The organism is Leptolyngbya sp. ST-U4 (genome assembly GCF_039962215.1).
Lineage (GTDB): Bacteria > Cyanobacteriota > Cyanobacteriia > Elainellales > Elainellaceae > Leptolyngbya_A.
Window position 1 is genome coordinate 115,343 of record NZ_JAMPKZ010000012.1, and the last position, 49,296, is coordinate 164,638.

Consider the following 49,296-nt stretch of genomic DNA (forward strand, 5'->3'; position numbering starts at 1 on the left):
CGGCAGAATCATAAGTGAATCATCGGTAAAGTGAACTGATATTAGCTTAGATCATTCCCGCACGAATGCAGAAGAGAAACCGCAATAGAAATCCTTGATGATTGCTGTTTGCAGTTTGAATGATGCTAAAACTTGAGCCGATGACGATAGTTATTCACTGATTCCACAATCCCCAGCGCGATAAAGTTAGTGAGCAACGCCGATCGCCCATAGCTAAGCCAGGGTAAAGGAATGCCTGTTACGGGAGCCAATCCAATCGTCATGCCAATATTCACCAACACCTGAAAGACAATCATCGACAGCACCCCGATCGCTAGCAGCGAACCAAAATTATCTTTAGCGTTTTGGGCAATAATTACCAGCCGCAGACAAATGAGCCAGAACACCGCCAGCACGACCACACAGCCGACAAAGCCCATTTCTTCGCCGATTGCCGAGAAGATAAAGTCGGTATGCTGTTCGGGAATGAAATTGAGCTGGGTTTGAGTGCCCTGATTGATGCCGCGCCCCAACATTTGCCCTGCTCCGATCGCAATCCGCGACTGAATCAGGTGATAGCCGCCGCCAAGCGGGTCTTTATCGGGATTGAGAAACAGTGCCAGCCGATCGCGCTGATATTCCTTCAGTAAATTCGTCCAGGCAAAATTTCCCAGTCCCCCCGCAATCAGATTCACTACGCCCACCCCGATCGACCCCCACAATGCCCAGGGCAGTGTGCGCCAGCCGAGATACAGCACCAGCCCGATCCAGAAAAACCAGCTCGGCAGGAAAATGCCAAACAAAATTGCAGAGACGATCGGAGAAATCAGCAGCACTAGCCAACCCGGATTCGCATTGCCCCAGTAAAGCATTCCCAGCGTGATTGCGCCAAACACCAGTCCCGTTCCCAGGTCAGGCTGAAGCATAATCAGCACCCAGGGAACTGCGGTAATTACCAGCGTCTTCAGCACGATCGGAATCGTGGGCGCACCGCGCTCGTTCAGGGTTGCTGCCAGCGTAATGATCACGCCTACTTTGGCAAATTCCGACGGCTGAAGGTTGAAGTTGCCGATCGTCACCCAGCTTTGTGCTCCATTTGCCGTGGTTCCAATAAAAATTACGATCAGCAGCGAAAGATTTGTGATTGCGTAGATAATCCATTGCCACTGAAGCAAATTTTCATAGCGCGATCGGGCGATGAACAGTGCCATTACCAAACCAATGCCGCCCGTGATCCAGTGCTGCCACCAGGTGGAAAATCCCTGATGCAGTTCAGTACTGCGAATGGCAATGCCTCCGAGCGCCGTCATGCCGATTGCCAGCAAAAACAGTAGCCAATCGACTTCCTGCCAGGGCTGTATCAAAGCTTTCCAGCTAATGCGGCTAAGGGAGCGATAAAGCATGGGCAAATTGGGGAAAAACTGCGCTTAAGACAGAATAGCTTATGCCAGGGCAGCGACGGAAACTCTGGCGGCAACCTGCTGAGCGATCGCCGTAATCGCTTTAGCAGAAGGAGACTCTGGATCATTCACCACGATGGGAACGCCTCGATCGCCCCCTTCTCGTACCGGAAGCTCCAGCGGAATACAGCCTAGCAGCGGCAAGCCCAATTCTTTGGCAGTTTTCTCACCGCCGCCGGAGCCGAAGATATCGTATTGGCGATCGGGTAGATCAGGCGGCACAAAGTAGCTCATATTTTCCACAATGCCCAGAATCGGAACCTGAAGCTGCTGGAACATCCGCAGACCGCGACGGGCATCGAGCAAAGCAACGGTTTGGGGTGTGGTGACGATCACGGCTCCTGCCATCGGCACAGCCTGCGCTAGGGTCAACTGCGCGTCTCCGGTTCCGGGCGGCAAATCGACAATGAGATAATCCAGGTCACCCCACTGCACTTGATAGAGAAACTGGCGAATAATGCCATTCAGCATCGGACCACGCCAGACTACAGGCTGATCCGGGTCGATCAAAAAGCCCATCGAAACGAGCTTCACGCCATAGTTAAACGCAGGCTCCAGCACTTCTCCGTTACTGCCCTGGTGCACCACAATTTTTGCATCGGCTAACCCCAGCATTGTTGGCGCGTTGGGACCATAGATATCTGCGTCGATCAGCCCCACTTTTGCGCCTGCCTGTGCCAGCGAGACGGCAATATTCACCGCTACTGTGCTTTTGCCCACGCCACCTTTACCGCTCGACACGGCAATAATATTCTTCACGCCTGCAATTCCAGTGCGATCGGGCAGGGATTTTTGCTGAGGCGTTTCTGCGGTCACTTCCACCTCAACTGACTCTACACCGGGCAGGGTCTTCACCGCTTTCTGGCAGTCTTCGACAATGAACTCGCGCAGCGGACAAGCCGGAGTCGTCAGCACCAGGGTAAAGCTGACCTTACTTCCCTCGACCCGAACATTGCGAATCATATTCAGTTCGACCAGGCTTTTTCGCAGTTCCGGGTCTTGCACGGGGCGCAGCACGTCCAGAATGGCACTTGTTTCTAGCATTGTGGGCATCGCGTTCTCAACTCTGGCGATCGACCAGGCGACAGGACAAAACGAAAGGTAAAACTTGAAGCAAAAGAAAATAAGGGCAAAATGTTCAACGTCCATTCTACCGTTTGCTTTGCCTGAATCAGTTCGCCTGAATCAAAGCAGCCTGCCCGAAAGCAACGATTCGGTTTTCTCAAGCTTCATCCCAGACTTAACCCAGAATACGCGGACAGCGATCGAGCCAGGTTATCACCTGAAAGCCGATTTGCCATAGTAGCAGACCCGCAAACACATCGGGATAATCGAGCTTGCGCCGCTTGGAAACCGGATTGTCTGCTTCTATCAAATCCTGCTCAGCCGCAAGTGCCAGCTCACGGGCAACTTTAGCAGCATAAGGGCGAATGATTGACCAGACGATCGGCGAAAGCCAGCCGCGCAGCGTCACCGAGTAGGAAACCTTTGTGCCGCACAGCGTAGACTCAACGCGATACGTCACCCGCTCTTCAACTCCCGGAAGCGCCAAAATTCGAACGCTTAGCAGTTCCATCGGCGACACCCGCTCCACAAAAATCTGAATTGGAAACGGGCTGAGACGGCTCACTGCCTGATAAATCAATCCCGGTTTAGGAATCAGCCCCTGCGGAACGTTAGTGCGGGCGATCAGGGGATGCCACGAGACATCGGCTAAATTCACCACCTTCTGCCACAGGTCGTCTACTGAAGCAGAACTAACCGCCTGATAGGTTTCCGCGAGAGGAGGAAGATTATCAAAGTTCCAGCGTATCCGTCGAGACCAGAAGCCTAACATTGCTCGTCCTCCTCGAAGCTCTGCCTGATTGCAGTAATCGTCTTTCGGTCGGGGGTCGGGCAGCAGATCAAAACCTGACCGACGCATCGATCGTCTAAGACATAAGACCTTCTATTGTAGTCCAGGTCGTTAAATCAGTACGGCGAGTTTGTCAAATGAAATATTTGATACAGAGCTAAAGCACTTTTCTATAGGAGTGGCGGTTTGAGGAGTCGCAGCGATCGAAGATTGCCCGCTCAATCGCATTGCCCCTCAATCGATCGACTTTAGGGGAGTTAACTTTGGGGAGCTTAAGTTTGGAGAATTTTAAGATCTGTAAGAGCCGCGAGGACATCTACGCCACAAGCATGACCGCTCTATTTTCCAGTTTTAAGCAATTTCATTCATCGAGTAGTGGGTTGCTCGCTTGCCGCCAAACCGTTCCACAATCCAATCGTCATAGGTGTCAGCGATCGTCACCACCGATAAAATACAGGTTTGCAGCTCCATCAAATCCATATTCTCGCCGCCCAGCACACTGTTGCCAAACAGCACCTCGCCACCCTTGCCTAACTGAAACGCCCCAAAGCGCATTCGAGAATTTTCAGTGAGCAAATAGTGCATCAGCTCTGATGTAATCTGGGTTTCGATCGTGACCCAGCTCCAGGCACGCACGATCGCTAGTTCTCGCATTTCCCACGGATGCACTTCCCATGCCAGCACCTCGATCACGATTTTTGCCGAACCGTAGGTTAAGTAAAAGAATGGCTCATGAGCGGAAACCTGCATCTGGTCTTTGAACAGGGCGGAACTGGTGAGATAGTCCTGCACCTTGCGGTAGGTGAGTTCCTGAGCAGCATTAAAAAAGGAGAGGGACATCAGGGCTACAAAATAAACATTTTCTGATCCAGCCGCTTCGGGTCGTGGGTTTCGACAAAGCGATCGAGACTTTCATCAGACTCCAGGCGACCGTCTACCAGGTTGACAATGCGATCGGCAACGTCGAGGATGCGGTTGTCGTGCGTCACCATCAGAATGGTACAGCCCTGCTCTTTAGCAAGCTGTTGCAGCAGCGTCACCACCTCTCGACCAGAGGCTTTGTCTAGAGCAGCAGTCGGTTCGTCTGCCAGAATCAAAGTAGGACGATTGACCAGAGCACGGGCGATCGCGACGCGCTGTTTTTGTCCGCCGGAAAGGGAGTTGGGCTTGTAGTTGAGCCGTTCGCCTAAGCCGAGTCGGGTGAGAATTTCAGTGGCGAGTCGCCGCTTTTCGCGCCAGTTTTGGGTTAGCTCGACTGCCATTTCGACGTTTTGCATTGCAGTGAGCGAATCGAACAGATTGTGCGCCTGAAAGATAAAGCCAATATTGCGCCGCACTTTGACTAGCTCTGATTTACTGAGTCCGACGATTTCTTGTTCCAGCACTTTGAGACTGCCGTCCTGCACGGTTCGCAGTGCGCCGATCAGGGTCAGCAGCGTGGTTTTTCCAGAACCGGATGGACCTGTCATGATCACAATCTGTCCCTTAGGCAGATCCAGGCTGATGTCAAATAGCACCTGCTTTCGCAAATCGCCCTGACCGTAGAAGTAATTGAGATTGCGAATTTGAACGGCGATCGAGCCTGCCGTTTCTTCTGCAAAATCCAGTCTGTTTGTGATTAAAGAAGCACTCATGAGCCAAACACCTCCGCTGGATCAGCCTGCTGGACGCGACGCACCGCAATCACGCCCGAAATCAAACACATTAAAAACGTGGCAATCATCAAATTCAGGATTCGTGAAGGAGTCATGACCATATACAGTCCGGTTGCGTTCCGGGTTAAGGTGTATAGCCCAAAGCTGATGAGACACCCCGGCACAAATCCTAGAAATCCCAGCAGTGTCGCCTGTTGCAGCACAACGCCGAACAAATAGCGGTTTGAGTAGCCGATCGCCTTTAGCGTCGCGTATTCCACCCAGTGGTCGGCAACGTCGGTGTAGAGAATCTGATACACCAGAATCACGCCCACCAGGAAGCTCATTGTCGTCAGCAGCGAAAACACAAAGCCAATGCTGGTATTTTTGCGCCAGTAGTTGAGTTCCTGATCGACAAATTCCTGCTTGGTATAGACCGAGATATCTTTGGGAAGCCGATCGCGCAGCACTTTGGTCAGTTGTTCCACGTTTGTTCCGTCCGCGACATGCAACAGCCCAATGTCTACCGTGTTCAGCGATCGGCTTTCTTCGTCTGGACCCAGATTGGCAAAGTAGCGCAAGAAGTTTTGGTCGCTCATGACCACGTTGCCGTTGCCAGATGCAAAGTCTGTGCCCAGGCTAAACGTACCCACCAGGGTCACTTGCTGTTCTGCCAGTTCGGTAACGGTGCCTGCCTGCTTGGGCCCCACTTCCGGGCGAGATTTTTCGTCGATCAAAGCAGTTCGGGGCAGGAGCAAGTCCGATCGATGCTGCACAATTCCCGGTAAGGGCAACACGTTATCGTTTGGGTTAAACGCCAACACGCGCAGGGGACGGGTGCGCTTGCTGATCGGATCTTTCCAATTTGCGGTAACCGTGTAGAGCGGATAGGCAGCCGTCACCCCGTCAAATGCTTCTGCCTGGTAGAGCCGCCGCCGAGCAAACTGCTGCGGCACAAACATATTGTATTTAATTCGATTCACGATCACGATGTTGCCATTCAGCCGTTTTAGAAGCTGCACCTGGCTGTCGTACAGGGCATTCTCAAAGCCGCGAAACATAAACATCAGCACCACAGCAAACCCAACTCCGGCGATCGCAGTCAATAGCCGCCGCCGCTCATAGGTGAGGTTAAACCAGGCAAGGGGAGTCCGCCGCCAAACCATCCTTAGAACACCTCCGCTGGATCGGTGGTAACCACGCGTCGCACCGAAATCAGAGCTGAAAGGCTGCACATCACGAGGGTCAGCAGCAGCACAAATATGGCTCGTTCCAACTCCATTGTCATCGGCAGTCCGCCACTCGTTGCCCTAACCGTCAGGTCATACAGCCCTAGCGATACGGCAAAACCAGGGATATAGCCCAGAACGGCCAGAATTACCGCTTCCTGCAACACCACACCAAACAAAAAGCGGCTGCGATAGCCCATCGCCTTGAGCGTCGCATACTGCTTCATGTGGTCAGAGATATCAGTGTAAAGAATCTGATAAACGATCACCACGCCCACCACACAGGACACTGCAACGCCCATCGTGAAGATGAATCCAGTCGAAGTCGTGTTAATCCAGTAGTCGCGATCGCGGGCAATGATTTCTTCCTGCGTGTACACCGACACATCCGGCGGCAGAACCCGCTTCAGTTCGACTGCAATTTGCTGCGGATTCACACCAGGCTTGAGCTTGATCAGTCCCAGGTTGATCAGGTTGAGCGGGAAGGGGTCAAAGTAGCGGCGAAAGTTCTGATCGCTCAGAATCAGCGTGCCGTCTGCCGCAAACCCGCCACCCATACTGTACTGTCCACCGATCGTAATCTGTCGCCGCTTTGCCTCGGTCACGGTTCCCGTCGTCTGCGAACCAAATTCAGGACGCGAGAGGCGATCGATCAGCGCAGTATCGGGTCGTCTCAGTGCCGCCAGATTTTTCGGGTCTTTCAGTTCAGGCATGATGAATACCGGATCTTCGGGGTTCATGCCATACACAAAAATAGCGCGATTGCGTCGCGTTTCTGGATTACGCCACTGCAAATAGCCCACATACAGCGGCATGACCCGCTCTACTCCATTAACCCCTGCCGCCTGGTAGATTCGCTCGATCGGGAAAGGCTTGGTCGTACTGATTTCTAAACTTTGAGGCGAAATTAGAAAAATTTCTGCGTCAATCTGCCCGTAAAGAATCGCCGCCGTCTTTGCCAGCGAACCGAGAAACCCCAGATTCATAAACACCAGAATCACTGCAAACGACACCCCCGCAATTGCCACTAGCAAGCGGTTTTTCTCGTGGGTCAGGTTTAACCAGGCAATCGGGGTTCTCATGCAGCCCAGCCAGAGGTAAGCGATCGGCGATCAAGTGTAAACAACTCTTAATTATTCTAAGATTTCCGATCGGTGATCAACTCCCCCAACTGGGGCATTGCGCGGGTGCTGGTGAGCGCGTAGGTGCTGGTGAGCAAAGGGGTTGTTGCAAATTTTGTTGCAAATAATGCTTGCGGACAGGCAATGTTTACTTCAATTTTTGCGATCGTGGCTGATCGATATCAATTAAGATCTCTATTTCAACTGCACCGTATCGTTCCCTTAATCGGCTTTCCAGGCGATCGACGATCGTTTTTGCCGCAAGCCGAAACTCGGGACGCAGCAGCAGTCGCATTTGCACAAAGACCAGCCTGCCAATCATGCCCTGGGTCCGAATATGCGAACAGGCAACGACTCCTTCAAACTGCTGGGCAAGCTTTGCTAAAACCTCTGGTGCGATCACCATCTGACGCACTAAAGAAGGAATTTGCCAGTTCAACAATCGCCACAAACTCACTCCCGTCAGCAGCAGCAAAGCCATCGTCAGCAGCGGGTCAAGCCATCGCAGCCCTGAAGCCACTGCAATAACGCCTAAAATTGCACCGCTCGTCACCCAGACATCCTGCAACATGTGGCTGGCATTCACGCGCAGAATTCCAGTTTGCAGCACCCTTGCCTCGTGTCGCTCAAACAAAAGCAAACCCCACTGTACCAGCAGCAGCGCGATCAGCAGCCAGATCAGAGCGGGTTTAATTGGGGCGATCGTTTCGAGGGTGGGCTGCTGCCAGAGGGCATAAAGCTGAAGTAGGGCAATCCCCAGCAAACTCAGCCCTGCAAACCCAACAAGTGCCACCAGCAGCAGCACAATCAGCGTTTCGCGACGACGATGGCTCCAGATCGTCCACCGCGTCGATCGAGGAAAAGCCGCTAGCGTCATCAGGCTCAGCAGGGTGCTGAAGCAGTCCAAAATCGATCGCAGTGCCTCTGCAAATAAACAGAGTGATCGGGTAGTCCAACTTGCCCAAACTTTGATTGCAAAAAACAGCAGCAGTAACCAGAAAGTAATAAACAGCAGGCGATAACTAATTTTTGCTCGATTCAATCGCTCCATCATAGGGCAGAGGCTATCACAAGCATAAGCAAATCGCCTGAGGGGTCTTACCCTCTAAATTGCTGAGTTGAGCGGTTAATTGAAAAGTATCAAAGCTGCGATATCGCCTCCTAAATCCCTTAATGCTGAAGGACTTTGAAACCTAGAGATGGCTCAGTTTCCTCCCCAATTGGCTAGTCGGGGGCAGGTAATTGTTATGACTTTTCAAACATCCCTATAAAGGCAGACTGGCTTAAATGGGGTGCGATCGGTTTTCGTGCAGGATTGAAAGTCTTTCTAATTGAGGAAACTGGAAAGCTGAGGAGCAAGGCAGCAGTTTGAATACGGCTTCAAACTTTTCTGAAAAATTGGCGGGAATTTAGGGCACTCTGAGTTTCATCGACTCGCATGACGAATTGAAATTCGATCGCTAGATTCAGGCTGAGGTTTGCATTAAATCCATGTGCCTATTTTGGCGATTGCTCTTATCATTAGTTAGGACTTTGTGACAGAAAGAAAAGAGAGGCGAACTGTTCGTCAATCCGTTTCTATCAAAAGCTTCCTGCTCCTTTTTTCACCTTTGGCTGTGAGGATAAAAACGATGGACAAAACCTCAGATGGGCATTCTCGATCGCAGCACATTTCCCGATTTTGGCAGTCGCGATTTTCAAAATATGGGTTGGGGCTTTTGACGATCGCTGCGGTGATGGTTCCTGGCTATCAGGCAACGGCGCAAACCGCGACCCTTCAACCCTCGATTCCCGATACATTTGAGGATGCTTTCTACTCGAATGCGGGTACTTTTTTTGGCAATCGTAGCCTGGGCGGATCTCTTTCGCTGCTGCTGGGCATTCCTGAATTCCCCGAAAACCAAATCGCCAGGGACGCCAGAAGAGTCGATCGGCTGTATCGAGAAGTTTTGGAACAGCAGGTCGCCAGTGACCCCACCATTCGCACCCCCGACTTACCCAATCCATTTAGCGGTTCTCTGCTGACCACGCCCCTGATCGCAGCCGAAGATCCCATTCCCCCCGCTCCGCCGCCCGTTATTTTCCAGCAGCCAAACTTTGTGCCTGTTCCTGCGGCTACCCCGGCTCAACCCGTCCCGGCACTGTGGTAGTTTGCAGGATTTGACGAACAGCGACAAACGTAAAAATCCCCCGATCTGGGGGACTTTCGTTTATTCCAGGAAAATGCCCTGTAAACACGACTTCATTGACCAGAATTAGCGAAAGCGACTTCTCAGCAGCAGCGAGTTTGTCACTACGCTGACCGAGCTAAACGCCATAAACGCTCCTGCCGTTGCCGGACTGAGGGCAATTCCTAAACTGGGCAGCAGTAGCCCTGCGGCGATCGGAATTCCCAGCAGGTTATAGATGAATGCCCAGAAGAGATTCTGCTGAATCTTGTTAAAGGTGGCGCGGCTGAGGCGAATCGACTCCACCACATCGCTTAGCCGATCGCGCATCAGCACAATGCCTGCCGACTCCATTGCCACATCAGTTCCCGAATACAGTGCGATTCCCACATCTGCCTGAGCCAGAGCAGGCGCGTCGTTGATGCCGTCTCCCACCATGCCGACTGTCCCCTGCTGCTGAAGCTGAGCGATCGTCTTTGCCTTCTCATCGGGCCGCACGTTTGCCAGCACAGCTTGTTCTGAGAGTCCAAGTTGTTTTGCTGCCGCCTGCGCTGCGGTTTGTTGATCCCCGGTCAGAAGCATGACGCGCAATCCCATAGATTTGAGGCGATCGACTGTTGCTTTAGCATCAGGTCGCAGGGCATCTTGAGCCGCAATCAGTCCAATCAGATGACGGTTGACCGCCACATAAACCAGCGATTTGCCTGCGGCTGTCAGGGTTTCAGCTTGAGTTTGGGCAGCTTGAGGGATTGCTACGCCAGCGCGATCGAGCCATTGGGCATTCCCAACAATGACGCGATTTTGGTCGATCGTTGCTGCCACGCCTAAGCCTGGCTCGGTTTGAAACTGATCTGCCTGCAACAAAGGGAGTTCCTGCTGCTGTGCCTGCTGCTGGATTGCGATCGCTAACGGGTGCTGTGTGCCGCTTTCAACTGTGGCTGCAAGCTGAAGCAAGTTGTCTGCTGAAATATCGGCTGAGCTATCGGCTGTGACGGGCAAGCAATCGGTGACGAGCGGCTGACCCATTGTGAGCGTTCCGGTTTTGTCAAACACGATCGTTTTAAGCTGATGCACCTTTTCCAGCACATCGCCGCCGCGAATCAGCAAGCCCCGCTCTGCCCCAATGCCCGACCCAACCAGGATAGCTGTGGGGGTAGCAAGCCCAAGCGCACAGGGACAGGCAATCACCAGAACCGCGATCGCAAGCTTGAGGCTGAGCAAGAGCGGAGAAGTTGGCAGCTCGCCCATACCCGCCATGCCGCCGCTGTGCATTAGCGCATGGGATGCGCCGATCGCGTGATGTCCTAACTGCTGAATTTGTTCTGCCCATACCCGGCTGCCGATGAAATACCAGAAGCTAAAGGTGAGCGTAGCGATCGTCATCACGCCATAGGTAAAATAGCCTGCGACCGTATCCGCTACGCCCTGAATCGGAGCCTTGCGCGTTTGCGCCGTTTCCACCAGATTAATAATTTGCGCCAGCGTCGTGTCTTTGCCCGTGCGCGTCGCCCGAATTACGATCGCCCCAGACAAGTTAAGCGTCCCAGCAGCAACCAACTCGCCCGACTGTTTGAGCACCGGAACGGCTTCTCCGGTCAGCATCGACTCGTTCACCGTAGTTTGTCCCGCAATTACTTCGCCATCAACCGGAATCTTTTCACCCGGCAGCACTTGTAGCCATTCGCCCACCTTCACCTGACTGGCAGGAATTTCAGCTGCTGCGTTGGGAGCCAGCGTGGGAGAATCAGCCGGAATCAACCGAGCGATCGTGGGCTGGAGGTCAAACAAAGACTGAAGCGCAGCCGTTGCCCGACTTCTTGCCCCTTGCTCTAGCGATCGACCCAACAAAATAAAGCCCACCAGCATCACTGGCTCATCAAAGAAACATTCCCAGCCCAAGCGGGGAAACAGCAGCGCGATCAGGCTCGCCGTGTAAGCCGTCACGGTTCCCAGCCCGACCAGCGTATTCATATTCGGCGCATTTCGCCGCAAGCCGCGCCAGCCATCCACCAAAATCGATCGTCCCGGAAACAGCAGTGCCAGCGTTGCCAGTCCCCAGTGAAACCAGATATTGCTCAGTCCCGGGATCGATAGCCAGCCAAACTGGTGCAGATGCCCGGTCGCCGAGAGCACAACCAGCGAAATGGCAATCAGGGCACGACGAGTTTGCTGCCGCGTCTCCTGCTGCTGCCGTTCAGCGGGGGTCAGCCCATCAGGGGCGGCGGTGTCGCTCTGGCGCGACTGGCTGGGAAAGCCTGCCTGAGTTAGTTTTTCTGCCAGCACTGCGGAATCGATGCCCGGAGCGCATTCCACCACTGCCACTTCGGTGACGAGATTCACGATCGCATTTTTAACGCCTGCTTCTGACTTCAACGTATTTTCGACTGTCCGCACACAGCCTGCACATTTCATGCCGCTGACATCGAGCGTAAAGGTTTCCGAAGCGGATTCAGAGGGGGCAGAAGCGATCGATTTTTCGGGGATAAGCTGCATAAGCGATCGAAGTCAGAGAAACAAATCGGAAGTGATCTAACGCAATCAAGCTTCCATCTCCAGCCTAGCGAACCGCTACATAATTGGATACAGACGATCGGTTGATTTTAGCTTTTGCAAGATTTGTGCAAAATTTATGCAAGATTTGCGGCTGAGCAAATGTTTGAGCAGTTGCAGAAAGCAGTTGCAGAGATCCGGCATTGCCCACTAGACGAGCGCTAGATTTTTGTTTCTAGAAAAGTTTAGTCACTCCCTCAAACAATAGATTCCCGATCGGCGCAGCTTGCATTGCGGCTAATAGCTCGCCGGACGATAACCCGTGATGTAAGCGAACTCCGTAGTACAGCAAGAATCCTGAAAGTAGGAAACGCTGCCAGCGACGATTGTGCATCCAGCGTCCATAAACCGTGCGAATTCGACGCTGCATCCCCAGTTCCAGCAATAAATGCAGCGCGGCAATCAGCAGAATCAAAAACAAAAGCGGACCAAAGGCGTGATAGCCGATCGCCCCACTCCAATCGCGGCTTGTGACGGCTATAAAGGATCGCGTCATGCCGCAGGTGGGACAGGGAATTCCAGTCAGCGATCGGAGCGGGCAAACGAGCCAGGAAATCTGATAGCTCCTACAAAGGAATGCCCCTGCGATCGGAGCAGTAACCACCGCGAGGCAAACCTGGCGCGATCGTCGTTCAGCAGCGGAAAGCGGCACAAGCGAAAGAGAAAACAGCATTAGTTAGCATCAGTTCGATAAGAGCGAACCCAGGTAGAAGCGAAATCCAGGCGAAACTGCCTGAACTGCCTAAACTGCCATCTCACTCGAAAGATTGAGTCCGAGGATATGACGATAGGCAGCGACGGTAGCACAGATCGTTAGGGGAGCGGTGACTAGCAAACCGATGCCACACAGCAGCACACCTGCTACGTTAACCAGAAACAGCAGGCTAGCAAAGCCCAGGAAGGAAAACCACTGCTTTGTGATCACCTTACGGCTTGTCTCGATCGCTTCCCAAAAGCCCAGCCTGCGCTCGACTACTAAAGGAATCGCAAAGTTATAGGCGATCGAAAGATAAATTCCGGGCAGCAGTGCCAGCAGACTGCCAATGAGCAGCAAAACAGCAACAGTCGGATTCAGGCTGAAAGGAATTGGAGTAGAAAGCGCGAAAGCTGGATTGCTCGCGAGCAACGCAATCAGACCCAACCCAAACAGAATAAAGAAGGGAATTAAGCTTAAAAGAATCAGCAAACCGGAGACGAGACTGGTCAGAAAGATAGGCAGAAATCGACCGTTCTGAAACCCCTTAAAAAAATCCCCGAAGGTCGTCTGCTGTTGCTTCAAGATCTTAAAAGCAACAAAAAGGAATCCAGCAAAAAGCGGAGCAGAAATAATCGAGCTAATCAGGCTTCCGATAGTGCGCCAGGCTGCTGCTACTCCGCTCACTTGATCGGGATCAGAAACAAAGGCGGCAGGTCCGGTAAGGACAAGATTGATCAGAAAGCAGACGATCAAAAAACCGATAAATCCCCCCGCATTTTGCTTAAAAATTTCCCAGCCTTCACTGAGATAAGCGATCGGGGTGATCGTGTAGCCTTCTCGAATCAAGCTGTTGATATTTTTAGGAGAATCGTCAAACATCTATTAGTCCCAATGCTTTTATGAATGAACGCATTAAAATACTTGCATACACATCACTTGCATACACATCGCCAAATTATACTTGTCGCTCTTGCCACCCACCGAGAAGTGACAAATGATTAAACATTTTGTCTTTGCTGAGTTGGTAGAGGAAACTGCGACCTATTGCCCCATACAAACTTCCTGATTTTGCCGCTCATCCATTCGGTCATCAATTTAGTAAAATCAGGGTTTGGCAAGTGCAATTTAGACTGTGTAGAACTTATGGATGTCATTCCAGCGATCGACCTGCTAGACGGAAAATGTGTGCGGCTGTATCAGGGAGACTATGCCCAGTCTCAGGTGTTTGACGACAACCCGGTTGCAGTGGCGCAGCAGTGGGCAGAGCAGGGCGCAACCTGGCTGCATCTCGTCGATCTGGATGGGGCGAAGGCAGGGCATCCGGTCAATCAGCAGGCGATCGAGGCAATTGTGCAGGCAGTATCGATTCCGGTGCAGGTGGGCGGGGGCTTGCGCGATCGAGCGAGTGCGGCGGATTTGCTCCGTTTGGGCGTGCAGCGCGTCATTTTGGGAACGGTTGCTGTCGAACAGCCCGATCTGGTGCAGCAGCTTTGTCAGGAGTTTCCCGATCGCATCGTCGTCGGCATTGATGCCCGCAACGGCAAGGTTGCCACACGCGGCTGGCTGGAAACCTCAGCAGTCGAAGCTGTGACCCTGGCTCAGCAAATGGCAGGGTTTGGCGTTGCCGCAATTATCTACACCGATATTCATCGGGACGGAACGCTACAGGGCGCAAATTTGGACGCGCTGCGCGAGCTGGCGAATGCGGTGTCGGTTCCTGTGATTGCGTCGGGCGGGGTCAGTTCGGTGAATGACTTAATGCAGTTGCTTCGCCTGGAAGCGATCGGGGTGACAGGAGCGATCGTCGGACGTGCTCTTTATACCGGAGCCGTTTCGCTCAAGGAAGCCATTCGTGCAGTCGGTCAGGGTCGCTGGCAGGATGTGCCGCCCGATTTTGGTTCCACCCTTGCCTAAATGCACTGGTGCTTATTTTTTGCGTTTCTGAGGGGCAGTGGTGCGGGGCGTTGCTTTTGCCTTGGCAGCCGTTTTGGTTGCTGAAGCGGCTCGACCCCGACGACGGGAAGGCGAAACGATCTCAAGCACTGGCTCCACGATAGTAGCCTCAACGGGTGGGCTGGACACAGGCTGATTGCGACTCCGACGCGGCTTGGTGGCTGAATTGGCGCGTTTAACGATCGACAGATAGCGTTTCAGCGAAGAAGCAGTAATCCGAATGCCACAGCTGGCCAGAACCGTCACAATTTCGTCGTAGGTATAGCCCCGCTGCATGGCGATCGTAATCGAGTCTTGAAGTTGATCGACTGCTTCGCGCAGCGACCAGGATTCTTTGGTTTTTTCTGGCAGGTCGGTCAATGTCAGGCTAACGGTTGCGAGGGCCCGCTGCGGAACGTTTGAAGAACCCCGCTTCTTTGTTTTGATCATGCTTGTCGCCGTATTCCCAGTCGCATTCCCAGCCGTATCTTTAGCCATATTCTTCGCCGTGCCTCTTGCCATATCTAGATTCCTACCCCAAAGTAATAAAATGTGATTTAGTGCCGTTGTAGAATCGATCGCAGGGATTGATTCTTCATTATCAACGCAGGATTCCCACAAATCAACTGAATTCTTTCAGTCCGTTTGGTTTAGAAATATTAATTTCTAAATCTCCTGACGCTTGCCGGGATGCTCATCCCATTGCTTGCCGTCCTATTACCTACTGGATGCGATCGCAGTTTCCACCTGTTTCAATCGATTCCATTCCCCGGCTAAAGCGATCGCACCTGTTGTCATGATTCTCCGGTTCGCTTTCGTCGCGTTGCGGCGGATGGTTTCGCTGCTTTGTCGGGTAATGTCTCAGGCGGTACTTCAGATAGCAGATCCGGTAATGTTTCGGGCAATGCTTCAGACAATGTTTCGGGTAATATACTCAGGGCAACCGATGGAGTCGATTCAGCAGCAGAGGATTTACGCGAAGATTTGCGGGAAGAATTGCGCGAGGATTTGGGTTTGAGTAGTGCTGCGGGAAGTTTCAAATCATATCCGTGCTGTTGACAAACCGTTTGCAAATGCGTTATCTCGATCGTCGTCACACCCATTGCTGCCGCATCGCGAATCATGTCCTGAGCAAGTTCCTGAATCGTGCCACCGCTAATAAGTAAGTGATCGGCTAAAAGTTGCCAGGGCATTCGTTCACTGACGGCCACCGAGGACGGAAAGGCACGCTGCCACAGCTTCAGCCGATCCATCGCCGCAGGCAGAGGCAATCTCAGCAAACCGTCCATTTGTCGCTGCCACTGAAGCTGTACCGAGGCTAGATGGGTGACACTAAAACAGGTCAGGGTAGCCAGCTTCGATCGCTCCTCAAGAAACCGATGAAGGGTGGCGATCGACAGCGTAGACGATCGGCTTAGCCACTTTTGCGCCGATTTAATCAGCACCACGGTAGGAGCGTACAGACTGATTTCTTTGAGAACTGCCGAATAATTTGCCGGATCGATCTGCGCTAAATCAACCGTGAATAATGGCACATCGAGCGCACTGGCAGCGGCAGCAGCGACGGTTGTTTTTCCCGTTCCAGGCTTGCCTGTAACCAGCGCAAATCGACCGATTCGTCCCAGGTCTGCCGCACCCAGGTTCCAAACTTCCTCTGCCTGCCTTTGTCCTGCAACCTGCTGCGTGAGATATTGCAGGGACGACAGACATTCTGGTGGCAAAACAACATCCGACCAGGCAACAGTCGCCGTCTGACGCTGAAGATAAACGCAGCGACTAATGACAGCAACCGGAGCCGCCGCTTTGGGGGCAGGAGGATGCAGCAGCGTATCAAGATCTGCCTGTGTGGGGTGAGTCGCCAGCAGATAGTTCACCAGGCGATCGGAGAGCTTGACCGGGCTACTGAGGCGAGTTTGCTCGGTGCAGGGCAGCAGGTTTACCAGTTCCGTCTTCAGCAGCGGCGAAGAATTTAGCAAGTGATAGCGAGCGGTATACCAGTCGGCATCGGTGCGGCAAAGCAATCGCAAAACCAGATCGAGCATCGGCAGATCGGGCTTCAGTCCGCCCTCGTTGCCCTGCAAAAATCGATAGAGCTGAGCAAAGCGGCGATTTACTTCTGGAGCAAGTGCCATCAGCACCAGATTTTTCTCAAATTCCGACAAGCGCAATCGATCGCGGAGCGCAGGTAACGCCAGAACATTTCCTTGCCGCTGACTGGCTTGAATCTGCGCCTCAAGCTGCTGGGGATAGGTCGATTTTGCGCTCGACTGGGGCTGGCGATGTTCGTCATAGGCGACATTAGTATCCAGCGAGATGATGCCCTTCCACCAATGACTTGTCGCACGATCGGCTGCGGTTTGGGAAAAGCGATCGATCTCTTTGGTGTCTTTGCGTTGTCGAGCAACTGCCAGCAGCAAGACTCGCTCTAACCACTGAAGCTCTGTTTTTAAATAAGCCCAGTTGTTTGCAAAGCCGTCTGCCTGTTCTCCGGGTATCGCCATGATGGGTAAGGGGGTTCTTAGGTGTGGGAGGAATGGATCTTAGCGAAAAGTAAAGTAGATGCGCTTCAATATTGTTTTGGCTTTATTCGAGCGTGGCTTTATTCAAATGCGCTCCACCCGATGCGAAGCCTGCACACAGGGATTAGAATTGAAATGCAAGATGCTAGTCCTAGTTTGAAGCAAATTTCTCCATGATGGAAGTTTTCGACATTAAACGCGAAGTCGAACAGTTGTCTGACCGCCTGGGTAAAACCCAGGACTATCTTTGACCTGCCTGCTCTCACCGCCAGAATTGCTGACCTGGAGCAGGTCGCTGCCCAACCGGAATTTTGGGAAAACCAGGCGCAAGCACAGCGTACCCTTCAAGAGCTAAACGATCTCAAATCTCACATCGAACAGCTCGATCGCTGGCAGTCTACCCTCGAAGACGCCAAAGCAATTCTAGAACTGCTGGAATTGGAATCCGATCAATCCCTGATTCAAGAAGCCGAAGCTAACCTGAATCGGCTCCAGCGCGAGCTTGACCAGTGGGAGCTTCAGCAGCTTTTATCGGGCGAATATGACGATCGCGGCGCAGTGCTCACGATCAACGCCGGAGCAGGCGGAACCGACGCGCAAGACTGGGCAGAAATGCTGCTGCGAATGTACACGCGCTGGGGCGAAGCACACGGCTATAAGGTGCATTTGACCGAAATTTCAGAGGGCGACGAAGCCGGAGTTAAATCTGTCAGCTTAGAAATTGACGGACGCTATGCCTACGGCTATCTCAAAGTCGAGAAGGGAACCCATCGCCTCGTCAGAATTTCCCCCTTCAACGCCAACGGCAAGCGGCAAACTAGTTTTGCAGGCGTGGAAGTGATGCCAATTCTGGATGAGTCAGTGACGCTCGACATTCCCGACAAAGACCTGGAAATTATCACCACGCGATCGGGCGGCAAAGGTGGACAAAACGTGAACAAAGTGGAAACGGCAGTCCAGATTCGCCACGTTCCCACCGGGCTAATGGTGCGCTGTACCGAAGAACGATCGCAGCTTCAAAACAAAGAGAAAGCTATGGCGCGTCTGAAGGCAAAGCTATTGGTCATTGCTCAGGAACAGCGAGCCAAAGAAATTGCCGATATCCGGGGCGATATCGTCGAGGCTGCCTGGGGCAACCAGATCCGCAACTATGTGTTTCATCCCTATCAGTTGGTCAAAGACCTGCGAACCAATCAGGAAACCACGGCGATCGACGATGTGATGAACGGCGAACTCGACTCGTTTATCGAAACCTGTTTGCGGCAGGAAAATCACCTCACCGAAGGAGCAAGCGTTTAGCAGAGGTTTTGCTTAGCTGCAGCGAGCCGACACCGCCCCCGCTGTTTCCCTCGCCTACTGTAGGAGTGATATAAGAGCGATCGCGTTTAGCGGGAAACTGCTATTGTCCCGACTGTTCTCCCTAACGTTCGTGTTCGGTAGTTGCAAGTGACCTTTGCATTAACACCAAAATCTTGATGGCCTCTGCTACAACACGGTTGTTATGCATCAGTTTATCCAGATAGATAAATTTGAGAACTCGCCAACTAAGCGCTTGATATTTGCATGACCGATCGCAATCCCAACGCTAGTAAGGGTGAAATTCTTCATCGCAGACTCTGACCATGTTTCAAAAAGGCTAGACATATAGGGTCTAATTTCGATGCATTTGTCTTTGATCTCTGAATCATTCATTTTTCCGAGGTCAAATAGAGCATGAATTTTGACACGATCCTCAGCCAAAATTGCACATTCTTCCAAAGCTTCGTCTAGCAATTCTTTGCTATTTGCACGAACCTGTAATTTGGATGGGTCATTAAGGCACGGCATGAAAAATCTCTGATCGAGTCCGATAGAGATACCCCTATCTATAATTTCTTTCTCTTCAAATCCTTTCAGGAATTGCCCCTGGTAGGTTATACCCAAAATACTCTCAAGTCTTCTTTCTCCAAGCCCAATTGCTCCGCTACCAGAAAACTCAAGATGTTGATAACAAGCTATATTCTTAACAAGTTTTGAGGCAAAGGGAGCAACATGCATGTCAAGATACTCAGCAAGCATCTGATGATTGCCAACACGAAAATTTTGTGTATACTTAAACAGAAATATCACAGCCAAGGCAGCCAGTTGGCTCTCAGTTAACTTGGGTGCCGTGATAAGAGATTCATTAAGAACAATCTGTAAAATGTCACGCTGCTCTTGCTTGCTTCTATCGACCAAAAGATCAACCAGAAGATCTCCAAGCTCCTTGTCGCCATTTCTGGCGTATTCCTTCTGAACAGTAAAGAGCGCATATTGGAAATCGGGATCATCCGATTTTTTAAATCCATCTGGATTTTCTTGCTGTAGTTTCGATAGAAATGCTTCAGTGATTTCCTCAGCTCTGGCTCTGGCTGTTTCTTTGGCAACTCCCGCAAGTTCATAGAAGTTTGCTTTAAAGACATCAAGTGCAACACTTTTAACTTCAGTGTAAGTTAACCCTGTGATTGTGACATTGCCGCCTGCTTGGATTGCAGTGCTCCCCTCGGCGACGTTTTGTTCCTGATCTTTATTTAGCATGCTTGTCGCTATTGATATCTCCGATACTCACATCTCCGCCAGCCTGAATACCCATAGAGGAGTTTGAGACAGACTGATGCTGTCGTGCATGCCGTTTACTGCGTTTCTCAACAACAAACGCTGATACTAGAGCTGACATTGAGCCTACCAACGCAAGGGCTGGCTCGAAACCCGGATCTGAAGCGAGCCAAGCAATTGAAGCTACCAAGGCAACAACAGCCAAGAATTTTATTATTTGAGTCATGTGCTGTCCTCTAATGCATAACTACTGATTGGGCGGAACGTTTCCCACCTAAGATCCTAGATTAGCGATATAGGCAAAAATATTTCTGTCTAAGATCCTTAATTTGGCTCTTTAGACAGAGCAATTCAGTATAACTATCCCTCCGATCGATCGCCCCTATCTACCCCGTTCTCATGAAGTTTTGGGAAAAGCCAATTCTGATTGAGGGAGCCGCCTTTCAGCAGCCAAATTATTCAAATTGTTATCTTTGGAGTTGCGCTTTGCACCGATCGCCCCAGCAACTTGTCCTTCAACCCACAGGTTAGCGATCGCCCCACCCGGACGATTGAGCTATCCTGATCCATAGCAGGCTTTACTTCTTCCCCGTTTGTCCTATGGTTTCCAGTCCTCAGCAAGAAACGAAATCGATCGCCACCGGAATGCTGCGTCGCGTTCATCATATTGCGTTGAATGTTCGTGATATGGCGGCATCGCGTCACTTTTATGGCAACGTGCTGGGGCTGCGGGAGTTGACCGGGGCAGAAGTACCCGAAACGCTGAAGGAACTGTTTGAGAAAGGCGAAGCGGCAAACTTTGAAACGCCGGACGGAACGATCGTTGATTTGTTCTGGAAGCCGAATTTGCTGCCGCCCGACCCTGACCCCAGCAAGTGCTTTACTCGTGCTGGACACCTGGCATTTGATATCGACCCAGATCTATTTGATCATGCGGTTGAAGTGCTGCGGCAAAACGAGATTACGATCGATCACGGTCCCGTCAGCCGTCCGACCGGAAGAGGGATTTATTTTTATGATCCCGATGGCTTTTTAGTCGAGATTCGCTGCGATCCAAAGGGATAGTTGCGATTTCTATAGTTAAAGAGCGGAGATCCGGCTGGGCGATCGTCAAATTCAGTCCGGCAGCTTCCCCTGTCTAGAACTCCTCACAATCAGTTGGTCGAGCTACGGTAGGAATAGAGCGAAAAATGTTTCAATGAAGATTCTGGGTGGTGCGTGTCACCCCAAGTTTTGCTGCCAGGAGACCAGGAGAAGTTAGGAAGATGGATGAAGCTTATCGGAACCATGTTGCAGAGCGATCGGCGTTAGGAATTCCACCTCTGCCGCTCGATGCGGAGCAAACCTCTGGTTTGTGCGAACTGCTCAAAAATCCTCCGGCAGGTGAGGAAGCGGTTTTGCTGAGTTTGCTGCGCGATCGCGTTCCGCCCGGAGTCGATCAGGCGGCTTATGTAAAGGCAGGTTTTTTGACCGGCGTTGCAAAGGGTGAAATTACGAGTCCCCTGGTGTCTGCTCTGGATGCAGTGGAGCTGCTAGGCACCATGATGGGTGGATATAATGTGCAGTCGCTGATCGATCTGCTGCAAGTTGAAAATGCTGAAATTGCAAGCGCAGCAGCAAAGGCTTTAAGCAGAATTCTGCTGGTGTACGATGCCTTTCATGACGTGCAGGAACTCGCCGAACAGGGCAACGGCAATGCTCAGCAGGTGATGGAATCCTGGGCGAATGCAGACTGGTTTACCACTCGTCCCGAACTGGCGGAATCGATCACGGTGACGGTGTTTAAGGTTCCGGGCGAAACGAATACCGATGATTTGTCTCCGGCAACCCACGCGACAACTCGCCCCGATATTCCGCTTCATGCCTTGGCAATGCTGGAAACTCGCCAACCGGGAAGCCTGGAGACGATCGCCCAACTCAAGCAAAAAGGCCATCCCGTCGCTTATGTAGGGGATGTCGTGGGAACCGGGTCTTCCCGTAAATCAGCCATCAACTCCGTGCTATGGCACATCGGACAGGACATTCCCTTCGTGCCCAATAAGCGATCGGGTGGCTATGTGCTGGGCGGCAAGATTGCGCCGATTTTCTTCAACACCGCAGAAGATTCGGGCGCGTTGCCGATCGAGTGCGATGTGTCGCAAATGGAAACCGGGGATGTGATTACGATCTATCCCTACAAAGGCGAAATTCAGAATGAATCGGGTGAGACGATCGCCACCTTTAAACTGAAGCCGGACACGATTTTGGATGAAGTACGGGCAGGCGGACGAATTCCCCTGCTGATCGGTCGGACGCTGACGGATAAGGCACGGGTGGCACTGGGCTTAAGTGTGAGCGATCGCTTCATTCGCCCATCTCCGCCGAAAGACACGGGCAAAGGCTATACCCTGGCGCAGAAAATGGTCGGCAAAGCCTGCGGTTTAGAGGGTGTGCGACCAGGAACTTCCTGTGAACCCATGATGACGACTGTGGGATCGCAGGACACCACCGGACCTATGACCCGCGACGAACTGAAAGAGCTGGCTTGCCTCGGCTTCAGTGCCGATCTGGTCATGCAGAGCTTCTGCCATACGGCGGCATATCCCAAACCTGTAGATATCAAAACTCACCACGAACTGCCGGACTTTATCACCCAGCGCGGTGGCGTTTCCCTGCGTCCAGGCGATGGCATTATCCACTCCTGGCTAAACCGGATGCTGCTGCCAGATACAGTGGGCACAGGCGGTGACTCCCATACTCGCTTCCCGTTGGGCATCTCTTTCCCGGCAGGTTCGGGACTGGTGGCGTTTGCGGCAGCGTTGGGCGTAATGCCTCTGGATATGCCGGAATCGGTGCTCGTGCGGTTTACGGGTCAATTGCAGCCCGGTGTGACGCTACGCGATATCGTGAATGCGATTCCCTACGTGGCAATGCAACAGGGCAAACTCACCGTTGAGAAGCAAAACAAAAAGAACGTCTTCTCCGGTCGCATCATGGAAATGGAAGGACTGCCCGACCTGAAACTAGAGCAAGCCTTTGAGCTGACCGATGCAACCGCAGAAAGATCCTGTGCGGGTTCAACGATCGCCCTCAGTACCGAAACCGTTGCCGAATATCTGCGATCGAATGTCGCTCTGCTGAAAAATATGGCAGCACGGGGCTACGGGGATGCTCGAACCATTCTGCGGCGCGTGGCAAAAATGGAGCAATGGCTGGCAAATCCGTCGCTGATGGAAGCCGATCAAGATGCCGAATACGCTGATGTGATCGAGGTCGATCTGGATCAGATCAAAGAACCGATCGTCGCCGCTCCCAATGATCCCGATAACATCAAACTGATGTCGGAATGTGCAGGCGATCCGATTCACGAAGTGTTTATTGGCTCCTGCATGACCAACATCGGGCACTATCGCGCCGCCGCCAAGATCCTCGAAGGGGCAACCTCCACCAACGTTCGCCTCTGGATCGCGCCGCCAACTCGTATGGACGAAAAGCAGCTCCGCGAAGAAGGCGTTTACGATGTCTTCAATGCCGTCGCAGCCAGAACCGAAATGCCCGGATGCTCACTTTGTATGGGCAACCAGGCGCGAGTAGAAGATGGCGTCACGGTCTTCTCGACTTCAACGCGCAACTTCAACAACCGCATGGGCAAAGATGCCAAAGTCTATCTCGGCTCAGCGGAACTGGCAGCAGTCTGTGCCCTGCTTGGTCGGATTCCCACGGTTGAAGAGTATCAGGCGATCGTTCAGGATAAAATTAATCCCTTTGCGGCAGACCTGTATCGCTACCTCAACTTCGACCAGATCACCGGGTTTGAAGATGAGGGTCGTGTGATTCCCCTAGAGGAAATGCCCCGGATCGAGGACATCCTGGGAATGCCGACCACTGCCCGATAGTGCGGGCAACCTCGTCTAGACTCTCGTTGTCATCAAGCAAGGTAATCAAGCAAGCAGGGGCAGTACCCGATCGATTCGATCTAAGGTATTGCCCCTTATGCTATTGCCCCTCATGATTTGACTCTTGATTGGCTTTATTTCTTGATTGACTTTATTGCGGGATCAAAGTCCCCCAAAATTGGGGAATTTAGGGGGCTGAAACGCCCAGAAGCCTACCAGAAAAACTACGGCACCACCAGAACTGGGCAGGGCGAGAGATTAATCACTCGATTGGTCACGCTCTCTGACGCGCCTTCTTCGGTCAGGCCCAGCCCGCGACAGCCCATAATAATCAAATTGGCTTCGACCTCGTCTGCCACATCGCAGATCACAAACGCCGGAATTCCTTCCCGTTCAATGACCTCGGATTCGATGCCCTGCTGCTGAAATAGGGCTTTTACTTCGGTAAGCAGTTTGGCGATCGCTTCCGGTGAGGTCATTTCGCGATTACCTCCGTGGGGGAACTGCTTCGCATCGGCGGTTGTAGCCGCTTCTCCTACTTCTAAAGACTCCACCACCGAGAGCAGCACCAGCCGACTGCTGTAGGTTTTGACGAGGTTCACCACCGTATCTACCGCTTCCCGCGATTCACGGCTCTGGTCTACCGGGAATAGTACATTTTTGAACATTGTCCCTCCTGTTCTAATCCTGGCTTCTGATTCTGGCTTTTGATTCTGGCTTTTCAAAAAAACGAACTTGCGATCAGACGTTTTCCCAGAGAAATCCTGAAAACCAAGGGCTTACACTGCAATGAGTTCTGCATCTAGTGTACTAGAGTCACAGGCTACAGATTTTTTTCGGAAAATTTGGTCAAGAAAATGCGATCGTTTTTTAGAAATGCTCCATAAGACTTTACAATGCTAATAGGTAAAAAGACTCATTAAAGGGAGTTCAAGCGGTGGCAAAAAAAGCTCTGAATAGTTTATCTGCTGCGGATTTATCAGGAAAGCGCGTTTTTGTACGAGTTGACTTCAACGTGCCTCTGGATGAGCAGGGCAAGATTACAGATGACACTCGGATTCGTGCCGCGCTCCCGACCATTCAATATCTCACCTCTAACGGGGCAAAGGTAATTCTTGCCAGCCACTTTGGTCGTCCCAAGGGCAAAGTCGTAGACAGTATGCGGCTCACCCCGGTTGCCACTCGTTTATCTGAGTTGCTGGGTCAGCCCGTGACCAAGTGCGATGACTGTATTGGCGATGCGGTAGCTAGCACGATCGCAGGCATGAAAGACGGCGATGTCGCCCTGCTGGAAAACGTTCGCTTTTATGCTGAAGAAGAAAAGAACAATCCCGAATTTTCTCAAAAGCTGGCATCCGTTGCCGATCTCTATGTAAACGACGCTTTTGGAACTGCGCACCGCGCCCATGCTTCCACCGAAGGCGTGACTCACTACCTCAACCCCAGCGTTGCAGGTTTTCTGATCGAAAAAGAATTGCAGTATTTGCAGGGCGCGATCGAAGAACCTCAGCGTCCTCTAGCAGCTATCATCGGTGGTTCCAAGGTTTCTAGCAAAATCACTGTGATTGAAACCCTGCTAGAGAAAGTAGACAAGCTGCTAATCGGCGGCGGCATGATCTTCACGTTCTATAGGGCACGCGGCTTGAGCGTCGGCAAATCCCTGGTTGAAGATGAGTATGTAGAACTGGCACAAAAGCTGGAAGCCAAAGCAAAGGAAAGAGGCGTTGAGTTGGTGCTGCCCACTGATGTCGTCGTTGCCGATAACTTTGCCCCCGATGCCAATGCCCAAACCGTCAGCATCAGCAACATTCCCGATGGCTGGATGGGTCTGGATATTGGTCCCGACTCGATCAAGCAGTTTGAATCCGCTCTGGCAGACTGCAAGACCGTGATCTGGAATGGTCCAATGGGCGTGTTTGAGTTCGACAAGTTCGCCAAGGGCACAGAGGCAGTCGCAAAGAGCCTAGCGACCCTGACCGGAAAGGGAGCCAGCACGATCGTTGGTGGTGGAGATTCAGTAGCAGCAGTCGAGAAAGTCGGCTTGGCAGACCAGATGAGCCACATTTCCACAGGGGGTGGAGCTAGCCTGGAACTGCTGGAAGGCAAAGTGTTGCCCGGTATCGCCGCGCTGAACGATGCTTAATTGAATCTCCTGGCTGGTGTTCCTTTAGAGAAACGCCTTGAGAGAAACGTTAGTAGAGAAGTGAAGCAACGGACTGAGTAGGATTTCTGCTCAGTCTTTTTCTTGCAGTGTTCCTGGATGGTGCAACAGGTTTGGCATTCCCCGAACACCCAGCTCCTCATGCGATCGACGGGTACGACTAATCTACATATCCCAGCCCCAGGAGCAGAGATAGAAGCAAATTTGTCGCTAGAGCGATCGCGCCAAAGCCACAGCCCAGACAAAGAAACCTCTGAATCGATTGATTGGTGCGGAGCCAGAGCAAAATCGCGGCGGCAACTGCCAGAAGGATTGAAACAACCTGAACAATCTGCATGATCAGATACGAGTATCCCTGCTGCGAAAACATGTCGGCTAAACCCAGGAGACTTAGTAGGTGATTAGAATTCCAGGTCAGCGACCACCAGCAAAGGCTAAAAATTGCTGCACTGGTGCTAATGCTAAGCAGGCTCTTACTGAAACGATTCAAGCTGCTCCAGAGTAAAAGCGCAGTGGTCAACATTGTGATCACGCCAGTCACGATCGCGCTTCCACTCACAACCGAGCCCCAGCTCTCCGGGGTAAATCCATAAGGGGTCACAAGCGTGTAAGGAACTCGCCCCAGCCAACTTCCGATTAATTGATACATTCCAATGCCGCAGGCAAAGCTAGCAAAGCTCTTGCTCAGATTGCCAGGGTGGAACCAGGTGAAGAGAGCAGCACTGATCCCGGCTGCCAGTGAGAGTCCAGTGCTAATCCACAGCAGGCGGAGTTCACCCAACCGCACCAGCATATTCATGCTCCAGTACTCTTGCCGAATTGCCTGAATTTGCTGAGAACTCAATCCCAGGTTCTTGATTTCATACATCTGTGCCAGGATAGGGGCATAATTTAGCCCTGTGTCCTTGCACTCAACCGATCGCCCGCCATACTCAGCACGACAATTGCTGAAATCGTATTTATAGTCCTTTCCTTTAGTCAGGCGGAGGGCTAGCAAACGGTCTTGAAGTTCTGTCTGACACTGGAATTGCTGCCCAGTTTCTGTACAGGTAAAGATCCGATTGGGTAAGCGAACGGTACTGTTTTGCTCGGTGCGAATCGACAGACTGGCAAAAGGAGTATTGGGCACGCTTGGCGCATTCTGCAAGAGCAGCAGCAGAAACGCGCTAATTAGTACAATCCAGAGGCTAAATAAAAATCTTGAAAGGAATAATACGGCTTGACGCATTGCTTCTAGCTGCCTTGCTTATGTGGTTGAATCGATGCCCCTCACGCCTTAGAAGTTCCAATCAATTTGATTATTGCGGTTTGATTCACGTTATCTTTTCACTTCATGTAATCTTTAGAAGCAAAGGACGAGTTACACGACCTCCGGACAACTTTTATCACATTTTATTTTCATGCTTCGTATTGTTTCCCTCATTCCTAGCGCAACGGAAATTGTTCACCGGTTAGGACTCACCGATGCTCTGGTGGGCCGATCGCATGAGTGCGACTATCCGCCGCAGGTGAAAGATTTGCCCGTCTGTACCGAGCCGAAATTTAATCCCGAAGGAACGAGCCAGGAAATCCACGATCGCGTCACCGATCTACTCCAGTCTGCTTTGAGCGTGTATCGCGTCAAAACCGAAGTCCTAGAACAGCTCCAGCCAACGCACATTTTGACGCAGGCGCAGTGCGAAGTTTGTGCGGTCAGTTTGGCAGATGTGGAGCAAGCCGCTGGAACCCTGATGAGCAGTCAGCCGCAAATTATTTCCCTTCAGCCCAATCAGCTCTCGGAACTCTGGACAGACCTCGATCGCGTAGCGGCAGCCTTTGGCATTTCGGCGGCAGGATTAACGGCATCGCTACAGCAGCGAATCGATCGCTGTACTGAAAAAACACGATCGCTCACCGAAAAAGAACGACCAACGATTGCCTGTATCGAATGGATCGAACCCTTGATGGCAGCAGGCAACTGGATTCCAGAGCTGGTGGAACTGGCAGGCGGACGATCGCTTTTTGGAACCGTCGGACACCATTCGCCCTGGCTGCAATGGCATGATTTGATTCAGGCAAATCCTGAGGCGATCGTGATCATGCCCTGTGGTTTTGATCTGGAGCGCACCAAGCAGGAAGCCAAAATTTTGCAGCAGCATCCCGACTGGGCTGGGCTACGGGCAGTGAAAAACGATCGCGTTTACATCACAGATGGCAATCAGTATTTCAACCGTCCGGGACCACGCCTCGTAGACTCGCTGGAGATTCTGGCAGAAATTCTGCACCCCGATCGATTTAGTTTTGGGTATGCAGAGCAGGGATGGCAACCGTTTCGATAGGAGTGGCAAGGTTCAAAGTCCCCCAGTTTTGGGGGATTTAGGGAGCTGCAAAACTCGAAGCTCGCTTAGACTCATATGCCTACAGTTGTTGACGCAAGGGAAATAGATGATGCAAGAGAAATAGATCGAGCCGCATCAAAACTCAGTCATCAGTAGGGCACGATCGTCACCCTTCAGCATCTTTAAATAGGAAGCGGCAATCTCATTTCTGTTAAGAGTTGCAAATTTTTTTGAATTTATGTTAAGTTTATCTACACCAAGGTTGATCCTAAGTGAGGTTTGAGCCGTTATGGAAAGTCAACAGTCTAAGTTTGGTTTTACCCAGTTTGCTGAAACCTGGAATGGTCGTCTGGCAATGCTGGGTTTTGTCATCGGAGTCGCAACTGAGTTCCTCACCGGTCAGGGTATCCTGTCTCAGCTTGGTCTGATGTAATTCGTTCTTATCCTCTAGTTTCTTAATCCATCTTTCAGAAATCCTTAGTGGGGGAGCCAAGTTGGTTCCCTTTTTCTTTGCGTCAATTTTCTGCCGATCGCAGAACCATCCCCTCACAAAATATTCATAAACAACTTTGCCGATAGGAATAACTTTGCTTACAGGAATCAATAAAGATAGGTAGAGAGATCCGATCTCTTTTCCAGCAGACGGCTCCAGTAAAATGAGATTAATCGAAAGAGAAAGAAGCATTGTTCAAACTCATTTAAGGCTGCCGGTCGTGAAGCGGCATGATGAGCACGATCGTGACATTGAACAATTCGTTTAACAAACTCGTAAAACGGTGAAGGGAAGCGATGGGATTTTTTGATTCTGAAATTGTTCAGCAGGAAGCCAGAAACCTGTTTGAGGACTACCAATCGCTCATGCGACTGGGATCAGACTATGGCAAGTTCGATCGTGAGGGCAAAAAAATTTACATCGAAAAAATGGAAGAAATGATGGACCGCTATCGTGTGTTTATGAAGCGGTTTGAGCTATCAGAAGACTTCATGGCGCAGATGACGGTTGAGCAGCTCAAAACCCAGCTGGGCCAGTTTGGTGTGACGCCGCAGCAGATGTTTGACCAGATGCACATGACCCTGGAGCGGATGAAGGCAGAGCTAGAAAGAACTTCTTGACCAAGCAGGAGTTAAAGACCAAGCTCATTACCTGCCAGGGAAACAGCTTTGCATCGCTAGAGGGACGGAGTACAGTAGAACTGAAGCTTCACAGAATTATCTGCTTTTTTCTGATTCCTGCTGCTTCGGTGCAACCCCGACTCCTCACTTCATAATGCGCGATTTTCTCAAACAAATCCTGGCTACGATCATTGGACTGGCTCTTTTCTCTGCGATGAGCGTGGGCGGTTTGGCGGCTCTGCTGTTTGCGGTGGCTTTTTTTCCGCGGGATACTGCCCCTGAGGTTGAAAATAGCTCCATGCTGACGCTCAATTTATCTCAGCCGATCAGCGATGGGCAGAGCGATGAAGGCAATGTTCTCAGCGAAGCACTCTCTGGCAATCGATCGCCCCAAACCCTTCCGCTCCGAACCGTGCTGACGACGATCGAGCGAGCTGCCCAAGACGATCGCATTGCCGGAATTTATTTGTCGGGCGATGTTACCTCGGCTGGGCTGGGCTCGGGCTATGCCACGCTGCGAGAAGTCCGGCAGGCACTCCAGAAATTTCGCGATGCCGGAAAGCCGATCGTGGCGTATGACGATACGGGCTGGTCAGAGCGCGGCTATTATCTGGCATCAGTGGCAAATACCATTTTGCTGAATCCGTCAGGACAGCTAGGGATCAATGGGTTTAACTTCGAGACGACCCTCTACGGCGGCGCGCTGCAAAAATACGGCATTGGCGTGCAGCCGCTTCGAGCCGGAAAATTTAAATCAGCCGTTGAACCGTTTGTGCGAAGTGCGATCAGCCCTGAAAACCGGGTAGAAACCCAAAAGCTGCTGGCAGACCTGTGGAGCGAGTTTCTGACGACCACCGCAAAGAGCCGCAAAGTAACCCCGCAGCAGCTTCAGAAGATTGCCGATCAGCAGGGCATTTTGCTACCGGAACAAGCGCAGACAGCTAAGCTGGTCGATCGCCTTGCCTACGATGACGAAGTGACCGCCGAACTGCATAAAATCACAGGCGAAAAGGATCAAGATTCCTTCCGCCAAATTGACATTGAAGAGTACGCCGAAGCAACGGTTGGAGACGAAAAGCAGCAGGGCGACAGAATTGCAGTTGTTTACGCTGAGGGCAATATTGTCAGTGGTCGCGGCGGTCCGGGGACAATCGGGGGCGATCGGCTGGCTTCAACCCTGCGAGACATTCGGCAGGATGATGACATCAAAGCAGTCGTGCTGCGAATCAACAGTCCGGGCGGCAGCGCAACGGCTTCGGATTTGATTGCCAGAGAAGTACTGCTGCTGAAAAAAGAGAAGCCTGTGGTTGTGTCGATGGGCAGCTATGCAGCATCGGGCGGTTACCAGATCGCGACCAATGCTAACCGGATTTTTGCTTCGCCCACCACGGTGACGGGATCGATCGGCGTGTTTGGGGTGCTGCCCAACTTCCAAAAAATTGCCAACGCGAACGGCATTACCTGGGATACTGTCAAGACCGGCCGCCTCGCTGATCTAGACACGATCGCCCGCCCCAAAACCCCGGAAGAGCTGCGAATTTTGCAGGGAGTGGTCAATCGCCTCTACGATCGCTTTATCACGCTGGTTTCCACGTCTCGATCGCTACCCAAGCAGCGCGTGGCGGAAATTGCCCAGGGTCGAGTCTGGTCGGGAGCGGAAGCCAAGCGAATTGGCTTGGTCGATGAAATTGGCGGTATCGAGGACGCAATCCAGGCAGCCGCTAAGGAAGCTAAACTGGGCGACGACTGGCAGACTGAGGAATACCCGCGCCAGCGATCGTTTGAGGAGCGGGTTTTGTCTCAGTTCAGCAGCCGCCTTCTCACCCACGTTCTGCCCCCCGCCGAAACCCTGACGGATCCGCTCAGCGTCAAAGTGCAGGAAATTCGTGAGGACTGGGATACGCTGCGATCGCTCAACGATCCGCTGGGGATGTATAGCCGTCTGCCTTTTACACCGATGATTGATTAGATAAGGGATGATTGATAGGGCGATCGGGGTTTAGAAGGAGCGGCTCGGATGATAACTCCAGCTTTGCAACCGTTCCTAAAACTCAGCATTGAGCGGCGTACGCGGGAACGGAATCACGTCTCGAATATTCGTCATGCCCGTCATGAACTGCACCACCCGCTCAAACCCCAAGCCAAAGCCCGCATGGGGAACCGTACCAAATCGCCGCAGATCGAGATACCACCAGAGTTCTTCTTCGGGTAGACCAAGCTGCTGAATTCGACGCTGAAGCACTTCAAGCCGTTCTTCCCGCTGCGAACCGCCCACGATCTCACCGATTTTAGGCGCGAGGATATCCATTGCCCGCACCGTTTTTTCGTCGTCGCTGAGACGCATATAAAAGGCTTTGATTTGTGCCGGATAGTCGGTGACAATCACGGGCTTTTTGAACAGGTCTTCGGCGAGATAGCGTTCGTGTTCGGACTGCAAATCTAAACTCCAGGAAACGGGGAATTCAAACTTGCGGTCGGCTTTTTCCAGCAGCGCGATCGCATCCGTATAAGTAATGCGTTCAAATTCATTGTTGATAATATTGTCAGCAGTAGCGAGAACAGAATTATCAATGCGCTGGTTAAAGAATTCCATATCTTCAGGGCAATGCTCCAGCACATAGCGAAAGATATGTTTGAGGAAGGCTTCGGCAAGATCCATGTTATCGATGAGATCACAAAAAGCCATTTCCGGCTCCACCATCCAGAACTCTGCTAAGTGACGCGAAGTGTTTGAGTTTTCAGCGCGGAAGGTTGGACCAAACGTATATACATTGGTGAACGCCATTGCCATGATTTCTGCTTCAAGCTGACCGCTGACGGTGAGGAATGCCCGTCTGCCAAAGAAATCCTGGCTATAGTCGATCTCACCCGCATCAGTTTTAGGAACCTGTTTTAGATCCAGGTTAGTAACGGTAAACAGTTCCCCTGCGCCTTCACAATCGTTTGCGCTGATAATCGGCGTATGTACCCAGAGGAAGCCCCGCTCTTGAAAGAACTGGTGGATTGCCGTTGAGCAGGCATTTCGCACCCGAAAAACTGCCCCGATCGTATTCGTGCGTGCCCGCAGATGGGCAATATCGCGCAGAAACTCAAACGAGTGCCGCTTTTTCTGTAAGGGATAAGTTTCGGCATCCGCTTCGCCATAAACCGTGATCGAGGAAGCCTGTAGCTCAATTCGCTGCCCCTTGCCCGGAGAAGGAACCAGCACACCGTCGATCGCCACAGACGCGCCTGTGTTTAACCTGCGAACCGCTTCTGCATAGCCCGGTAAATCCTGATTTAGAATCGCCTGAAGCCCTGCCATCGAAGACCCATCGTTGACTTCGACAAAGGTAAATTCTTTCTGTTCGCGCTTTGTCCGAACCCAGCCCTGAATCGTTACAGTTTCATCGGGCTGTCCATGTCTGAGCAGGTCTACAATACGGCGGATAGTCATAGGATCAGGTCAATCAGTGAATAAAGAATTCAACCACGATTCAGTGCGTCGAGAGCCATTGCTCTGCTTGTCTCTTCTTAAGATATCGCAATCCTTTTTGGTTTCTAAAGCAGTGCAGAAGTAATCCCAATTCTGTAGAACCGTGGGACAGATCCGGTAGAAGCTACTTTTGCCGGAGGATATCGGAGCAGAAGATACCAGAGCAGATGTGGGAAGAGTAACCATACTCCCTTTTCACACCCCCTGTAAATACTGAAGCGATCGATTGATCTTCAGATCTCAGGAATATCCAGAAATATTTCTGTTTGAGGCAAATCACTTCACCTTTCGATCGTCATCACTTTCCCCGTACGGTAAACGCTCTATCGTCAGATGGATTCTGGTTCGCCCTCGGAACTCTTATCCGGGTCAGCCTGTCCTTCTGGATAAAGCATTTTGTTCACCCTTTGCAAATTGCGTCTAAAAACTGAGTCCAAACCTGCAATTTCCTGCCCTACCGATGCCATCTTTGAGTTCAACCTGATGAGTTCAAACTGAACTTCCAGGCATCAGGCGATCCTGCTTTCAGTTCGCACCACGGATCAATGTTTTTGATGAACTTCCGACTCACTCACCGAGATCAATTTAATTAGCAGCTCAATTAACAGCAATCGTTGATCTATCTTTTGCCGTCGCTGTCATTATTTCCGATAGGGTGCAGCCTTTCACCAAAAGTTCCGACATCCAGTTCGACCCCAGGTTGAATTGAACCTGTGAATTTTATTCTCTCTTTTGCCCCTAAAGCCCCCCGGAGTTTCATGATGTCAATTACTCGCGATTTTAACTTCTTTTCCTCCTTGTCAAACCTTTTTTCTTCTGATTCATTCCCGTTAACACCAGAACAATTTGAGGATAGTTCTACGCTGGAGGAGACGATCGCGAATGCAGCGGTTGTTGAAAAAGCAATCCAGCCAGGAAAGCCGGGTCGCGTTAAATATCAAGGGGTGTGGTGGTCTGCTCGCTGCCTGGAAAACATCACGCTCCTGCCAGAACAAACCGTTACTGTTATAGGACGGATGAACCTGACGCTGCTCGTTCAACCCACACCACAACAAGCTTAATTGCGAAATCTCTCCTACGATTACCTCTTCGGGAACCTGCGAAACACTTAATTCTGATTAGAACGTAATCAGAACGTGTTAACTTCTGTAGCGATTACGGCGAAACCTGATCGATCCGCTAGAGCGAGCTTAAGAAGTTATTAAGCTACAAGAAAGGGAAGGGTTTTCCAGTTACTTTGGAAAGCAAGATACCTCCTAACTGCGTCTCCAGCCTCATCTAAATTCCTTCGGGCGTTTTGGTGGGGCTGCTCTTTTTGAACTGCGCCCTAAATTACGCCTTAAATTGCGCCCTAAATTGCACTAAACAAGTCAAACCACGGCAATCGCATCAGTTTTGCTGGGAACTGGCTTGATTTCACTCTTTTGGTTGACCCGCTTTTTGCTGAAAAAAGATTACACCGATCAGTAATGCTCATTGCTGCTGGAATGCGCCGACTTCAAACGACATAAAAATGCTCTGGTAAATTGATATGAAAAATCAACGCTTTCTTGCGCCCCTGATCTCGATCGGGATCGGTTTGACGCTGCTTGTAGTGGCTATTTTAAATCTGAACCAGCCCACCAGCAGTATGTTTGATTCAAACTCGGCAAGTTATTTTATTAAACCTGTTGAGATCAATCATCTTTATGTAGTTGAACCCAATATGGAAGGCTACATGAATGAAAATATTGATCCGCCCAATTTAGAAGAAGTGCTATACAGTTCGCTGGATGAGCTGGATCAGCGATATGCGATCGATAAAACAGAGATTGTAAACATTGAGCGTAAAGGGGTAACAATCCCGAATCTCTATGTGTATGTGCATCCTGACAACTTGCAGGCAGATGTTTCTGATAGCCTTTGAAACTCCCTTTAAAGAGGATTTCAAAAGAATTTATCCTCAGCTTCCTCAACAGGCTGGGGATTTTGTGTTTTGACAAGTGACTGATCGAGACACAGCAAATCTCCACGGCGTTTATTCCGTTCGCCAATCCTAAAACAATCCGTAAAGGGAAAAAATCCTCTAAACGGTAGACTGCAAATTGAAAAAGAGTTGCTTAAATCACAAGTAAGCCTATTCACAGCAGCATTGGGCAGTTCTGAGTTAACGCTGACCACCTCCGTTCCTAAGCAAGTTCGGCTGGATAATTTGCTGATTTCAGATTGAAATTAGAGCTTTGCTCCTTTAGGACGATCGTTTTAATGTCATGTTCTGAAATGCAGTTTTACGGTGTAGTTTTTACACTGATTACGAATGCCAGTGGACATGCGATCGAAGCGGGCGATCAGCTTCCGTAAATTGTCTTCTCAATACAGGCTAATTAATACAGGCTAATGACTACATTTCAACTCAAGCCCATTAATCAACAGGTCGTTGCTGTGGTCGGTGCATCAAGCGGCATCGGACGATCGACTGCGCTCAAGTTTGCAGGTCGCGGTGCAAAGGTCGTAGTGGCATCCCGAAGCCAGCCCGGGCTAGACTCTCTGGTCGATGAAATTCGGGCAGCAGGGGGTGATGCCATTGCCGTGGTTGCAGACGTAGCAGATTTTGCTCAGGTGCGATCGATCGCTGAAAAGGCAGTGCAGCAGTACGGGCGCATCGATACCTGGGTTCACGCTGCCGCAACAGGACTCTTTGCCCGCTTTGAGCAAATTCAGCCCGACGAATTCAAGCGCGTGATCGAAGTCAACTTGCTCGGTCAGGTGTATGGCGCAATGGTCGCTTTGCCGCACCTAAAACAAATCGGCCAGGGCGCGTTCATTTCTGTGTCTTCGGTAGAAGCAAGACGATCGCTGCCGCTGCAAAGCCCTTATTCGTCATCAAAGCACGGTTTGCAAGGCTTCCTGGATGCCATGCGGGTAGAGCTCAAGCACGATGGCGTTCCCGTTAGCGTCACCGAAATCATGCCCTCGACCATCAACACGCCGTTCTACAACAAGGGTAAGACTAAGCTGGGTGTGAAGCCGCAGGGCGTTCCTCCTTTCTATCATCCCGATCAGGTTGCAGATGCAATTCTGTATGCTGCCGAGCATCAAACTCGCGATTTGATCGTAGGCGATTCTGGTCGTGTGCTGGACTTTATTCAGCGACTCTCTCCAGCATTGGGTGACTTCCTGGTGCAAATGGTTGCTGTGGAAGGACAGCATACTCCCACGACTAAATACGAAGATGACCCGAACAACCTGTATGAGCCCATTTCGGGATCAGGCTATGACCGGATCGAAGGGGACTTTGGCGGCTTGACGATCCCCAGTTTCCTGGAAGTTTTAGACTTTCACCCGATCGCCAAATGGGGAACGGTAGCAGGAATCGGTGCGCTGATGCTATTGGCGACTGGTTTGCTAGGAGGACGGGAAAACATCTAGTAAATCGGTGGAAATGAGTAGATGAGTGGATAGGTGGATGGGTGAATGTAGAACATATTCCAACCCATCCCCATTCACAAAACAAATTTGACCGCAGTACAGACAAGGAGAAAGAAAGATGGAAACCGTGTCGGGTGGAAACCAGGAAAATCAGCCGAATCAAAATCAGCAGGGCAACGTGAGCGAAGCCGAGAAATGGGGTTCGCTGATTACAGGTGGTGCAATGGTGCTGATGGGATTGAGCCAGCGATCGCTGCGTGGCGCACTGATGGCAATGGCAGGCGGCGCGATGGCATACCACGGCGCAACCGCAGATAAGAGCTTGACCGATAAAGTGGCAGACGCAGCAGGCTTGGGCAAGGGCATCAAAGTTGAACGCACGGTGACGATCATCAACAAAACGCCGGAAGAACTGTATGAGTTCTGGCACAACTTCGAGAATCTGCCCAGCTTCATGAAGCACCTGAAGTCGGTAACAGTCACCAGCCCGACGCGATCGCACTGGGTTACGAGCGCACCGTTTGGCACAGAAGTGGCATGGGACGCTGAAATCGTGGCAGACCAGCCCAACAAGCTGATTGGCTGGGCATCGATCGAAGGGTCGCAGGTGGATAACTCTGGCTTTGTGCGCTTCCAGCCTGGACCTCCCGGACGCGGAACCGAAGTAAAAGTCGTAATGGAATACAATCCGCCCGGTGGTGTCGTGGGTGCTGCGATCGCCAAACTGTTTGGAGAAGAAGCAGAACAGCAAATTGGTGATGAACTTCGCCGCTTCAAAATGCTGATGGAAACCGGAGAAATTGCCACAACGGAAGGTCAGCCTTCTGGTCGCAAATAAGAAGGTTAGTCTTCTGGTTACAAATAATTAGAGGAATCAATAATGAAAGCTGTCTGCTGGCACGGCCCCTTAGATATTCGGGTTGACAACGTTCCTGATCCTAAAATTCTCAATCCGCGTGATGCGATCGTCAAAATTACATCTACGGCGATTTGCGGCTCGGATCTTCATTTTTACGACGGATTTATTCCCTCGATGATGCCTGGCGATATTGTGGGGCATGAATTTATGGGAGAAATCGTCGAAGTTGGTCCTGCCGTAAAGAACCTGAAGATTGGCGATCGCGTCATCATTCCCTTCCCAATTTCCTGCGGCAACTGTTTCTTCTGCCGTAAAGATTTGTGGTCGCTCTGCGATAACTCGAACCATCAAGCGCATTTAATCGAACCGCTCTACGGTACATCTCCTGCGGCACTGTTTGGCTATTCTCACTTCTTTGGCGGCTATGCTGGAGGACAGGCAGAATATGCGCGGGTTCCCTTTGCGGATGTGGGTCCGTACAAAGTGCCCGATCACCTGACCGATGACCAGGTGCTATTCCTGACGGACATCCTGCCGACCGGATACATGGGCGCAGAAAATTGCAATATTCAGCCCGGTGATACGGTCGCAGTATGGGGCTGTGGCCCGGTGGGGATGTTTGGTATCAAGAGTGCCTTCTTGCTGGGCGCAGAAAGAGTGATTGCGATCGATCGTGTCCCCGAACGGCTGGAACTGGCAAAACAGTGGGGCGCAGAAGTAATCAACTACGAAGAGATCGATCCGGGTGAAGCCCTGAAAGAAATGACCGGCGGTCGCGGACCCGACTCCTGTATGGATGCGGTTGGTCTGGAAGCCCACGGCATGGGACCCGAAGGTGTGTATGACAAAGTGAAGCAGGCGGTTCGGATGGAAACCGATCGTCCCTATGTGCTGCGTCAGGCGATCGTCGCTTGTCGTAAAGGGGGCACGGTGTCGTTACCGGGTGTGTATGGCGGTTTTGTGGATAAAATCCCGATGGGAGCCGCAATGAACAAAGGATTGACCTTCAAGATGGGTCAAACTCACGTTCACAAATATCTCGATCGACTGCTAGCGCACATCGAAAACGGAGACATTGACCCCACCTTTGTCATTTCTCACCATTTGCCCCTCGATGACGCTCCGCGCGGCTATGAGATCTTCAAGCACAAGCGCGAGAACTGCACCAAGGTCGTTCTAAAGCCGTAATTAATCCGCCCCAGGGAGAAAGTGAAATATGAAAGCTGCTTGCTGGCATGGTCCAATGGACGTGCGCGTGGAGACCGTGCCCGATCCAAAAATTCTCAATCCGCGTGATGCGATTCTAAAAGTCACGGCAACGACGATTTGCGGTTCTGATCTGCACATCTACGACGGATATATTCCCTCGATGCTCCCCGGTGACATTATTGGTCACGAATTTATGGGCGAAGTCGTGGAAGTCGGTGCGGCTGTGCGAAAGCTGAAGGTCGGCGATCGTGTCGTTGTGTCTTCGATTATTGGCTGCGGCGGTTGCTTCTTCTGTCAGCAGCAAAAGTGGTCGCTCTGCGATAACTCCAACAAAAACGGTTGGATGCAGGAGCCGCTGTTTGGCTTCGGAACCTCTGGAATTTTCGGCTACTCGCACCTGTTTGGTGGCTATGCCGGATCTCAGGCAGAATATATTCGCGTTCCCTTTGCCGACATGGGCTGCACAATCGTTCCCGAAGGCATTGCCGACGAAAAAATTCTGCCCCTGTCCGATGCCTTCCCAACCGGATACATGGGCGCGGATTTGTGCGACATTCAGCCCGGTGATATTGTGGCAGTTTGGGGCGCGGGTCCGGTCGGTCAGTTTGCCATGATCAGTGCCTATATGCTGGGCGCAGAGCGGGTGATCGCGATCGATCGCATCCCAGAACGACTGGAACTGGCAAAAACCTTCGCCAACGCAGAAATCATCAACTATGAAGAAATTGATGCTGGCGAAGCCTTGAAGGAGATGACTGGGGGACGCGGACCCGATTGCTGTATTGATGCGGTCGGTCTAGAGGCGCACGGCATGGGCGTAGAAGGACTGTATGATCGGGCAAAGCAGCTCGTTCGTCTGGAAACCGATCGCCCCAACGTGATTCGCCAGATGATCGTCTCTTGCCGCAAGGGGGGAACGGTGTCGATTATGGGCGTGTATAGCGGCTTTATCGACAAGGTGCCGATGGGGGCTGCTTTCAACAAGGGTCTGACGCTAAAAATGGGTCAGATGTTTGGGCAAAAGTATATGCCGATGCTGGTCGATCGGGTGGCAAACGGAGAAGTCGATCCGTCGCGCGTGTTTACCCATACGCTCTCGCTAGAGGAAACGAAGCGGGGCTATGAAATGTTCAAGCACAAGCAGGATGGCTGCATCAAGGTGTTCATCAAGCCTTAGAAGTTCTACGTTGCCCTCTAAATTCCCCATTGGTGAGGGACTCTAAAGTCCCAGTGCATTAGATCCGTAGGATGGGTCAGGCGAAGCCATAATGCATCAATTCTTGAAAAGTAGAATTCGTTAAGTAGCGCATTCTGTTTTACAGCCGATCGTTACCGTGAGTTCTACAGCATCGATTTCTGCCAGTGATGCGCTACGCTGCGCCAATCCATCCTGCGAAGCTTACAAAGCCAAAACCATTTGCAAATTTAAGATCCAAAGAGGAGATACATAATGACTCAACTTCGCAAAGTTTTTACGGTGATCGTCGCCAGCGTTCTGCTGTTTGTTGGTGTGCTGGTGGGCAGTTCTGCGGCTCTAGCAGGCAACTTCAGCGCGGAAAGCTGGGATAAATTGCCGACGTTAAGCGATAACAAACCTAATCCGGGCGATAAGCTCTCGACCGATAAGGCATTTTCTAAGGACAACAGTTCTAATTTAACGGATGCGCTCTCAGACAATTCAAATTCGCTCCCCAGACCCGATCGCACTTCCCTGCCAAAGCAGAGCAAATCCTACATTGATCTGGATGAGAAAGATAACGTTAACATCCGCAATGCGAAGAAGAATCTAGAGGAAACGACGGATCAAACCGAGGGCGGATTGAAGGACATTGTAGATAATGTGCGCGAGAAGCTAAACCTGGATCAGCCGCTCTATCCCGGCACAAAAGAATTCATCAGCGATGTGAAAGAAACAGTTGAAGATTCTGTTGATGCAGTAGAGGATACGCTGACAGGCGGTGCGGATAATCTTACGGGTGGTCAGCGTAGCTATAAGTAAGCCCGCTGAATTGGTCATTGGTCATTAGCCATGGGTCATTGGTTATTGGGATTAATCGTTTGAAATGTAGGCGATGTGCAGCTTTTCTGGATTTGTAAAGTTGGCTCACTGGAGATCAATCCAGGACTTTAGCTGCCCACCGCTGAATTGACCGATCACGAACGACCCATGACGCTTCTAAACAACCCCTTTCCCGATTTGGGCGAGGGGATTTAAATCTAAACCGGCTCCGTTTGTCCTTCTTTATCAGGAAAGGTGAACCATGACTTATCCTTCTACACCCTGGCAGCTTCAAGGCTACGCCCTGCAAACCCTGAATCTGATGGATATCGATCGCGTTCGCCCGCTGGTTCCCTCTGAGCTAGAAATTATCCCTGTCTTTCCCGGTAAGACGATCGGCGGTGTGTATCTCTCTGCTTATCAAAGCGGTTCAGTGCTGCTGTATAACGAGCTGATTGTCGTCATGGGTTTAATTTATCACGGCGGAAAAATTGGCGGCTGGGTATCGCATATTTATGTGGATAACCCTGACTCGATCGCAGGCGGACGCGAAATCTGGGGACTGCCCAAGGAATACGCCGAGTTTAAGTGGCAGCAGGGTGAGCATCCTAGCGTCGAAGTCAGGCAGGGAGACGATGTGCTGTGTCGCTGTCGCTGCACCTGGAAACTCCCTGGCTTGCAGTTGGCACTCAGCGCACCTGTATTTAGCGTTAAGGATACTAAGCTTCTGCTGTTTGAAGGACAAACGAATAGCAGCCTACACCTGGCAGGCGTGGATTTGCAGGTTCCCGACAGCAGCCCCTTTGCCTGGTTAAATATTAGTCAACCGTGGTTGGGCGTTTATATTGAACCGCTTTATCTGAAGGTGAACGCGCCCCAGATCGTGCAGGAACGTCCGCAATCGTTTAGCTACTCGTGACGATTGAGAGACTGGGCGGGAAATTGCGGGGCAGTTGAGGTCGCCCTCTTCACGCTGCAAACGTCCTCCAGGGCAGGGGTTAAGCAATCTTCTGGGCAGCCTGCTTAAGCGGGGCGAGCAGCGAGAGCGAAACCTGTTCGCTGTTCAGCATCCCATGAGTGTCTTTGCCCGAAGTAGGGCTGGGTCCGTGGTAGTCGCTGCCGCCTGTTTTCAGTAAGCCATAGTAGGCACAGGATTCCTCTAGCCGCCGCACCTCGGACGAAGAATGGCTGGGATGATAAACTTCAATGCCCATCAACCCGGCTTCCACCAGGACAGGCAACACCGTCTCCACCGTCCCACCCCGAAACAGATAGGGATGCGCCCACACCGGAACGCCACCGCAGGAGCGCAAAAGCTGAATTCCCTCGATCGCGCTGAATTTCTCATATTCCACATAAGCAGGTTTGTCACTACCCAAAAAGCGATCGAATGCTTCTTCTGACGAGGTAACATAGCCTGCCCGCACCATTGCCGAAGCGATATGCGGTCTTCCCGGAGCCATGCCTTCTCCCCGTTCTGGTAAAGCGATCGGATAGCCCAGCTCTGCCAGTTTTGCGAGCATCAGTTGGGCACGGCGCTTGCGTCCGTTCAAGCGTTCCCTTAAGGGAGCTTGCAGCTTTTGACGATCGGGATAAAAACCGAGAATGTGCATCGAGCGATCGTTATACACAGTACTGAGTTCTAGACCGGGCACAATTTCGATCGGGAGATTTGCCGCCGCTGCAAACGCTTCATCCCAGCCTTGAAGGGTATCGTGGTCGGTAATTGCCAGGGCACGAACACCTGCCTGATGCGCTCTCCAAACAAGCTGGGTCGGGGTCAGGGTTCCGTCTGAACAGGTGGTGTGGCAGTGAAGTTCGAGCATGGCGAAAGGCAGTGGCAGCAGGTCAACAATTCTACCCTAGCGTATTGACTGGGCGCATTGAGCCATCTTGTATTGAGCTGTGTATCCAGCCATTGCGCCGCGCTGCGAAATCCTGTCGATCGAAAGAGGACGAACGATGCAGCAATCGGTAAGCTGTCGTTAGACAAAATTAGCGAAACCCCGGAAGAAGGCGCGATGGATGCTTTACCTCTCGTTTTGAACAAACAGCAGCTTGAACTGATGCACAATGGCTTGAATCAGGCGATCGATCAGCTTCAGCAGCAAAACCCGTCTCAGTTCAGCAATCAGCAGGAACAAAACCTGAATACTTACGGCACAGACGATCTAGATGAAGCTCTGGGTCGGCTGACGGCGATCGACGATCAGCTTCAGTCTGAGATTTCTCAGTGGGACAGCGATGCAAATTCGGCAAAGCCTGTGGCGATCGATCTCGATTCCTATCAAGTGACGCTGCTGCGATCGAGTTTGGTCGATCAGGCGGGCCATGCCGAGCAGTCTTTGCTGGATGACATTTTGCAGCAGTTGCCCGAAGACAGCCCGATGGAAGACGCAGACTAAGAGATATTTGAACAGTGGCAGAAGTGCTACACTGCCCCCCTAAATCCCCCAATTCTGGGGGACTTTGAGCCTTCTAAATCTCCTATCAACGGGGGAGTTTGAAGGCTGTAGGCAAGGAAGATTCTAGGTAAGCTGGAGTCCCAAAAAATTGGGTAGACGCTGCTCTAAATTTGTTAGATCATCGGCTTGGTTTGTTTGCTGCAAAGTATCCTTTGCCTGATCCATGCCTGTATCGAATGCAAAATCTGATGTAGATGCGCCGCTAGCAGCTCGAATGCGACCCCGATCGCTGGATGAGTTTATCGGGCAGGATCACATCTTGGGAGCGGGGCGGCTGTTGCGTCGGGCAATTCAGGCGGATCAGCTTTCGTCGATTATTTTTTACGGTCCACCGGGAACGGGAAAAACGACGCTGGCGCGGATTATTGCCAACACAACGCAGGCACACTTTATTTCGCTGAATGCGGTGCTGGCAGGCGTAAAGGAAATTCGGGCGGCGATCGACACTGCACAAATACAGCGCAAGCAGGGACAAAAAACGATTCTGTTTGTGGATGAGGTGCATCGCTTCAATAAGGCGCAGCAGGACGCGCTGTTGCCTTGGGTGGAAAACGGCACGGTAATTCTGATCGGGGCAACGACCGAGAATCCTTATTTTGAAGTGAACAAGGCCCTCGTCAGCCGATCGCGGATTTTTCAGCTCAAGCCGCTGTTGCTCCAAGACCTGTACCGGGTGGTAGAGCAAGCGTTGCAGGATCGCGATCGAGGCTATGGCGATCGAACTGTGAAAATTGACCCGGACGCGCTGGATCATCTGGTGAACGTCGCAAACGGAGACGCGCGGGCGTTGCTGAATGCGCTGGAATTGGCGGTTGAAACCACCCCAGCGGCAGCGGGCGAAATCTACATCACGTTAGCGGTTGCCGAAGAATCAATTCAGCAGCGAGCAGTACTGTACGACAAAGAAGGCGACGTTCACTTTGACACGATTAGCGCATTTATCAAGAGCGTGCGCGGGTCTGACCCGGATGCTGCCCTATATTGGCTGGCGCGAATGGTGTATGCGGGTGAAGATCCCCGGTTTATCTTTCGGCGGCTCTTGATTTTGGCAAGTGAAGATGTGGGATTGGCTGACCCCAATGCGGTAGCGATCGTCAATGCCTGTGCAATGGCGTTCGATCGGGTGGGACTGCCAGAAGGACGTTACCCTCTGGCGCAAGCAACGCTGTTTCTGGCAACTGCTCCTAAATCAAACAGTGTCATGGGCTTTTTTGATGCCCTGGCTGCGATTGAACAGCAGCGCGAAACCGAAGTACCAAACCATTTGCGCGATGCCAATCGCGATCGTCACTCCTTTGGACATGGCGCAAATTATCTCTATCCTCACGCTTATCGCGATCACTGGGTAGCTCAGCAATATTTGCCCAGTAGCCTTCAGGGACAAATGTTTTATCAGCCGTCCAATCAGGGCGAAGAAGCGAAAGTTCAGCAGCAGGTCGCCCGCCAGCGAGAGTCGCAGCTTGCGGCACTGGTTGAAGGAATTGGAGCCGCTTTACCCGAAGTGCTCACCTTCACCCCACCCAACCGCACCCTCGATCGTTGGCTCCAGCGCACGCTTAGCCAGACGGGAACGCAGCTCGGACAGATTCGCGATCGCATTTTCACGCTGGCCCAGCCTGATCGTCATCATGTCATTCTGGATGCCCTTGCTGCAAGCGGTTTGCTGGTTTGGGAAGCGGTGCGGCAAGTCCCCGAAGGCGGCGTGTATGCCTGGGTCAGAAAGGCAGCAGACGGGCAGGCAATTGCAGAACAGGCGGAAATGCTGCCAGAAATCAATCGCCCGATCGTCCGGGTGGATGCCCACGATTTAATGGTGGAACCGGAGATTCAGTTCGATCGCATCCTCGGCAGAAATGTCTTGCTGCACGAGCCTGATAAAGCCGCTCTGATTCAGAAACTGGCAAAATTGCTGCGATCGAATGGGCGAATTGTGCTGGCAGAAACCCTGTCTTATGAAACTCAGCGATTGTATGAATTAGTTGATGCCAGGCAGTTACCGCAGGGGAATCGCAGCCAGGTTAAGTCCGATTTGTGGCAGCGCTGGATCGAAGCCGAAGAAGCGATTTATCAAGATGGGACTGACCCAATGGTCAACTGGCGCGAAGCCGATTTGCTTGCCTGGTTTGCCGCCGCCGGACTCCAGCCAACGCTTCAGCGCGAAGTGAGCCAAACCGATTTGCACGTTACCGCTGATTTGCTCGATCGCTGGTTTCGTCCTGGTCAAACTCGCCCCAGCTACGTCGATCGCCTTGCCCGATCGCTGTCGTCTCAAGAACAATTCCTAATTCAGCAGCTCCTGACGCAAACGCTGAAAAATCAAACCGTTCAATGGCGAAGCGCGATCGTTTTTGTGCAGGCGTCATTCTGAATCGCCTCCCCGTGAATCACCTCCCCGTGAATTGCTTTCGGGCGAATCGTCTCCAGCGCTGCTTTTGCCCGTTCCACATCATAGGGAAAGGGTTTGCGGAGCGGACGATAATCGCGCTCGTGGGGTTTACCGTGGCGCAGCACCGCATTCACAAACATACAGGGCTGATCGCTAAAGTTAATCGAACCGTGGGGCACTCCGGGCGGAATCGTCACCACCTGCGGCACAGCTTCGCTCAGGGGGAAGTAATGGTACTGTCGACCGCTCAGAATCACCAACACGATTTCACCCCGCACCACCAAAAGCTGATCGGTGTGAAAATGATGCACAAACAAATCATCCACAGTTCTGCCTGGAATTTGCGCCAGCATCGTTTCGTGGCTGGATTGTAGTGTATAAAACTCGACCATGCCACTCTTCATCGCATCTAATCGGCGAACCTTAACCTGACGCACTAGGCTCATGATCGACCTCCGTATTTATACGATACCCTTAGCCTAAGGGGTGTGATATTGAAAATTTGTTACCAATATGACAAAATCGCCTTGTTAGTGTGTATAGCTCTTCAGGAGGAGATCGAGCAATTGAGGACAATGTAGTAAGATCGTTCTCCAACAAAAAGGTAGCTACTTCAAGTAACTGCAATAACAGATCGACCTGGCTCACCTGGCATGAATACTGCGATTTTTGGTTGGTCTGCCAGGATAGAAAACTTTCCCATTGTTGAGTGCGATGACTCGCCGACAGAAGGAACTGTTGCGTGCGCTCACCAATAAAGAACGGCAGGAATTGAAACGCATCAGTCGTGCGATCGAGCGAAAAACAACCTCTAAAGGACAAGATTAATGTAAATAGGTTTTGCAGGATTTTCACTATCCTGCTTCGAGCTTTTACAAGTTCTACATAAAATCTAAAAGTTCTACATGAAATCTAAATAAAGTAACTCGTAATTATTCTAACCGTAGAACAAAGTTCCCGATATTCTATAAATTTAATAGATAAATCTCTGTGGTTCTACTGAAAGTAATCCTGTCAAGTTCATAAAAACAAAAAATAATAGTTCTGTGTCTTTATTGAAGCTTATCAACAATCAAGTAGGCTAGATTTGCCCTAGCCAACAACAAACGTGATAGAGATTTGAGGAGAACGTTTCGATGAAGAATCAAAACAAGAAAGAAAACGGCAAACACAAAAACATCAAGGGAAAGAACGGCAAATCTAAAGATATGTTGATTCCAACCGATGCAGATGACATTTTGCTGGGTGGCAATAAGTCTGAAGTGATCAAGGGTGGGTTGGGGAATGACAAAATTAGCGGTCGCAATGGCAAAGATACGCTCTACGGTGAAGCGGGTAATGATGAGTTAACGGGTGGAAATGGTAATGACATTCTGGTTGGCATGACTGCAATTCCGGCTGCACCTTCTCCAGCAGGAACAACCCCAACTGTCCCTACGCCTGCGCCTGAAGTGGATATTTTGATTGGCGGCAATGGCAAAGACACCTTCGTTTTGGGTCAGGCAGGAATGGCATTTTATACGTCAGCAGCAGACGCAGACTATGCTGTGATCAAAGACTTCAAGCAAGCCGATCGCATTCAGCTATCAGGACTGCCTACGAGCTACACGGTTGGGGCAACAGCAACAGGGGCAGGCATTTATATGAGCAAGGTTGATCCAACCACAGGCGCACAAAGCAGCGAGTTGATTGCTGTCCTGGAAGGAGTCAACGCAACGTCTGTGAATTTGTCTGCTCGTAACTTTGTTTTTGTGTAATTTTTAGATGGTTTTGAGATGAAGGGGTAGTGCTTTTTGCCTGGAGCTGTGTTCCAGGCCCCTTCTTCTTTTTACCAGCCCTCCTGCATAAATTCGATCGCCTCATGCTGAATCAGAATCTTCTTCAATTAATGCTTTGAATCGATCGTCCGATCGAATATTGTCAAGATCGGAGTCTGTTTTAGCCTTTTCTCGATATCCGGGGTTGAGTTCGATCGCTCGTTGTAAAGACTCGATCGCTTCATCCACGTGATTCCACAAGGAATAACAATAGGCTTTGTTGTACCAGGCTTCGTCAGCGTCCGGTTTGTATTCGAGGGTTTTGTCCCAGGAGTCGATCGCTTCCTCGTAGCGTCCTAGATTAACCAGGACAAGACCTCGGTTGCTCCAGACTGCGTGATCGTCTGGTTTGATGTTGAGGGCTTTGTCCCAGGAGTCGATCGCTTCCTCGTAGCGTCTTAGATTAACCAAGGCAACGCCTCGGTTGTTCCAGGCTTCGTGATAGTCCCGTTTGCTTTTGAGGGCTTCGTCGTAGGACCCGATCGCTTCCTCGTAGCGTCCTAGATTAACCAGGGCAATGCCTCGGTTGTACCAGGCTTCGTGATAGTCCGGTTTGCTTTTGAGGGCTTCGTCCCAGGAGTCGATCGCTTCCTCGTAGCGTCCTAGATTAACCAAGGCAATGCCTCGGTTGTACCAGGCTTCGTGATAGTCCGGTTTGCTTTTGAGGGCTTCGTCCCAGGAGTCGATCGCTTGCTGGTGCTGTCCTAGCTCAGCCAGGGCAATGCCTTTTTCAAACCAAACAAAAGCAAGCCCGAAATTGCTCCTTGCCAAAACTTCTGGATCTGTGATTGCAGGTATCAGGCGTTGCAAAATGGACAATAGCTTGCTGAACGCTTCCAGGGCTTGCGGATATCGTTTGAGTTCAGACATTGCAAAGCCAAAGCCAAAAAGCGAAGACAGCATCTCGATTGGATGTTGGTCTGCCAATTCCTGAAGCAGGCGAGACAGGGCTGGAACGTATTCCCCCACCTCTACGCGCTTATTTGCTGCCTCAATCTGTCCTTCGCTGGGGTTGAGAATGTCTTGTGCGGCAATCAGATAACACAACGTGCGGTTAATCTGCCAGCGATGCCACCAGGTAAATTGACGCGGTTGATTCCATCGGTTTGCAATGAGGACAGCCGTTGGCGCAACCGTAAACTCAGTAAGCACGACGTTGACCTGACGCAGCAGACCGATCGCAGCGTAGATGTGAGGAGCATAAGCAAGTTTCTCAGCTTCCCGATATCGCTTCTCCCAGCTTCCCTTCAGCGTCGGGGTAAAAACCTGGGTTAATGGTTCACCCGATCGCCGCGCATCCTTCAAATTCAACACCATCACCCGAAAAGTTCGATCGCTCTTTTCTGCTAACTTTTGGTAATCCTGCGGATCAGCTTCAACCGTTTGCGGATCGACTGTGTTTTGCAGCAGTTCTACCAGCGCGATCACATCCGGTTCTGGTAATGAATACTGAGCAAATCGATCGCGCCACAGTTTTGGATACTGATCTAGCCCCAACTTTTCGAGTTCGCTGGGTTCGCCTTCCCGCTCAGGAATTGTTTCATTCCGGGCAGTCGCAATCACGCGAATTTCTTCTGGACGGCAGCCTCGGTCATAAGCCTCCAGCAGTTCCAGCAGTCGTTCTGGCAAAGGCGACAAACCTAACTGAAGCGCATTGCCTGATTTGTCCTTGCGCCATGCTGCCTCCTGATCCAGAGGACGATTCAAATCATCAAACCAGAAGAGAATCTGTCGGTCTGTTCCAATTCGTTCGAGCGGCAATTGGCTTGGCTTCCTGATTGCCTGCCATTCCCAAGACTTTAATTTGAGAATTGTCCATCCGTCTTGATTGAAGCTGGCTGCTAGCTCTGCTGCCTCCCGTGATTTGCCGATTCCTGACTTGCCCAGAATTAAGACCGATCGCCGTTCCTTGAGCAACTGTTCCAACTCTTTTTGAACGTTTCGATCGGCATCTCGTTTCTGATAATGAATATTAAAGTCTGCAAGTGGATCGTCAGGATCATCATTATTACTGCCAATCAGTTGCCGCACAATACCTGGAGAGCGAGGAGCAATAATCTCAAACGGAAACGTATCTGGCAGTTCAACAGGCTGATGCGATTTCCTGCGGGCAAGTCGCTTTTTCAAAAAGCCAAAAACGGGTCTAAGCGGTCCAAAAAGGATTGCCAAAACTCCAAGTGCAGCCAGAATTCCAGACAAATTAGGCTCGATCGAGGCAAACCACTGCCAGACCACACCTAACAATTCTTGGAGATGTTTAAGCCAGCTTGCCGTCATCACCCCTGCTACCGCCGCATTGACCAAATTCTAACCGCTTCAGCAAAACTAGAAGCGACTGTTAATCGTCGAAGCTTGATTTCCCAGGCAGAAATCCCAATGTTTTACAGCAGTTTTTAGGTAATTAGCCCCTTTTCTATTAAGCTAACGAGTGGACAATCTATCAAGTTGGTGAAATGCCTGTCGCTTACTCAACGGATTTACGCACTCGTGTAA

General features: G+C 51.3%; 43 protein-coding genes (1 of these 43 running past the window's edge). 21 read left to right on the top strand and 22 right to left on the bottom strand.

The features are described 5' to 3' along the window. The 9 genes from NDA02_RS17675 to NDA02_RS17715 form a co-directional block, all read right to left on the bottom strand. Nucleotides 1-12, bottom strand: the 5' end (the start) of a protein-coding gene (locus NDA02_RS17675) for an NAD(P)H dehydrogenase subunit NdhS (RefSeq protein WP_190789894.1). The gene continues 183 nt to the left of window position 1, outside the view; 12 of the gene's 195 nt are visible here — the first part of the coding sequence; its start codon is at nucleotides 10-12; its stop codon lies off the left edge, out of view. A gap of 113 nt (nucleotides 13-125) precedes the next feature. After that, entirely contained in the window at nucleotides 126-1,382 is a 1,257-nt protein-coding gene (gene rodA, locus NDA02_RS17680) for a rod shape-determining protein RodA (RefSeq protein WP_190789893.1), read from the bottom strand. A 39-nt stretch (nucleotides 1,383-1,421) separates the two neighbouring features. Continuing rightward, nucleotides 1,422-2,483: an Mrp/NBP35 family ATP-binding protein gene (locus tag NDA02_RS17685; RefSeq protein ID WP_190789901.1), complete on the bottom strand. Its 1,062-nt coding sequence runs from the start codon at nucleotides 2,481-2,483 to the stop codon at nucleotides 1,422-1,424. A 196-nt stretch (nucleotides 2,484-2,679) separates the two neighbouring features. After that, on the bottom strand, nucleotides 2,680-3,276 hold the full coding sequence (locus tag NDA02_RS17690; RefSeq protein WP_347277811.1) for an SRPBCC family protein: 597 nt from the start codon (nucleotides 3,274-3,276) through the stop codon (nucleotides 2,680-2,682). A 369-nt stretch (nucleotides 3,277-3,645) separates the two neighbouring features. Further along, complete coding sequence (locus tag NDA02_RS17695; protein ID WP_190789892.1) at nucleotides 3,646-4,134, bottom strand: hypothetical protein; 489 nt, start codon at nucleotides 4,132-4,134, stop codon at nucleotides 3,646-3,648. Nucleotides 4,135-4,139: 5 nt separating this feature from the next. Beyond that, nucleotides 4,140-4,928, bottom strand: a complete 789-nt coding sequence (locus NDA02_RS17700; RefSeq protein WP_190789891.1) for a DevA family ABC transporter ATP-binding protein — start codon at nucleotides 4,926-4,928, stop codon at nucleotides 4,140-4,142. Continuing rightward, nucleotides 4,925-6,094, bottom strand: coding sequence for an ABC transporter permease DevC (gene devC / locus NDA02_RS17705; protein WP_190789890.1), 1,170 nt, complete (start codon nucleotides 6,092-6,094; stop codon nucleotides 4,925-4,927). The genes NDA02_RS17700 and devC (NDA02_RS17705) overlap by 4 nt, the downstream gene beginning before the upstream one ends. A gap of 2 nt (nucleotides 6,095-6,096) precedes the next feature. Next, complete coding sequence (gene devC / locus NDA02_RS17710; RefSeq protein ID WP_190789889.1) at nucleotides 6,097-7,239, bottom strand: ABC transporter permease DevC; 1,143 nt, start codon at nucleotides 7,237-7,239, stop codon at nucleotides 6,097-6,099. 187 nt (nucleotides 7,240-7,426) lie between these two features. After that, nucleotides 7,427-8,332 (bottom strand): cation transporter, encoded by a 906-nt coding sequence (locus NDA02_RS17715; protein WP_348255562.1) that lies wholly within the window; start codon nucleotides 8,330-8,332, stop codon nucleotides 7,427-7,429. Nucleotides 8,333-8,909: 577 nt separating this feature from the next. On the opposite strand from NDA02_RS17715, the gene NDA02_RS17720 reads away from it, so the two are divergent. After that, nucleotides 8,910-9,428, top strand: coding sequence for a hypothetical protein (locus NDA02_RS17720; protein ID WP_190794425.1), 519 nt, complete (start codon nucleotides 8,910-8,912; stop codon nucleotides 9,426-9,428). 105 nt (nucleotides 9,429-9,533) lie between these two features. On the opposite strand, the gene NDA02_RS17725 is transcribed toward NDA02_RS17720, so the two are convergent. The 3 genes from NDA02_RS17725 to NDA02_RS17735 form a co-directional block, all read right to left on the bottom strand. After that, complete coding sequence (locus NDA02_RS17725) at nucleotides 9,534-11,939, bottom strand: heavy metal translocating P-type ATPase (RefSeq protein WP_348255564.1); 2,406 nt, start codon at nucleotides 11,937-11,939, stop codon at nucleotides 9,534-9,536. Between the two features lie 232 nt (nucleotides 11,940-12,171). Then, entirely contained in the window at nucleotides 12,172-12,669 is a 498-nt protein-coding gene (locus NDA02_RS17730; RefSeq protein WP_190794423.1) for a DUF2752 domain-containing protein, read from the bottom strand. A gap of 69 nt (nucleotides 12,670-12,738) precedes the next feature. Continuing rightward, nucleotides 12,739-13,572, bottom strand: a complete 834-nt coding sequence (locus NDA02_RS17735) for a DUF975 family protein (protein WP_190794422.1) — start codon at nucleotides 13,570-13,572, stop codon at nucleotides 12,739-12,741. Nucleotides 13,573-13,836: 264 nt separating this feature from the next. Between NDA02_RS17735 and hisA the strand changes: the two genes are divergently transcribed. Then, nucleotides 13,837-14,607 carry a 1-(5-phosphoribosyl)-5-[(5-phosphoribosylamino)methylideneamino]imidazole-4-carboxamide isomerase gene (gene hisA / locus NDA02_RS17740; RefSeq protein WP_190794421.1) on the top strand — a complete coding sequence of 257 codons (771 nt, stop codon included), beginning with the start codon at nucleotides 13,837-13,839 and terminating at the stop codon, nucleotides 14,605-14,607. Between the two features lie 12 nt (nucleotides 14,608-14,619). Here the strand turns inward: hisA and NDA02_RS17745 are convergent, their stop codons facing one another. Together NDA02_RS17745 and NDA02_RS17750 are read right to left on the bottom strand one after the other, a co-directional pair. Further along, nucleotides 14,620-15,147 carry a hypothetical protein gene (locus NDA02_RS17745; protein ID WP_348255566.1) on the bottom strand — a complete coding sequence of 176 codons (528 nt, stop codon included), beginning with the start codon at nucleotides 15,145-15,147 and terminating at the stop codon, nucleotides 14,620-14,622. A 272-nt stretch (nucleotides 15,148-15,419) separates the two neighbouring features. Beyond that, nucleotides 15,420-17,126, bottom strand: coding sequence for an AAA family ATPase (locus NDA02_RS17750; protein WP_348255568.1), 1,707 nt, complete (start codon nucleotides 17,124-17,126; stop codon nucleotides 15,420-15,422). A gap of 194 nt (nucleotides 17,127-17,320) precedes the next feature. Between NDA02_RS17750 and prfB the strand changes: the two genes are divergently transcribed. Then, nucleotides 17,321-18,443, top strand: a protein-coding gene (prfB, locus tag NDA02_RS17755) for a peptide chain release factor 2 (RefSeq protein ID WP_348255583.1) whose coding sequence is annotated in 2 segments (ribosomal slippage) — nucleotides 17,321-17,392 and nucleotides 17,394-18,443 — 1,122 coding nt in all. Because the reading frame shifts where the segments join, the coding sequence is not laid out codon by codon here. 207 nt (nucleotides 18,444-18,650) lie between these two features. Here prfB and NDA02_RS17760 read toward each other — a convergent pair. Continuing rightward, the gene (locus tag NDA02_RS17760; protein WP_348255570.1) at nucleotides 18,651-19,700 is read right to left on the bottom strand and encodes an LPO_1073/Vpar_1526 family protein; all 1,050 of its coding nucleotides are present in this window, start codon (nucleotides 19,698-19,700) and stop codon (nucleotides 18,651-18,653) included. Next, entirely contained in the window at nucleotides 19,690-19,944 is a 255-nt protein-coding gene (locus tag NDA02_RS17765; protein ID WP_348255572.1) for a hypothetical protein, read from the bottom strand. Before NDA02_RS17765 ends, NDA02_RS17760 begins: the two co-directional genes overlap by 11 nt. A gap of 374 nt (nucleotides 19,945-20,318) precedes the next feature. On the opposite strand from NDA02_RS17765, the gene NDA02_RS17770 reads away from it, so the two are divergent. Continuing rightward, nucleotides 20,319-20,783: a VOC family protein gene (locus NDA02_RS17770; RefSeq protein ID WP_348255573.1), complete on the top strand. Its 465-nt coding sequence runs from the start codon at nucleotides 20,319-20,321 to the stop codon at nucleotides 20,781-20,783. Between the two features lie 200 nt (nucleotides 20,784-20,983). Beyond that, a complete protein-coding gene (gene acnB / locus NDA02_RS17775) occupies nucleotides 20,984-23,593 on the top strand; it encodes a bifunctional aconitate hydratase 2/2-methylisocitrate dehydratase (RefSeq protein ID WP_348247292.1) in 2,610 nt (869 codons plus the stop codon). A 224-nt stretch (nucleotides 23,594-23,817) separates the two neighbouring features. On the opposite strand, the gene NDA02_RS17780 is transcribed toward acnB, so the two are convergent. Next, entirely contained in the window at nucleotides 23,818-24,261 is a 444-nt protein-coding gene (locus tag NDA02_RS17780; protein ID WP_190792629.1) for a universal stress protein, read from the bottom strand. Between the two features lie 269 nt (nucleotides 24,262-24,530). Here NDA02_RS17780 and NDA02_RS17785 point away from each other — a divergent pair, with 269 nt between their 5' ends. Further along, a complete protein-coding gene (locus tag NDA02_RS17785) occupies nucleotides 24,531-25,736 on the top strand; it encodes a phosphoglycerate kinase (RefSeq protein WP_190792630.1) in 1,206 nt (401 codons plus the stop codon). A gap of 178 nt (nucleotides 25,737-25,914) precedes the next feature. Here the strand turns inward: NDA02_RS17785 and NDA02_RS17790 are convergent, their stop codons facing one another. Beyond that, the gene (locus NDA02_RS17790; RefSeq protein ID WP_190792631.1) at nucleotides 25,915-26,982 is read right to left on the bottom strand and encodes a hypothetical protein; all 1,068 of its coding nucleotides are present in this window, start codon (nucleotides 26,980-26,982) and stop codon (nucleotides 25,915-25,917) included. A 172-nt stretch (nucleotides 26,983-27,154) separates the two neighbouring features. Between NDA02_RS17790 and NDA02_RS17795 the strand changes: the two genes are divergently transcribed. The 4 genes from NDA02_RS17795 to sppA all read left to right on the top strand — a co-directional run bounded on the left by NDA02_RS17795 (nucleotide 27,155) and on the right by sppA (nucleotide 31,154). Further along, nucleotides 27,155-28,072 carry a cobalamin-binding protein gene (locus tag NDA02_RS17795; protein ID WP_190792632.1) on the top strand — a complete coding sequence of 306 codons (918 nt, stop codon included), beginning with the start codon at nucleotides 27,155-27,157 and terminating at the stop codon, nucleotides 28,070-28,072. Between the two features lie 289 nt (nucleotides 28,073-28,361). Beyond that, nucleotides 28,362-28,505 carry a chlorophyll a/b-binding protein gene (locus NDA02_RS17800; RefSeq protein WP_190792633.1) on the top strand — a complete coding sequence of 48 codons (144 nt, stop codon included), beginning with the start codon at nucleotides 28,362-28,364 and terminating at the stop codon, nucleotides 28,503-28,505. A 356-nt stretch (nucleotides 28,506-28,861) separates the two neighbouring features. Further along, on the top strand, nucleotides 28,862-29,185 hold the full coding sequence (locus NDA02_RS17805) for a DUF1825 family protein (protein WP_190792634.1): 324 nt from the start codon (nucleotides 28,862-28,864) through the stop codon (nucleotides 29,183-29,185). Nucleotides 29,186-29,339: 154 nt separating this feature from the next. After that, nucleotides 29,340-31,154 carry a signal peptide peptidase SppA gene (gene sppA / locus NDA02_RS17810; protein ID WP_348255574.1) on the top strand — a complete coding sequence of 605 codons (1,815 nt, stop codon included), beginning with the start codon at nucleotides 29,340-29,342 and terminating at the stop codon, nucleotides 31,152-31,154. Nucleotides 31,155-31,229: 75 nt separating this feature from the next. On the opposite strand, the gene asnS is transcribed toward sppA, so the two are convergent. Next, the gene (gene asnS, locus NDA02_RS17815) at nucleotides 31,230-32,621 is read right to left on the bottom strand and encodes an asparagine--tRNA ligase (protein WP_348255576.1); all 1,392 of its coding nucleotides are present in this window, start codon (nucleotides 32,619-32,621) and stop codon (nucleotides 31,230-31,232) included. Between the two features lie 752 nt (nucleotides 32,622-33,373). On the opposite strand from asnS, the gene NDA02_RS17820 reads away from it, so the two are divergent. The 8 genes from NDA02_RS17820 to NDA02_RS17855 all read left to right on the top strand — a co-directional run bounded on the left by NDA02_RS17820 (nucleotide 33,374) and on the right by NDA02_RS17855 (nucleotide 41,054). Next, nucleotides 33,374-33,721 (top strand): NfeD family protein, encoded by a 348-nt coding sequence (locus tag NDA02_RS17820; RefSeq protein ID WP_348255577.1) that lies wholly within the window; start codon nucleotides 33,374-33,376, stop codon nucleotides 33,719-33,721. Nucleotides 33,722-34,191: 470 nt separating this feature from the next. Next, nucleotides 34,192-34,566: a hypothetical protein gene (locus NDA02_RS17825; RefSeq protein ID WP_190790379.1), complete on the top strand. Its 375-nt coding sequence runs from the start codon at nucleotides 34,192-34,194 to the stop codon at nucleotides 34,564-34,566. Nucleotides 34,567-35,036: 470 nt separating this feature from the next. After that, complete coding sequence (locus NDA02_RS17830) at nucleotides 35,037-36,068, top strand: SDR family oxidoreductase (protein ID WP_190790378.1); 1,032 nt, start codon at nucleotides 35,037-35,039, stop codon at nucleotides 36,066-36,068. 118 nt (nucleotides 36,069-36,186) lie between these two features. Beyond that, nucleotides 36,187-36,906, top strand: coding sequence for an SRPBCC family protein (locus tag NDA02_RS17835; RefSeq protein ID WP_190790377.1), 720 nt, complete (start codon nucleotides 36,187-36,189; stop codon nucleotides 36,904-36,906). Between the two features lie 42 nt (nucleotides 36,907-36,948). Beyond that, nucleotides 36,949-38,115, top strand: coding sequence for a zinc-dependent alcohol dehydrogenase (locus tag NDA02_RS17840; protein ID WP_190790376.1), 1,167 nt, complete (start codon nucleotides 36,949-36,951; stop codon nucleotides 38,113-38,115). Nucleotides 38,116-38,143: 28 nt separating this feature from the next. Further along, nucleotides 38,144-39,313 carry a zinc-dependent alcohol dehydrogenase gene (locus tag NDA02_RS17845; RefSeq protein ID WP_190790375.1) on the top strand — a complete coding sequence of 390 codons (1,170 nt, stop codon included), beginning with the start codon at nucleotides 38,144-38,146 and terminating at the stop codon, nucleotides 39,311-39,313. 273 nt (nucleotides 39,314-39,586) lie between these two features. Next, nucleotides 39,587-40,135 carry a hypothetical protein gene (locus NDA02_RS17850; RefSeq protein WP_190790374.1) on the top strand — a complete coding sequence of 183 codons (549 nt, stop codon included), beginning with the start codon at nucleotides 39,587-39,589 and terminating at the stop codon, nucleotides 40,133-40,135. A 262-nt stretch (nucleotides 40,136-40,397) separates the two neighbouring features. Next, a complete protein-coding gene (locus NDA02_RS17855) occupies nucleotides 40,398-41,054 on the top strand; it encodes an acetoacetate decarboxylase family protein (RefSeq protein ID WP_190790373.1) in 657 nt (218 codons plus the stop codon). A 79-nt stretch (nucleotides 41,055-41,133) separates the two neighbouring features. Here NDA02_RS17855 and NDA02_RS17860 read toward each other — a convergent pair whose 3' ends face one another. Then, entirely contained in the window at nucleotides 41,134-41,961 is an 828-nt protein-coding gene (locus NDA02_RS17860; RefSeq protein WP_190790372.1) for a PHP domain-containing protein, read from the bottom strand. 57 nt (nucleotides 41,962-42,018) lie between these two features. Here NDA02_RS17860 and NDA02_RS17865 point away from each other — a divergent pair, with 57 nt between their 5' ends. After that, nucleotides 42,019-42,540 (top strand): hypothetical protein, encoded by a 522-nt coding sequence (locus NDA02_RS17865; protein ID WP_348248193.1) that lies wholly within the window; start codon nucleotides 42,019-42,021, stop codon nucleotides 42,538-42,540. A 223-nt stretch (nucleotides 42,541-42,763) separates the two neighbouring features. Continuing rightward, nucleotides 42,764-44,968, top strand: a complete 2,205-nt coding sequence (locus NDA02_RS17870; protein ID WP_190793783.1) for an AAA family ATPase — start codon at nucleotides 42,764-42,766, stop codon at nucleotides 44,966-44,968. Here the strand turns inward: NDA02_RS17870 and NDA02_RS17875 are convergent. Beyond that, nucleotides 44,926-45,432, bottom strand: coding sequence for a dTDP-4-dehydrorhamnose 3,5-epimerase (locus NDA02_RS17875; RefSeq protein ID WP_199296753.1), 507 nt, complete (start codon nucleotides 45,430-45,432; stop codon nucleotides 44,926-44,928). The two genes, NDA02_RS17870 and NDA02_RS17875, sit on opposite strands and share 43 nt — an antisense overlap. Nucleotides 45,433-46,122: 690 nt before the next feature. Here NDA02_RS17875 and NDA02_RS17880 point away from each other — a divergent pair. Further along, the gene (locus NDA02_RS17880; protein WP_190793782.1) at nucleotides 46,123-46,743 is read left to right on the top strand and encodes a hypothetical protein; all 621 of its coding nucleotides are present in this window, start codon (nucleotides 46,123-46,125) and stop codon (nucleotides 46,741-46,743) included. Nucleotides 46,744-46,845: 102 nt separating this feature from the next. On the opposite strand, the gene NDA02_RS17885 is transcribed toward NDA02_RS17880, so the two are convergent. Then, nucleotides 46,846-49,107 (bottom strand): tetratricopeptide repeat protein, encoded by a 2,262-nt coding sequence (locus tag NDA02_RS17885; RefSeq protein WP_348255579.1) that lies wholly within the window; start codon nucleotides 49,105-49,107, stop codon nucleotides 46,846-46,848. Nucleotides 49,108-49,296 lie beyond the last annotated feature (189 nt).

What these genes read in the sequence shown, in the direction of transcription:
- rodA (WP_190789893.1), bottom strand. Translation starts at nt 1,382, where the DNA reads ATGCTTTATCGCTCCCTTAGCCGCATTAGCTGGAAAGCTTTGATACAG.
- NDA02_RS17685 (WP_190789901.1), bottom strand. Translation starts at nt 2,483, where the DNA reads ATGCTAGAAACAAGTGCCATTCTGGACGTGCTGCGCCCCGTGCAAGAC.
- NDA02_RS17690 (WP_347277811.1), bottom strand. Translation starts at nt 3,276, where the DNA reads ATGTTAGGCTTCTGGTCTCGACGGATACGCTGGAACTTTGATAATCTT.
- NDA02_RS17695 (WP_190789892.1), bottom strand. Translation starts at nt 4,134, where the DNA reads ATGTCCCTCTCCTTTTTTAATGCTGCTCAGGAACTCACCTACCGCAAG.
- NDA02_RS17700 (WP_190789891.1), bottom strand. Translation starts at nt 4,928, where the DNA reads ATGAGTGCTTCTTTAATCACAAACAGACTGGATTTTGCAGAAGAAACG.
- devC (WP_190789890.1), bottom strand. Translation starts at nt 6,094, where the DNA reads ATGGTTTGGCGGCGGACTCCCCTTGCCTGGTTTAACCTCACCTATGAG.
- devC (WP_190789889.1), bottom strand. Translation starts at nt 7,239, where the DNA reads ATGAGAACCCCGATTGCCTGGTTAAACCTGACCCACGAGAAAAACCGC.
- NDA02_RS17715 (WP_348255562.1), bottom strand. Translation starts at nt 8,332, where the DNA reads ATGATGGAGCGATTGAATCGAGCAAAAATTAGTTATCGCCTGCTGTTT.
- NDA02_RS17720 (WP_190794425.1), top strand. Translation starts at nt 8,910, where the DNA reads ATGGACAAAACCTCAGATGGGCATTCTCGATCGCAGCACATTTCCCGA.
- NDA02_RS17725 (WP_348255564.1), bottom strand. Translation starts at nt 11,939, where the DNA reads ATGCAGCTTATCCCCGAAAAATCGATCGCTTCTGCCCCCTCTGAATCC.
- NDA02_RS17730 (WP_190794423.1), bottom strand. Translation starts at nt 12,669, where the DNA reads ATGCTGTTTTCTCTTTCGCTTGTGCCGCTTTCCGCTGCTGAACGACGA.
- NDA02_RS17735 (WP_190794422.1), bottom strand. Translation starts at nt 13,572, where the DNA reads ATGTTTGACGATTCTCCTAAAAATATCAACAGCTTGATTCGAGAAGGC.
- hisA (WP_190794421.1), top strand. Translation starts at nt 13,837, where the DNA reads ATGGATGTCATTCCAGCGATCGACCTGCTAGACGGAAAATGTGTGCGG.
- NDA02_RS17745 (WP_348255566.1), bottom strand. Translation starts at nt 15,147, where the DNA reads ATGGCAAGAGGCACGGCGAAGAATATGGCTAAAGATACGGCTGGGAAT.
- NDA02_RS17750 (WP_348255568.1), bottom strand. Translation starts at nt 17,126, where the DNA reads ATGGCGATACCCGGAGAACAGGCAGACGGCTTTGCAAACAACTGGGCT.
- NDA02_RS17760 (WP_348255570.1), bottom strand. Translation starts at nt 19,700, where the DNA reads ATGCTAAATAAAGATCAGGAACAAAACGTCGCCGAGGGGAGCACTGCA.
- NDA02_RS17765 (WP_348255572.1), bottom strand. Translation starts at nt 19,944, where the DNA reads ATGACTCAAATAATAAAATTCTTGGCTGTTGTTGCCTTGGTAGCTTCA.
- NDA02_RS17770 (WP_348255573.1), top strand. Translation starts at nt 20,319, where the DNA reads ATGGTTTCCAGTCCTCAGCAAGAAACGAAATCGATCGCCACCGGAATG.
- acnB (WP_348247292.1), top strand. Translation starts at nt 20,984, where the DNA reads ATGGATGAAGCTTATCGGAACCATGTTGCAGAGCGATCGGCGTTAGGA.
- NDA02_RS17780 (WP_190792629.1), bottom strand. Translation starts at nt 24,261, where the DNA reads ATGTTCAAAAATGTACTATTCCCGGTAGACCAGAGCCGTGAATCGCGG.
- NDA02_RS17790 (WP_190792631.1), bottom strand. Translation starts at nt 26,982, where the DNA reads ATGCGTCAAGCCGTATTATTCCTTTCAAGATTTTTATTTAGCCTCTGG.
- NDA02_RS17795 (WP_190792632.1), top strand. Translation starts at nt 27,155, where the DNA reads ATGCTTCGTATTGTTTCCCTCATTCCTAGCGCAACGGAAATTGTTCAC.
- NDA02_RS17800 (WP_190792633.1), top strand. Translation starts at nt 28,362, where the DNA reads ATGGAAAGTCAACAGTCTAAGTTTGGTTTTACCCAGTTTGCTGAAACC.
- NDA02_RS17805 (WP_190792634.1), top strand. Translation starts at nt 28,862, where the DNA reads ATGGGATTTTTTGATTCTGAAATTGTTCAGCAGGAAGCCAGAAACCTG.
- sppA (WP_348255574.1), top strand. Translation starts at nt 29,340, where the DNA reads ATGCGCGATTTTCTCAAACAAATCCTGGCTACGATCATTGGACTGGCT.
- asnS (WP_348255576.1), bottom strand. Translation starts at nt 32,621, where the DNA reads ATGACTATCCGCCGTATTGTAGACCTGCTCAGACATGGACAGCCCGAT.
- NDA02_RS17825 (WP_190790379.1), top strand. Translation starts at nt 34,192, where the DNA reads ATGAAAAATCAACGCTTTCTTGCGCCCCTGATCTCGATCGGGATCGGT.
- NDA02_RS17830 (WP_190790378.1), top strand. Translation starts at nt 35,037, where the DNA reads ATGACTACATTTCAACTCAAGCCCATTAATCAACAGGTCGTTGCTGTG.
- NDA02_RS17835 (WP_190790377.1), top strand. Translation starts at nt 36,187, where the DNA reads ATGGAAACCGTGTCGGGTGGAAACCAGGAAAATCAGCCGAATCAAAAT.
- NDA02_RS17840 (WP_190790376.1), top strand. Translation starts at nt 36,949, where the DNA reads ATGAAAGCTGTCTGCTGGCACGGCCCCTTAGATATTCGGGTTGACAAC.
- NDA02_RS17845 (WP_190790375.1), top strand. Translation starts at nt 38,144, where the DNA reads ATGAAAGCTGCTTGCTGGCATGGTCCAATGGACGTGCGCGTGGAGACC.
- NDA02_RS17850 (WP_190790374.1), top strand. Translation starts at nt 39,587, where the DNA reads ATGACTCAACTTCGCAAAGTTTTTACGGTGATCGTCGCCAGCGTTCTG.
- NDA02_RS17855 (WP_190790373.1), top strand. Translation starts at nt 40,398, where the DNA reads ATGACTTATCCTTCTACACCCTGGCAGCTTCAAGGCTACGCCCTGCAA.
- NDA02_RS17860 (WP_190790372.1), bottom strand. Translation starts at nt 41,961, where the DNA reads ATGCTCGAACTTCACTGCCACACCACCTGTTCAGACGGAACCCTGACC.
- NDA02_RS17870 (WP_190793783.1), top strand. Translation starts at nt 42,764, where the DNA reads ATGCCTGTATCGAATGCAAAATCTGATGTAGATGCGCCGCTAGCAGCT.
- NDA02_RS17875 (WP_199296753.1), bottom strand. Translation starts at nt 45,432, where the DNA reads ATGAGCCTAGTGCGTCAGGTTAAGGTTCGCCGATTAGATGCGATGAAG.
- NDA02_RS17880 (WP_190793782.1), top strand. Translation starts at nt 46,123, where the DNA reads ATGAAGAATCAAAACAAGAAAGAAAACGGCAAACACAAAAACATCAAG.